45 protein-coding genes, 1 tRNA gene and 2 pseudogenes (1 of these 48 running past the window's edge) are annotated in these 57,671 nt (G+C 37.5%); 9 read left to right on the forward strand and 39 right to left on the reverse strand.

Annotated features, from left to right (window positions below; all coding sequences use genetic code 11):
• Positions 1-437: 437 nt before the first annotated feature.
• The 8 genes from AB3I34_RS04630 to dnaE all read right to left on the reverse strand — a co-directional run bounded on the left by AB3I34_RS04630 (position 438) and on the right by dnaE (position 11,892).
• A complete protein-coding gene (locus tag AB3I34_RS04630) occupies positions 438-1,946 on the reverse strand; it encodes a HAMP domain-containing histidine kinase (protein ID WP_002363430.1) in 1,509 nt (502 codons plus the stop codon).
• A gap of 10 nt (positions 1,947-1,956) precedes the next feature.
• Positions 1,957-2,643, reverse strand: a complete 687-nt coding sequence (locus AB3I34_RS04635) for a response regulator transcription factor (protein WP_002355954.1) — start codon at positions 2,641-2,643, stop codon at positions 1,957-1,959.
• A gap of 157 nt (positions 2,644-2,800) precedes the next feature.
• On the reverse strand, positions 2,801-4,222 hold the full coding sequence (gene gndA, locus AB3I34_RS04640) for an NADP-dependent phosphogluconate dehydrogenase (protein WP_002355953.1): 1,422 nt from the start codon (positions 4,220-4,222) through the stop codon (positions 2,801-2,803).
• A gap of 204 nt (positions 4,223-4,426) precedes the next feature.
• Entirely contained in the window at positions 4,427-4,606 is a 180-nt protein-coding gene (rpmF, locus tag AB3I34_RS04645) for a 50S ribosomal protein L32 (protein ID WP_002355952.1), read from the reverse strand.
• 56 nt (positions 4,607-4,662) lie between these two features.
• Entirely contained in the window at positions 4,663-5,232 is a 570-nt protein-coding gene (locus tag AB3I34_RS04650; protein ID WP_002363429.1) for a DUF177 domain-containing protein, read from the reverse strand.
• Between the two features lie 373 nt (positions 5,233-5,605).
• On the reverse strand, positions 5,606-7,363 hold the full coding sequence (gene pyk / locus AB3I34_RS04655; protein WP_002355949.1) for a pyruvate kinase: 1,758 nt from the start codon (positions 7,361-7,363) through the stop codon (positions 5,606-5,608).
• Positions 7,364-7,427: 64 nt separating this feature from the next.
• Positions 7,428-8,390, reverse strand: a complete 963-nt coding sequence (gene pfkA / locus AB3I34_RS04660) for a 6-phosphofructokinase (protein WP_002355947.1) — start codon at positions 8,388-8,390, stop codon at positions 7,428-7,430.
• Positions 8,391-8,562: 172 nt separating this feature from the next.
• A complete protein-coding gene (gene dnaE / locus AB3I34_RS04665) occupies positions 8,563-11,892 on the reverse strand; it encodes a DNA polymerase III subunit alpha (protein ID WP_010712266.1) in 3,330 nt (1,109 codons plus the stop codon).
• Positions 11,893-12,009: 117 nt separating this feature from the next.
• Between dnaE and AB3I34_RS04670 the strand changes: the two genes are divergently transcribed.
• Entirely contained in the window at positions 12,010-12,195 is a 186-nt protein-coding gene (locus AB3I34_RS04670) for a YjzD family protein (protein WP_002355945.1), read from the forward strand.
• A gap of 54 nt (positions 12,196-12,249) precedes the next feature.
• On the opposite strand, the gene AB3I34_RS04675 is transcribed toward AB3I34_RS04670, so the two are convergent.
• The 3 genes from AB3I34_RS04675 to AB3I34_RS04685 all read right to left on the reverse strand — a co-directional run bounded on the left by AB3I34_RS04675 (position 12,250) and on the right by AB3I34_RS04685 (position 15,788).
• Positions 12,250-13,446 carry a multidrug efflux MFS transporter gene (locus AB3I34_RS04675; protein WP_002381323.1) on the reverse strand — a complete coding sequence of 399 codons (1,197 nt, stop codon included), beginning with the start codon at positions 13,444-13,446 and terminating at the stop codon, positions 12,250-12,252.
• 208 nt (positions 13,447-13,654) lie between these two features.
• Positions 13,655-15,061: an NCS2 family permease gene (locus tag AB3I34_RS04680; protein WP_002355943.1), complete on the reverse strand. Its 1,407-nt coding sequence runs from the start codon at positions 15,059-15,061 to the stop codon at positions 13,655-13,657.
• A 151-nt stretch (positions 15,062-15,212) separates the two neighbouring features.
• Entirely contained in the window at positions 15,213-15,788 is a 576-nt protein-coding gene (locus AB3I34_RS04685; RefSeq protein ID WP_002386206.1) for a DUF1361 domain-containing protein, read from the reverse strand.
• Between the two features lie 205 nt (positions 15,789-15,993).
• Here AB3I34_RS04685 and AB3I34_RS04690 point away from each other — a divergent pair, with 205 nt between their 5' ends.
• On the forward strand, positions 15,994-16,797 hold the full coding sequence (locus tag AB3I34_RS04690) for a Cof-type HAD-IIB family hydrolase (RefSeq protein ID WP_002355941.1): 804 nt from the start codon (positions 15,994-15,996) through the stop codon (positions 16,795-16,797).
• Positions 16,798-16,912: 115 nt separating this feature from the next.
• Here AB3I34_RS04690 and AB3I34_RS04695 read toward each other — a convergent pair whose 3' ends face one another.
• The 6 genes and pseudogenes from AB3I34_RS04695 to AB3I34_RS04720 all read right to left on the reverse strand — a co-directional run bounded on the left by AB3I34_RS04695 (position 16,913) and on the right by AB3I34_RS04720 (position 24,583).
• Positions 16,913-17,998 (reverse strand): hypothetical protein, encoded by a 1,086-nt coding sequence (locus tag AB3I34_RS04695; RefSeq protein WP_010712265.1) that lies wholly within the window; start codon positions 17,996-17,998, stop codon positions 16,913-16,915.
• A 142-nt stretch (positions 17,999-18,140) separates the two neighbouring features.
• Positions 18,141-19,751 carry an aspartate 4-decarboxylase gene (gene aspD, locus AB3I34_RS04700; RefSeq protein ID WP_010712264.1) on the reverse strand — a complete coding sequence of 537 codons (1,611 nt, stop codon included), beginning with the start codon at positions 19,749-19,751 and terminating at the stop codon, positions 18,141-18,143.
• A 167-nt stretch (positions 19,752-19,918) separates the two neighbouring features.
• Positions 19,919-20,329 (reverse strand): nucleoside-diphosphate kinase, encoded by a 411-nt coding sequence (gene ndk, locus AB3I34_RS04705; RefSeq protein WP_002381321.1) that lies wholly within the window; start codon positions 20,327-20,329, stop codon positions 19,919-19,921.
• Positions 20,330-20,438: 109 nt separating this feature from the next.
• Positions 20,439-21,092 (reverse strand): DUF4767 domain-containing protein, encoded by a 654-nt coding sequence (locus AB3I34_RS04710; RefSeq protein ID WP_010712263.1) that lies wholly within the window; start codon positions 21,090-21,092, stop codon positions 20,439-20,441.
• 42 nt (positions 21,093-21,134) lie between these two features.
• Positions 21,135-22,080: pseudogene (locus AB3I34_RS04715) on the reverse strand (aminoglycoside phosphotransferase family protein).
• A gap of 76 nt (positions 22,081-22,156) precedes the next feature.
• On the reverse strand, positions 22,157-24,583 hold the full coding sequence (locus AB3I34_RS04720) for an amidase family protein (RefSeq protein ID WP_262231411.1): 2,427 nt from the start codon (positions 24,581-24,583) through the stop codon (positions 22,157-22,159).
• Positions 24,584-24,744: 161 nt separating this feature from the next.
• On the opposite strand from AB3I34_RS04720, the gene AB3I34_RS04725 reads away from it, so the two are divergent.
• Positions 24,745-26,982, forward strand: a complete 2,238-nt coding sequence (locus AB3I34_RS04725; RefSeq protein ID WP_010712259.1) for an excinuclease ABC subunit UvrA — start codon at positions 24,745-24,747, stop codon at positions 26,980-26,982.
• 48 nt (positions 26,983-27,030) lie between these two features.
• Here AB3I34_RS04725 and AB3I34_RS04730 read toward each other — a convergent pair whose 3' ends face one another.
• Both AB3I34_RS04730 and AB3I34_RS04735 read right to left on the reverse strand, forming a co-directional pair.
• Positions 27,031-28,086: an endonuclease/exonuclease/phosphatase gene (locus tag AB3I34_RS04730; RefSeq protein ID WP_010712258.1), complete on the reverse strand. Its 1,056-nt coding sequence runs from the start codon at positions 28,084-28,086 to the stop codon at positions 27,031-27,033.
• A gap of 22 nt (positions 28,087-28,108) precedes the next feature.
• A complete protein-coding gene (locus AB3I34_RS04735; RefSeq protein ID WP_002373649.1) occupies positions 28,109-28,693 on the reverse strand; it encodes an AAA family ATPase in 585 nt (194 codons plus the stop codon).
• Between the two features lie 176 nt (positions 28,694-28,869).
• On the opposite strand from AB3I34_RS04735, the gene AB3I34_RS04740 reads away from it, so the two are divergent.
• Both AB3I34_RS04740 and mprF read left to right on the forward strand, forming a co-directional pair.
• On the forward strand, positions 28,870-29,604 hold the full coding sequence (locus AB3I34_RS04740; protein WP_002358908.1) for an alpha/beta fold hydrolase: 735 nt from the start codon (positions 28,870-28,872) through the stop codon (positions 29,602-29,604).
• The gene (gene mprF / locus AB3I34_RS04745; RefSeq protein WP_002358907.1) at positions 29,601-32,132 is read left to right on the forward strand and encodes a bifunctional lysylphosphatidylglycerol flippase/synthetase MprF; all 2,532 of its coding nucleotides are present in this window, start codon (positions 29,601-29,603) and stop codon (positions 32,130-32,132) included. The genes AB3I34_RS04740 and mprF overlap by 4 nt, the downstream gene beginning before the upstream one ends.
• 70 nt (positions 32,133-32,202) lie before the next feature.
• Here the strand turns inward: mprF and AB3I34_RS04750 are convergent, their stop codons facing one another.
• Both AB3I34_RS04750 and AB3I34_RS04755 read right to left on the reverse strand, forming a co-directional pair.
• Entirely contained in the window at positions 32,203-33,015 is an 813-nt protein-coding gene (locus tag AB3I34_RS04750; protein WP_002355927.1) for a pyruvate, water dikinase regulatory protein, read from the reverse strand.
• A 12-nt stretch (positions 33,016-33,027) separates the two neighbouring features.
• Positions 33,028-33,657 carry a helix-turn-helix transcriptional regulator gene (locus tag AB3I34_RS04755; RefSeq protein ID WP_002355926.1) on the reverse strand — a complete coding sequence of 210 codons (630 nt, stop codon included), beginning with the start codon at positions 33,655-33,657 and terminating at the stop codon, positions 33,028-33,030.
• Between the two features lie 169 nt (positions 33,658-33,826).
• Between AB3I34_RS04755 and ppdK the strand changes: the two genes are divergently transcribed.
• Entirely contained in the window at positions 33,827-36,472 is a 2,646-nt protein-coding gene (ppdK, locus tag AB3I34_RS04760) for a pyruvate, phosphate dikinase (protein ID WP_033626698.1), read from the forward strand.
• Between the two features lie 113 nt (positions 36,473-36,585).
• On the opposite strand, the gene AB3I34_RS04765 is transcribed toward ppdK, so the two are convergent.
• The 16 genes from AB3I34_RS04765 to sfsA form a co-directional block, all read right to left on the reverse strand.
• Positions 36,586-36,918: a putative quinol monooxygenase gene (locus AB3I34_RS04765; RefSeq protein ID WP_002355924.1), complete on the reverse strand. Its 333-nt coding sequence runs from the start codon at positions 36,916-36,918 to the stop codon at positions 36,586-36,588.
• A 33-nt stretch (positions 36,919-36,951) separates the two neighbouring features.
• Positions 36,952-37,025 (reverse strand) — tRNA-Arg (locus AB3I34_RS04770).
• A gap of 320 nt (positions 37,026-37,345) precedes the next feature.
• Positions 37,346-38,539 carry an enhanced intracellular survival protein Eis gene (locus AB3I34_RS04775; RefSeq protein WP_010712196.1) on the reverse strand — a complete coding sequence of 398 codons (1,194 nt, stop codon included), beginning with the start codon at positions 38,537-38,539 and terminating at the stop codon, positions 37,346-37,348.
• A gap of 57 nt (positions 38,540-38,596) precedes the next feature.
• On the reverse strand, positions 38,597-39,991 hold the full coding sequence (locus AB3I34_RS04780) for a glycoside hydrolase family 1 protein (protein WP_010712195.1): 1,395 nt from the start codon (positions 39,989-39,991) through the stop codon (positions 38,597-38,599).
• An 83-nt stretch (positions 39,992-40,074) separates the two neighbouring features.
• On the reverse strand, positions 40,075-41,352 hold the full coding sequence (locus AB3I34_RS04785) for a PTS sugar transporter subunit IIC (RefSeq protein ID WP_010712194.1): 1,278 nt from the start codon (positions 41,350-41,352) through the stop codon (positions 40,075-40,077).
• Between the two features lie 65 nt (positions 41,353-41,417).
• Positions 41,418-41,738, reverse strand: a complete 321-nt coding sequence (locus AB3I34_RS04790) for a PTS lactose/cellobiose transporter subunit IIA (protein ID WP_002355919.1) — start codon at positions 41,736-41,738, stop codon at positions 41,418-41,420.
• 22 nt (positions 41,739-41,760) lie between these two features.
• Positions 41,761-42,087, reverse strand: a complete 327-nt coding sequence (locus AB3I34_RS04795) for a PTS sugar transporter subunit IIB (RefSeq protein WP_002355918.1) — start codon at positions 42,085-42,087, stop codon at positions 41,761-41,763.
• Between the two features lie 275 nt (positions 42,088-42,362).
• Positions 42,363-42,773 (reverse strand): DUF3284 domain-containing protein, encoded by a 411-nt coding sequence (locus AB3I34_RS04800; RefSeq protein WP_002355917.1) that lies wholly within the window; start codon positions 42,771-42,773, stop codon positions 42,363-42,365.
• On the reverse strand, positions 42,773-42,973 hold the full coding sequence (locus AB3I34_RS04805; protein ID WP_002355916.1) for a DUF3188 domain-containing protein: 201 nt from the start codon (positions 42,971-42,973) through the stop codon (positions 42,773-42,775). Before AB3I34_RS04805 ends, AB3I34_RS04800 begins: the two co-directional genes overlap by 1 nt.
• A 13-nt stretch (positions 42,974-42,986) precedes the next feature.
• A complete protein-coding gene (locus AB3I34_RS04810) occupies positions 42,987-43,205 on the reverse strand; it encodes a hypothetical protein (RefSeq protein ID WP_002355915.1) in 219 nt (72 codons plus the stop codon).
• Positions 43,206-43,248: 43 nt separating this feature from the next.
• Positions 43,249-44,712: a PTS sugar transporter subunit IIC gene (locus AB3I34_RS04815; protein WP_002369870.1), complete on the reverse strand. Its 1,464-nt coding sequence runs from the start codon at positions 44,710-44,712 to the stop codon at positions 43,249-43,251.
• 141 nt (positions 44,713-44,853) lie between these two features.
• The gene (locus tag AB3I34_RS04820) at positions 44,854-45,171 is read right to left on the reverse strand and encodes a PTS sugar transporter subunit IIB (RefSeq protein ID WP_002355913.1); all 318 of its coding nucleotides are present in this window, start codon (positions 45,169-45,171) and stop codon (positions 44,854-44,856) included.
• A 229-nt stretch (positions 45,172-45,400) separates the two neighbouring features.
• Positions 45,401-48,106, reverse strand: a complete 2,706-nt coding sequence (locus AB3I34_RS04825) for a sigma 54-interacting transcriptional regulator (protein ID WP_002355912.1) — start codon at positions 48,104-48,106, stop codon at positions 45,401-45,403.
• 44 nt (positions 48,107-48,150) lie between these two features.
• Positions 48,151-49,452 carry a DEAD/DEAH box helicase gene (locus AB3I34_RS04830; RefSeq protein WP_368027836.1) on the reverse strand — a complete coding sequence of 434 codons (1,302 nt, stop codon included), beginning with the start codon at positions 49,450-49,452 and terminating at the stop codon, positions 48,151-48,153.
• 26 nt (positions 49,453-49,478) lie between these two features.
• The gene (locus AB3I34_RS04835; protein WP_002355910.1) at positions 49,479-50,477 is read right to left on the reverse strand and encodes a Gfo/Idh/MocA family protein; all 999 of its coding nucleotides are present in this window, start codon (positions 50,475-50,477) and stop codon (positions 49,479-49,481) included.
• Between the two features lie 105 nt (positions 50,478-50,582).
• Positions 50,583-51,314: a DNA/RNA nuclease SfsA gene (sfsA, locus tag AB3I34_RS04840; protein WP_002361411.1), complete on the reverse strand. Its 732-nt coding sequence runs from the start codon at positions 51,312-51,314 to the stop codon at positions 50,583-50,585.
• Between the two features lie 198 nt (positions 51,315-51,512).
• On the opposite strand from sfsA, the gene AB3I34_RS04845 reads away from it, so the two are divergent.
• The 3 genes from AB3I34_RS04845 (at position 51,513) to zwf (ending at position 54,244) form a co-directional block, all read left to right on the forward strand.
• The gene (locus AB3I34_RS04845; RefSeq protein WP_002355908.1) at positions 51,513-51,881 is read left to right on the forward strand and encodes a DUF4828 domain-containing protein; all 369 of its coding nucleotides are present in this window, start codon (positions 51,513-51,515) and stop codon (positions 51,879-51,881) included.
• A 171-nt stretch (positions 51,882-52,052) separates the two neighbouring features.
• A complete protein-coding gene (locus tag AB3I34_RS04850; protein WP_002355907.1) occupies positions 52,053-52,721 on the forward strand; it encodes a metal-dependent transcriptional regulator in 669 nt (222 codons plus the stop codon).
• Entirely contained in the window at positions 52,721-54,244 is a 1,524-nt protein-coding gene (zwf, locus tag AB3I34_RS04855) for a glucose-6-phosphate dehydrogenase (protein WP_010712189.1), read from the forward strand. The genes AB3I34_RS04850 and zwf overlap by 1 nt, the downstream gene beginning before the upstream one ends.
• A 51-nt stretch (positions 54,245-54,295) precedes the next feature.
• On the opposite strand, the gene ileS is transcribed toward zwf, so the two are convergent.
• Both ileS and divIVA read right to left on the reverse strand, forming a co-directional pair.
• Positions 54,296-57,076, reverse strand: a complete 2,781-nt coding sequence (gene ileS / locus AB3I34_RS04860) for an isoleucine--tRNA ligase (RefSeq protein ID WP_010712188.1) — start codon at positions 57,074-57,076, stop codon at positions 54,296-54,298.
• A 388-nt stretch (positions 57,077-57,464) separates the two neighbouring features.
• A pseudogene (gene divIVA / locus AB3I34_RS04865) lies at positions 57,465-57,671 on the reverse strand (cell division protein DivIVA) (its annotated part continues 417 nt past the right edge of the window); the annotation flags it as partial.

Raw genomic sequence — 57,671 nt, forward strand, 5'->3', positions numbered from 1 at the left:
AAAAAAAGTTTTTTAAGTTGTTTTGCTCGGTTGTCGTTGTCTGTTGTGACAACTTCTATATCTTATCATTATCTCAGTTGTTTGTCAACAACTTTTTAAAACTTTTTTGTTATTTTATAACAAGTTTTTTTGATCAAATGATTGATTTAAAAGCAATCTCTTTAACGACTTTGTTATTCTAACATGTTATTTATCTTTTCGTCAAGAAAAATTTTTAACTTTTTAAAACTTTTTTCTTAACGAACTGTTTGTCAGAACAGATATTAATATACCAAGGATTTTTCTAAAACGCAACTATTATTTTGCAGAAAAATAACATTTTTTTCAATTTCGAACGATGAATATTTTCTGCAAAGAAAACATTCGTTTCTTTATCTTATAATCCCTTTTCTCTTACTGAAATGTTCGTTAATCATTCGTAAAAAAAGCAACGTACTTTATTGTACGTTGCTCTCTTCTTTTATTCCAGCGATTGGAATAAAAATTCTAAAGATCGTTCCTTGATGCAATACGCTTTCTGCATCAATACGTCCTTTATAGTTTTCGACTAATTGTTTTGCAATCGATAGTCCTAAGCCATTACCGCCTTTATTTCTTGCACGGGCTTTATCTACTCGGTAGAATCGATCAAATATTTTCTCCAAGTCTTCTTCAGTGATTCCTTCACCAAAATCTTGCACAGCTATTTCAAATTCATTCATCGTTCGAGAAATGGAAATATGCACTTCTTTTCGATCGGTTGAATATTTAATCGCATTATCTAATAGAATAATTAGCAATTGTTCAAAGTGATTACGATAGATTTTCAGCTCAACTTCGGTTGGTAAATCGTCATCTAATGTGATATGAAACTCAGGATAAACCAATTGGAAGTTATTGAATACTTGGTAGACTACTTGTTTAGCATCTGTTCGTTCATTTGCATATTGGGTGTCCACTTGTTCAGCGCGTGAAAGGTCAAGCATTTCTTGGACCAAACTCTTCATGCGACTAATTTCTTGTAAACTGGCCTTTAATGATTCATCTAAAATTTCAGGATCGTCTTTTCCCCAACGATTTAAAAGGTTTAAATGGCCTTCCATAATCGCAACGGGCGTTCTTAATTCATGGGAAACATCTTCAACAAACTGCTCTTGTTGTTCGATATAGCGTCTCATACGATCTAACATTTCATTAAAGATTTCCGAGATATCTGCTAACTCATCTCTCGTATTAATCTCCGGCATGTGGACATCTGATTGCGGGTCTTTGCGGATTGTATCCATCGTGTCTCTCAATACTTTTAATGGTTTTAAGAAATAAGAAGAGAGGATAAAGCCTAAGACACTACTTACAATCAGAGAAATCACTTCTAAAACTACAAGTGTTAATAATAAATGATTACGAATTTCGTAAAAAGAAGAAAGTTCATAAAACGCTTGAATATAGCCAATCTTTTCTCGTGTTTCTTTTGAAAAAATAGGTTCCACGGAATAAAAACCGGTTTTATCAAAAACGGTTCGAACAACAGGTAATTGTCGATCCAATTGTAATAACTTATCATATTCATTTTGTGTTTTAAAAACTAGCTTTTGGTTTGTGTCATACACAGATAAATAAAGTTCTGGTTGTCCTAGTTCAGATATGAAACTGTCCATTTCCATAAACGAACCTTCTACTGCTGTATGCTTATTATAGTAGTTTTCATCTCTTTCACTCGGCGTTTTTAAATAGTCAAAAACGTCTGTTACCGTTAAATTTTCATTGGCATTAGCTAATCGATTTGTTACTTCTGCAATCGTTGCTTCGACATTTTCCTTTTCTTTGGCAACAATAAGACTGACAGAAGACTTATAGGTAATCACCGCAAAAATGGTAAAAACTACAAATATAAAGAAAGAACTTGCGAAAGCCCACTTTATAGTTAAAGATGGGCCTTCCAGTTCTTTTTTAATCGTTCTTTTCATTAATTAGTTCTCACGAACGCATAACGTAGCCAGTTCCACGGACAGTTTGGATGTAGCTTTCTTCTCCAGGTACGTCAATTTTATTTCGTAAGTAGCGGATATACACATCCACAACGTTTGTTTCTACTTCTGTTTCATAGCCCCAAACTTTATTTAGTAACACATCACGTGCCAAGACAACATTCACGTTTTCCATTAGCGTTAATAGTAATTCGTATTCGCGTTTTGTTAATTCAATCATTTCAGAATTACGACGAACGACACGATTTTCTTTTTCAATTGTTAAGTCACGATATGTAATCGTTGTTTGTTTTGCAACGTTTTTATCGCCCTCAATATCAATACGACGAAGTAACGCACGTAAACGAGCTAACAATTCTTCAATTGCAAATGGTTTAACAATATAATCATCCGCTCCATGGTCTAAACCAGAAACACGGTCAATTACTGAATCACGCGCAGTCATCATAATAATTGGTGTATTTTTCACTTGGCGAACACGGCGACATACTTCTAATCCATTCAATTCTGGTAACATCAAATCAAGAAGGATAGCATCCCATTCGTTGTTAAGAGCGGCTTCCAATCCTGTACGACCATTGTAGTGTACTTCTGTCGTATACCCCTCATGTTTTAATTCAAGCTCAACGAATCTCGCTAAGTTCTTTTCATCTTCAATAATTAAAATGTTGCTCATTTGATTAATTGTCCTTTCTCTTTAAAAGCTATACTCAAGCTCAACCTTTTTATTCCTTACTACTTATTAGAGAATTACTACTCAATCTGTCTGGTTCTTTTTTAAGCCACAGTAAAACCATGAGCATGGTGAGCCACACTCATGGTCTCCAGCGTGTTTATTCTTCGTTGTACCAGCTGTAATGGTAGATTCCTTCTTTGTCTGTGCGTTCGTACGTATGAGCACCGAAGTAATCACGTTGTGCTTGAATTAAATTCGCTGGTAAGCGATCTGAACGATAAGAATCGTAATAAGCAATTGCAGATGAGAATGTTGGTACAGGAACACCTGCTTGAACAGCAATCGCAACAACTTCACGAACGGCTTGTTGATATTTTTTCGTAATTTCTACGAAGTATTCATCTAACAACAAGTTTTCAAGTGCTGGATTTTTTTCATATGCATCGGTAATTTTTTGTAAGAATTGTGCACGGATAATACAACCTGCTCGCCAGATTTTTGCAATTTCACCAAATGGTAAATCCCATCCGTATTCTTCAGAAGCTGCACGGAGTTGTGCAAAACCTTGCGCATAACTCATTAATTTACTAAAGTATAATGCTTCGCGAATTTTTTCAATCAATTCTTTTTTATCACCTGCAAAGTTAAAGGCTGCAGGTTTTGATAAAATGCCACTTGCTTTTACGCGTTCTTCTTTGTAAGCCGAAATAAAACGTGCAAATACTGATTCTGTAATTAATGGTAATGGTACGCCAAGATCTAACGCACTTTGGCTTGTCCATTTACCTGTTCCTTTGTTGCCTGCTGCATCAAGAATAACATCAACGATTGGTTGGTCGGTTCCTTCATCATCTTTACGTGTCAAAATGTCAGCCGTGATCTCGATAAGGTAACTGTCTAATTCGCCTTCGTTCCATTCTTTGAAAATCTCTGCCATTTCATCAACAGATAAACCTAAGATTTGTTTCATTAAATCGTAGGATTCAGCAATTAATTGCATGTCCCCATATTCAATCCCATTATGAACCATTTTTACATAATGTCCAGCACCATTTGGGCCAATGTAAGTCACACATGGTTCACCGTCTTCTGCTTTAGCTGAAATTTTTTCAAGAATTGGCGCAACTAACTCATACGCTTCTTTTTGTCCGCCAGGCATGATAGATGGTCCTTTCAAGGCTCCTTCTTCTCCGCCAGAAACGCCAGTACCAATAAAGTTAATTCCTGAGTTTGCTAGTTCTTCATTACGTCGCATTGTGTCTTTGAAGAACGTATTACCGCCATCAATTAAGATGTCGCCTTTATCAAGGTGTGGTAACAATTCTTGGATTGTCGCATCTGTTGCAGGTCCAGCTTTAACCATCAACATAATTCGACGAGGTTTTTCAATTGCATTCACAAATTCCTCAATTGAGTATGTTGCTTGAAAGTTTTTGTCAGGATGTTCTTCAACCACTTCTGTTGTTTTTGATCCTGTACGGTTATACAGCGCAACTGTATAGCCTCTGCTTTCAATGTTTAAAGCAAGATTTTTTCCCATGACAGCCATGCCGACTACGCCAAATTGTTGTTTTGTCATTTTATGACCTCCTATATTATAATCAACGAAAATTCTATGAGCATTCTCTTATAATCCTCACTATTATAACGCACTATCTTTCATATGAAAACAATATAGTGCCAATAAATTTCCAATTTCTTCATATTTTCTTAAAAAAATACAAATCCCCTAGGCTCCATGGTTAGCCTAGGGGATTCAACATTTCAAAAAATGTTTTTATGCTTATGCTTCTTTAGACATTACGTCTTTTCCATCGTAGTGACCACATGCTGGACATACGTGATGGCTTTTTTTCATTTCACCACAGTTTGAGCATGCATTTAAGCCTTTGATTGTTAATTTGTAGTGTGTGCGACGTTTTGCTTTTTTCGCTTTAGAAGTTCTTCTAGCTGGTACTGCCATTGTTGTTCCACCTCCTTGTAAAGATGCGTGTATTTACATACACAATATATTCCAACCTAGCTGTTATCTTCCTCTTCAGCATTATCGCTGAGTAATTCTGATAGTTTAGCCAGACGAGGATCCACTGTTTGTTCTGCTGCTTTCTGCTTACTTTCCAAATATGCTTCTTCTGAAATCACTTCCCAGTCATTGCCACTTGGCATTTCTTGACTGTTTTGTTCTTCTTCTGTAAGCACTTGAATTGGAATGGACAATAGAATGTTGTCTTCGACAGATTCATCTAAATCAATTGTTGGCTTGTCCAATAAAATAATCTCTTCAGCTGCAAATCGTTCATCTCTTGTATCCATTTGTTCTTTTGTCATAAAGACTTCATCGACCGTGATTTGCATTGGCAAAGCCACAGGTTCTAAAGAACGGGATGAAGGAACGGTTACAGTTACCTGAATAGTGTAATGAAGTAAATATTCTGATTTATTGACTGCTAATAAGCCTTCTACTTTGATTGGACTTACATCCAACAAGGTATCATCTCGTTGAAGAAGCTCTTCTTTAAGATGCAATGTTTCTGAAAACACTAGCGGCTCTTCTTTGTATTTATTTAATTCTAACAAAGACCACTTCATAATTATCACTCCTAAGCAACAAAAGCTATTATACAGGGGTATGAAAGCTTTGTCAATGAAATTTTCTTGACAGCCCTTTCTTATTTCCTGTTTTTCTTTCGTTTTTTTTATAATTGTTTTTCTGTTGAAGATAACTTAGCGCTTATTTAATTAAATAACAAAATTTTTGTGTGAAATAACATAAATAATTTAAAACTCAGACATAATTTTACTATTTGCGCCCAACTCTTTATTTACTGAATACGTGTTTTCTGAACATTTCGTACTACTGTCTTCTTTGTAAAAAAAGCTGAGACAAACTGACGAATCGGTTTGTCCCAGCTTTGCGTCCGAGTACATATTGCTTAAAATCAAATGATTGAATTAATTAGATTTAGATAGCTGTTGTTGCTCCGCGGTAAACAATACCACGACGAGGATCAACAGTAATCACTTCGTCATTATTAATTAATGATGTTGCATCTGCAGCACCTACGATAACTGGAATATTTTGTGCAATCGCTACAACAGCTGCATGAGAAGTTAAACCACCTTCTTCAACAACTAATGCTGATGCTTTTTCAATTGCAGGCATGTATTCTTTATCTGTTGTTTTTGTAACTAAAATAGCTCCTTCAGTCGCTTTAGCAACTGCTTCTTCAGCAGTTCCTGCAACAACGGCTTTTGCAATAATTGCTTCTTCGCCGACACCTTGACCTTGAACTAATTTAGAACCGATCATTTGAATTTTCATTAAGTTTGTTGTGCCTTTTTCGCCAACTGGAACACCAGCAGTGATAATGATTAAATCACCTTCTGAAGCATAACCTTCTTCTTGTGATACTTTTGAAGCTAAATTAAACATTTCATCTGTGCTTGATGGTTTGTCAGCAACTGTTGCGTAAACACCCCATGATAATGATAAGCTACGTGCTTTTTGTTCTGAGAACGTAATTGCAACGATATGTGCTTTTGGACGGTATTTAGAGATCATACGTGCTGTATGGCCTGATTCTGTTGCCGCAACGATTGTTTGGATACCCAAGTTACGTGCTGTATGGCCAACAGATTGTCCGATTGCTTCAGTCATATCTGTTTTGCTATATAATTTCAATGCGAATGAATCTTGGTTAACTAATGTTTCTTCTGTACGAACTGCAATACGAGCCATTGTTTGAACAGCTTCTAATGGGTAATCCCCTGCTGCAGTTTCGCCTGATAACATTACTGCATCTGTTCCATCGTAGATTGCGTTTGCTACGTCATTTGCTTCCGCACGTGTTGGACGTGGGTTACGTTGCATTGAATCTAACATTTGTGTTGCAGTGATAACTGGTTTACCTAAAGCATTACATTTTTTAATTAAAGCTTTTTGGACAACTGGAACATCTTCTGTTGGAATTTCAACACCCATGTCACCACGAGCAACCATTAAACCATCAGAAACTTTTAAGATTTCATCGATATTATCGATACCTTCTTGGTTTTCGATTTTAGGAATGATTTGGATGTGTGTTGCGTTTTCTTCTTCTAAAATTTTAGTGATTTCTAAAACGTCAGAAGCACGACGAACGAAGCTAGCTGCGATAAAGTCAATTCCTTGACCAATTCCGAAACGGATATCGTTAGCATCTTTTTCAGTGATCCCTGGTAAGTTTACAGAAACGCCTGGTACGTTAACGCCTTTTTTGTTTTTCAAGACGCCTTCGTTTTTAACAACTGTTACGATTTCGTTTGCATCACGGTCGATATCAGTTACTTCTAAATCGATTAAACCATCATCTAAAAGAATGTGTGAACCTACGTTTACATCATTGATTAATTCTGGATAAGTGATTGAGAATTTTTCATTTGTTCCTAAAACTTCTGTCATAGAAATACGTACTGAATCACCAATTTTCATTGTGATTGCGCCATTTTCCATGTCATTTGTGCGGATTTCAGGACCTTTTGTATCTAGTAAGATCGCTACGCGTTTCCCTGTAATTTTTACAGCTTCACGAATGTTTTTAATACGAGCACCATGCTCTTCGTAGTCACCATGTGAAAAGTTCAAACGGCAAACATTCATACCTGCATTAATTAAGTTTACTAGCATATCAACGGATTCACTAGCTGGTCCAATCGTACATACGATTTTCGTTTTTTTCATTACTAAAACGCTCCTATTCCAAATTTGTTTATACAAAGCTAATAAGATTAGCTAATATACAAGATTAAAAAGAAATTTCATGATTTAACTCATAAAGAGATAAATCTGGTTTGTGTTTATTGTTTTCTAACGTGTCAATAATATCAGCTGCAACTACTTGGTTATCTAACATACCGATACATAAACCGCCTTTGCCTTCTTTTAGAAGTTCAACAGCATATGACCCAAATTTACTTGCTAATACACGGTCACGAGCACTTGGCGAGCCCCCACGAACCACGTGTCCTAAAATTGATACACGCGTATGGAAATCACCGTATTCAGAAAGTTTATCAGCAAATTCATTTCCGCCCATTACGCCTTCTGCTAAAATGATTAAGCAATGTTTTTTCCCGCGGTCGCGGCCTTCTTGAATACGTTTGGCAACGTTTTTCATATCAAAATCATGTTCAGGAATAATGATTTCATCTGCTCCGCCTGCCACGCCTGACCACAATGCGATATCACCAGCGTTACGTCCCATTACTTCGATAACGAATGTACGAACATGAGAAGTCGCTGTATCACGAATTCGGTCAATTGATTCCAAAACAGTGTTAATTGCTGTATCAAAACCGATTGTGAAATCTGTTCCAGGAATATCATTATCAATTGTTCCAGGAATTCCAACAGCGGGGAAACCACGTTTTGTCAAAGCCATTGCGCCATGATAAGAACCGTCTCCACCAATAACAACTAAGCCTTCAATACCGAATTTTTTCAATTGTTCGATTCCTTTTAATTGCCCTTCTTCAGTAGCAAATTCAGGATAACGAGCAGAGTACAAGAATGTTCCACCACGTTGAATCTTATCGCCAACGTCAGCAACATCTAAACGACGGATGTCGCCTGCGACTAAACCGGCAAATCCATAGTTAATACCGTAAACTTCGATTCCATCAAAAATACTTTTGCGTACGACTGCACGAATTGCAGCGTTCATTCCAGGGGCATCTCCCCCGCTGGTTAAAATACCAATGCGTTTCATTCGCTATTTCACCTCATATAATATACTTTCAACTGCCAAAAGAAACCTTTTCGCAAAAATTGATATACAAAAATATTACGTCATTCATTTTACCATTAAAGAACCAAAATGTCTTGAGTTAAGAAGAAAAAAATGAAAAAAGTTGAAAACAACTAGTATTTTTTACCGTAAATCATTTGAAAATGACGTTTTTCTCGCCTAAAACGTAAGCTAATTGTTGCTGACTAGCGCTTGTATGAGCGACCCAATTTTCTTCATTTAATACTATTTTCTTTCCTGTTTTTTCAAAATAGACAATCACTGGAATGTGTCCAGCATGACGACTGAGTACCTCTTTCATTTTCTGAAAAACGTCCGTTTGTTCGACATCTTTTGTAATTCTGATAAAACACGTTTCGTCACTAATTGATGTTTCTACTTGTTGCGCTTTTTCTATTCGTTGAACCAATATTTGCAATTCTTGATTGTACGTACTGCGTTCCACTTTTCCTTCCACATAATAAACTTGCCCTTTCTCGACACTCTGTCTTAACTGGCGAAAAACAGTTGGGAACAACGTTAGTGAAATACTTCCTGTTGTATCATCCCCATCAACAAAGGCCATTTGTTCTCCCTTTTTGGTCCGAATCGTCCGAATGTTTTTGACATAAATCAATAATTTCGTGGGCTGATTTTCAACAAGTTCATGAACAAGTTGCGTTTGCTTGGCTAAGCGTGTTTTTTTGAACTCTTCTGTCGGATGTCCTGATAAATAGACCCCTAAATATTGTTCTTCTTGTTCTAGTCGCTCTTCTAGCGGATAATCGGCAATTTCTTCTTCCTTTGGCTTCAACGTTTCTAACAAATCCATACTACCACCGCTGAGAAGAATACTTTGGATATTACTCTCTAAACCTACCGCTAATTGACGGCGATTAGGCGCAATTTCGTCAAATGCACCGATGGCAATCAATGGTTCGATATTTTCAACTTTCAACCACTTACGGTCAATTCGCAAAAGAAACTCATCGAACGTTTTGTACGGTCCGTTTTCTCGGCGTTCATTTAAAATATTTTGAATGAAGTCTCGGCGGATTCCTTTTAAAGAACTAAAACCAAATAAAATTTGCTGTTGCTGATTTAGGTAAAAGCTGTAGTGACTTTGGTTAATTGACGGCTGCAAAATCGTCTGCTTGTTTTTTCTAGCTTCGCCAATATATTCTTTAATTTTTGTTGGATTATGACGAACAGAATGCAACAATGCGACATAAAAAGCACTCGGATAATGAACCTTCAAGTAAGCCATTTGAAAACCAATAAAGGAATAGGCAAATGCATGCGAGCGGTTAAAGCCATAATTAGCAAAGCGCTCAATATAATCGTACACTTGGTTAGCTGTTTCTTGGGGATAGCCTTGTTGTAACGCACCATTAACAAAATGATTTCGTTCTTCATCTAGCACATCTTTTTTCTTTTTACTAATGGCCCGACGTAAAATGTCAGCTTGTCCTAAAGAGAAGCCTGCCATTTTCGCAGCAACTTGCATAATCTGCTCTTGGTAAACAATAATTCCGTACGTATTTTCTAAAATGGGGGCGAGACTAGGCTCTGGATAACTAATTTGTTCCAAGCCTTTTTTCCGGCGGATGAAAACATCAATATTTTGCATCGGCCCAGGACGATACAAGGCATTGACAGCAGCAATATCTTCAATGCTAGTTGGTCCTAATTTTCTTAATACATTCCGAATTCCAGCAGATTCAAACTGGAAAACACCACTTGTTTCCCCTTTTCTAAATAAAGCCAGCGTTGTTTCGTCATCTAATGGAATCTGATTTAAACGAATGGTTTGATTATAGACGCGTTTAACAGCTGTGAGGGTATCATCAATGATAGATAAATTTCTTAAGCCCAAGAAATCCATTTTCAGAAGACCAATTTTTTCAACATCATTCATAGTAAATTGGGTCAATAAAATTTCATTCGATCCTGGTTGTAACGGAACCAAATTCAAAAGATTTTCATCACTAATTACCACACCTGCTGCGTGCGTAGAAACATGGCGAGGCAATCCTTCTAGCTGAACAGCTGTTTTATAGAGCAATTGATTATTTGGCGAAAAATTGACCAATTCTTGCATCCGTTTCGACTCTTGGTACGCTTCTTCTAACGTAATTTTCAGCTTGTTTGGGACAGCTGCCGACCAACGATTCGCTTCACTCTGGGACAACCCGAAAACACGTGCAACGTCCCGTAAAACCATTTTCGCAGCCATCGTACCAAACGTGGCAATTTGCGCCATGTGATAATGACCATATTTTTGACTGACATAAGCTAAAACTTCCTCCCGCCGATTATCAGGAATATCTAAATCAATATCGGGCATCGTGTAGCGTTCTGGATTCAAAAAACGTTCAAAAAGCAAATCATATTTGATTGGATCTACATCTGTAATTGATAGCACATAGGACACTAAAGAGCCTGCAGCTGAACCTCGGCCAGCGCCTGTAACAATTTGATTGTTATGACAGAAGTCCATCACATCCCAAACGATTAAAAAGTAATCATCAAAGCCCATATTGTGAATGATGGTTAACTCTTTTTCTAATCGTTTTTGGTAAACTTCATTTAGATGAGTCACTCTTTCTGGTAATTTTTCTAAACACAATGTACGTAAATAAGAACCTGCCGTTTGATTAGCTGGCACAGGAAAATGCGGTAATAATTTTTGATGTAAAGGAATGTCAACTCGGCAATTTTCAGCTAGCTGAATCGTATTCTGGACCACTTCTGCACCAGCTATTTGAAGCATTTGTTCCATCGTCGCCTCTGCTTCACGCAAGTAATTCAGACCTTCTATTTCCGGTGTTTGGCTTGTAATATTCAATTGATTATTTTCTTTGATGCTCTCAAGAACAGTTACGGCAAAGCCTTCTTCCCTTGTTAAATGACGTACCTCTTGCAAAGCCACGCCAGGTAATTGTTCTCTTTGGTAAAAAGAAAAGAGCGCTGGATTGCGTTGTTGATTCATTGAAAAAGAATGTTCAACAAATAACGACTGGGGATCAAAATATGAAGCAAGTTGTTGGAAAGCGTGAACCGCTTGTTGTTCATCTTCAAAAAATGTTTGGGCGACTTCTCCTTTAGCTGACAAAGTCACGGCAAATAAATCACTTAATAAAGATTGATGTTCCGCTAAGTAAAAGGGACCCTCTGTCGTCATTTTGCTGCTAGATAGTTGCATTAATTGCTGATACCCTTTTAAATTTTTAGCAAATAAAAGCAACTCGGAATGACCTTCTTTTTCTGCTGGGGTATATTCTAATCTTAAACCGATAATTGGTTGAATTCCCGCTTCTTGGCATGCTTCATAAAATTCAACCGCCCCATGCAAGACATTGATATCGGTAATCGCTAATGTTTGATAACCTAACGCTTTCGCTTGTTTTACATAGGAACGAATCCTAACCGTACTAGATAAAAGCGAATAGGAAGTAACGGTATGTAATTGTGGAAATGACATTGGACAGCTCCTTTTTGAATCCTTGCTATTTTTTTCCTCTTCTCTTATTTTCCTATCGCGGATTCTTTACTTTTAAAGAAAATATGCTAAACTAAGAGCTAGAAAAGAGGTGCTCATATGCGTTATCTTGTTGTATTTTTCTGGACCTTCGCATTAGGCCAAGTCGTTGGATATATCGGCGGTGCATTATCTGGTGGTTCATACGACTTTAAAATGACAACGATTCTATCGTTGGCAACAGCCGTTATTATTTTATTAATTGCACACTTTGCAGTACCGAAAGAAACCAAACCTGTTAAATAAGAAAAAACCAGTTACTAAAGTTATTGTAACTGGTTTTTTTATCTTTTCAACTGTTTAGAGCTTTTTATTTAAAACTTTTCGGAAATTAAAGAAGGACAACCCAATGTTTCCTAAAACGAAACAAGCGGTTACCAGAAAAACAGAAGAATAGCCAAAACCATGGGCAACTGTCGACCCTACCATCGGTCCTAAAACTTGACCGAAATTACTACACATCTGATTGTAACTATAAACTCTACTTACGCCCTCTGTTGGCGTTATTTTACTAATTAACGTATTAATCGATGGCATTAATGCGCCTGTTGAAAAACCTAAAAGGAATCGTAAAACACCTAACTGAAAAGGTGTTTGCACAAACGCCATGGGAATGTAACAAATAAAAGAAAGAATTAATCCGCCTAATAAAACTTTTTGGTTCCCAATGCGGTCCCCAATTTTTCCCAAAGTTGGAGAAGAAATAATTGCTGAAACACCGGCAATCGAAACAATCAAACCACTAACAAATAATACATTCTCTGTATCGCCACTTAAAGATCGAATATATAGCGTTAAGATTGGGCTGATACTTGTAATTCCTAATTGTAAAATTAACGTAGTCACAAACAAACCAATCAATACTGAAACATGATCCATCTTACTAAAAATTTCTTTCGTCGTTAATAAATCCTTTTTCTCAACTGGTTGAAAATCTTCTTTAACTAAAAAGATAGTCAACAACGTTGTAATGAATAAAATAACGCCGGTAATAATAAAGACATTTTCCATTCCAAACCACTGTGCCAACGCACCGCCAATCGATGGCGCAATTAACGTCCCAGCAATTGCACCTGTTGATAATGTCCCTAGAGCCCAGCCATTTTTCTCTTTTGGCGCCTGCGACGCAATCATCGCTGTTGCGTTAGGAATATAGCCGGATAAAATCCCGTTCATAAAACGCATAATCAACAGCCAGTATACATTAGGGACAAACGCTAACGCCCCCATTGTGATCGTCATTCCTGCTGCAGCCCGAATCATCATAATTTTCCGACCTTTTCGATCAGCTAAATTTCCCCAAATCGGTGCAACAATCGCAGCAGCAAACGCCGTGACAGAAATTGCCAATCCAGAAAACAACTCTACTTGACTCTTAGGCGTCCCTAATTGTTCAACATATACTGGAATAAACGGCATAACTAAGCTAATACTCGCCCCTGTAAAAAAGCAACCAATCCATGCGACTAACAAATTCTGCTTCCATTTTATTTTCATACTTTTATCCACCTTATCACCTCTTCACCTACCACTATACTCTAAAAGAGTGAATCTCTCAAAAGAAAATTCTTTTAAAAAAAGTCTGGCAGACCGGCCAAAACGACCAATCTGCCAGACTTCTTAACACTTGGGCTTAAGATAAATAGCTGAACAAATGCAACACCTTCGAAGCTAACCGCTGTTATCTCAGCCTCACTTCTGTTTACTATAAAATAGCTAAGATTACAAAGTTTAAGATAAACAACGCATCAATGACCCAAATAATTGGTGAAACTTCTTTGGCTTTTCCTTTGACTACTTTCACCACTGCATAAAAGATGAACCCAGCAGCAATCCCATAAGAGATGCTATAACATAATCCCATGAAAATTGAAGCAAAAAATGCTGGAATCGCATCTTCTAAATCCGTCCAATTGATGTCTTTGAAAGAAGCTAACATCATAATTCCCACTAAAATTAACGCTGGAGCCGTAGCTTGTGCTGGCACAATAGCAATAAGTGGTGAAAAAAGACTACTTAGGGCAAATAGAATTGCTACCACTACCGATGTCAAACCTGTTCGACCACCCGCACCGATTCCTGCTGCACTTTCTACATAAGTTGTCGTATTCGATGTACCAAAAATCGCACCGATAGATGTTGCAATAGCATCTGCAAATAGAGCTTTGTCCATTTTAGTGCTGAAGCCCTTACTATCTTCTAAAGCTAATTCATCTTCTTTAGAGAAAATCCCTGTTCGACGTCCCGTACCGATAAATGTTCCAATTGTATCAAACGTATCTGATAAACTGAAGGCAATAATGGTCATTAAAACTTGAGGAATTTTTGAAGAATCGCTAAACAATGACTGTAAGCCCTCAGCACCAAAAGCAGCGCCAAAAGTTGTACCTAATTCTTTAAATGAATTGCCCAACGAATTAGCATGCCAATCAACCGAAGCAGTGTCTACCACCCCCATTGGAATTGCGACTAACGTAGTAACCACAATGCCAATTAAAATAGCCCCACGAACATTCGTGACAACTAAAATCGTTGTTAAAACTAGCCCAATTACCGCCAAAATAATAGCTGGATTATCAAAATTTCCTAAAGCGGGCACGATACTCGAACCATTCACAACACCATTTTGAGGTTCTGCTTGTACTGTGAAACTTAGTAAGCCAGCATTTTTCAACCCTACATAAGCGACAAAAATTCCAATCCCACCACCAATAGCATGTTGCAAACTCTCTGGAATTGCTTTAATAATCATTTTGCGAATTTTTGTCACTGTAATCAAAATATTAATCAAACCACAAATAAAAACCATTGCTAATGCTTGTTGCCATGTATACCCCATCCCAAAAACGACCGTAAACGTGAAGAAAGCATTGAGTCCCATCCCCGGTGCTTGAGCGTAAGGTACATTAGCAAACAGCCCCATAATTAATGTACCAATGATTGAAGCAATAATGGTCGCTAAAAAAACAGCCTGAAAAGGCATCCCTGTTTCTGAAAGAATGGACGGATTAACAAATAAAATATAACTCATTGCAAAAAAGGTCGTAACCCCCGCCATTATTTCAGTTGATACCGTTGTCTTGTTTTCCTTTAATTTGAAAAACGTATTCATAATTGCACTTCTCTCCCTTAAAATCCATGTTTTCGAATAATTACTCTTTGATTATAAGAGAATCGCTATCTTTTTACAACAAAATATTAACTATTATATATACTTTTCTATATAATGTTCGTATTTTGCAGATATAAAAAAAGAAAAAGCTTTACATTGCTTCTTCTTTTCCTAATAATTGGATTAGCCCAAACAACAGCATCTGTAGAAACATCATTAATAAAATAAACATTAATTTTTGAAGGGACCAGTCAAAAAAGATAATTTTCACTGTTTCAATTGGACTCATAAAAAGATAGACACTGTGTAATCGATCAAAACGTCCAACATAAATCGCCAAAGCAGACAAGAAATGAAGGCTGGCTTGAAAGACTACAATTGTTCTATAGTCACAATAACTTTGCAATTTCTGACTAACAGTTGTTACTGTTTTCATCCCTAAAAGTCCATATATAACAATCCCGCTAGTTAAGCAAACAAACGCCCACCAATCACCAATTTGGTTTGCAAAAATCGTATTAAAGCCTCGATAAATAGATAGCGTTTCTAAATGAAAAAAATCCGTAAATAGGTACGGCGCATTAGGATAAAAAATTAACCAAGCAAAACCTATCAACCAATCCCTTTTACGTTTTTCTGCGTTTAAAAGATAACTAAGTTCAATTGGAATATAGGCTAACAACACGTTCAACGCCATAAAATGAAAATGCGTAGCAAATAACCACATATAGATACAATAGATTAAGGTGATCACTCGTAAATAATTTCTAGAATTTTTCAAGATGCTCTGCGCTCCTTTTTCAAACGGTTTATTTTAGTGTAGCATACTTCTTAAGCTTTTTTTTAAACCTTATAAATGAACATGCTTCTCCCCTTGATAATCTTCGGTTTTATGCTAGACTGAGTAAAAGGCATTTAGGAGGAATTTTTACTTGAAAAAATTAATTGCTATTGATTTAGACGGCACAACATTAAATGCACAGTCTTTAATCAGTCCAAAAACCGAACAAACACTAAAAAAAGCGATTGACAACGGTCATTACGTCAGTATTGCCACTGGACGTCCCTATAGAATGAGTCATCAATTTTACCAACAACTTGGCCTAACGACCCCTATGGTTAACTTTAACGGCGCTTTAGTCCACATTCCAGAGAAAAAATGGGACTTGGAAAGCGAAGCCAATATTGAACGTGACCTAGTCTTTGATATTTTGGCACAGAAAAAAGAATTACAATTAGATTTTGTTGCTGCTGAAAACAAAGAAACATTTTATATCGATACGTTAGATGGGTTCGATCCGAAATTTTTTGCTTCCAAAGCAACCTTAGATAATTTACTTACTGCTAAAAATTTACGAACAAATCCTACCTCAATGATGGTTCGGACCACACCAAACCAAGCTGAAAAAGTTGCTGATACATTGACAAAACAATATGGTGATTATATTGATGTCCGCACTTGGGGCGGTCCAATGCCTATTTTAGAAATGGTCGCAAAAGGAATTCAAAAAGCCCATGGCGTTGATCAAGTGGCGAACTTTTTATCTGTCAAACCAGCTGATATCATTGCTTTTGGCGATGAACATAATGACGAAGAAATGCTAAGTTATGCTGGTTGGGGTGTTGCTATGAACAATGCCACGGATAAAATTAAATCCGTAGCCAACGATGTCACTGAAAAAACAAATGATCAAGATGGTTTAGCAGATTACTTAGAAAATTATTTAGATCTATAAAAGGCTAAGATAAAAGTATTTCTTTAAAAAGAACTTGCTTTGGTTTAGCTGATAATCTTAAGATTACGAAAGTAGGGCATAAGTCGAAACGACTTATGCCCTACTTTCGTTTTTTTTATTCCTTCAATGAATTTTGAAACGTGCTGATTTTTTCAGCCAATCTTTGATAAGTAGTAAAAGACGGATGCTGTAGCTCTTGTTCTTCGTTAACGGATAAAGTTTGTTGTGTCGTAATGGCCTTTGTTAGTGCATCTACAAAATGAATAAAAGAATTGTTGGTTTGTTTATTGTATCCTGGTGAATAATATTTCGATTGACGATAAAAAGGCCGCAGAGCTGTTTCTGTGATTTTTTCCTGTTCATCTGAAAAGTATTCATCATAGCTGACATGTTTTATTTTCTGCTCTTCTGTTATCACTTGAAGTCGACCGATTAGGCCATTGCCTAAATCTTCTGCGTAACCGATATACGTTTCTTTCGCTGGCTCTTTTAGCCAAGTGTCCATCTCTGCTGCTAAAGGCATTAATCCTTCACGCGCAGAAGTTGATGAACCGCGTACCGTATAAAAATTACCTGTGACACGATTTTCGTCACGCATTTGTTTTTCTACATAAGTAATACCATTAACAACGGTGACTAACGTATCGTCTGTACGCGTGTTGCTTGCTTGAAATTCAGGATAATCTGACAGGCGTTTGTTGACACCCGAATAGCGTGTATCATAATAAGGGTCACTAGCAAACTCTGTAAACTCAACATTCAGAATCCGTTGCGTTTCAGGTTCTGTAATAATCTCTACAATGCCGTAATTTCCGCCAGTAAATACACCTTCATTTTTATAATAGTTACCCGTCATTAATCCCAAAGGCGGTTGATTGGACCAAAACATTTTTTCCTTTTTTTCTTCTGGTGTATATTTTGCTGGTGGGGTTGTCCCAAATGTCGTTTGTGTGGCCCCTGTAACCACTTCGTACGTGTATTCATGAGAATCAAAAGTCAATTGATTAGCAATCAGTTCGTCATTTTTAGTTGGCGCTTGTTTTTCCACCGCAGAAGTCGTTTGATTGGTGACGGTAACTTGCTTCACTTGCTTTGTCTCTTGCGGACCACTTGTTGTTTGTTTCGTTGGCTCTTGATCTGGCGCACAACCAACCAAAATAAATAATCCGATAAAAACCAACATTCCTTTAATATGTTTCATTCACTTCTCTCCTTTTTATAAACGCTTAATTTCCTCTTATCTCCAGTGTAGCAAACATTTATAAACCAAAACTGACGGAAAAATGAATAAATAATAAACAAAAACGCTAAGCCTCCTGCAGCTTGAGAGACTTAGCGTTTTTTTATTTAATTGCTTGGCGCTTTTGGCGCAACCACTCTTCTTTAATGTGTTCAGATAGGCGAATCATTCGTTTACCAACTTCACTATATTGGTTAGTAGCTAAATTGGCTAAAGAAATTCGAACTGACCATTTGTCACTCCCAAAAGCATCCGCTTTTAAAAGCATTAATTTTTCTTTTTCTGCTAAAGAGGTTAATACTTTTGTGATCGTCCACGATTTCGTTAAATAACTTGAAAATTCTGGGCCATAACGTTTTTCTGTCCAATCTCTAAAGTTAATTTCACAATAGTATGCTGTATTTAAACTTGCTAAAGGCTCTTCAATACCTAAGGTGCGGAACAAGAGCTTTTCACGCGTATGACAAATATCCATCACTTCGTCTTTATATGCTTGACCGTCTTTTAACAAAGCATACAAACTAAATAAAGCCATCATCGCTTGCTGAATAGAAGAAAGTCCCGCTGCATGGTTCAACGCAATATCGCGGCTGTCTGCGACTAAGCGGCTGATAAAGTTAATTTGGCTTGTGTCTGCATTCAATGTAGCATAACGTGCCTGTAATTCCATTTTTTGAGCCACTGGCAATTCTTTTAATAATTGGTCAAAGATGTTCTCTTGGCTGACCGCAATGGTCCCCACACGCCAACCGGTAGCGCCAAAGTATTTAGAATAAGAATAGATACAAGCTGTATTGTAAGGTAACTCCGTAAATAGTGAACGGAAAGCTGGCACAAAAGTTCCGTAAACGTCATCTGTTAAAATCATTAACTTAGGGTTATCCACTGCAACGATTTGTTTGATTTGTTCAATGGTAGGTTTTCCCATAGCATTGGCGGTTGGATTGCTGGGATTTACGACAAAAACCGCTTTGATGGACGGGTCTTTTAGTTTATCAATTTCCTTGTTTGAGTATTGATACGTCGTTTTTCCATCAATAATCATTTGCTCTGCTTTGATTTTAACCACGTCAAAATCATAACGTGGTAGTTCTGGAATTTCTAGATAAGGAGCAAACGTTGGTAATAACAACGCAATACGATCACCTTTTTCTAGTAAATAATTATTTGCCAACGTATCAAACAAGTAACAAATCCCTGCTGTACCACCTTCAACGGCAAAAATATCAAACGGTTGTGCTTCGCTGGAAAATAATTCTTGATTTAAATATGCTTTAATCGGTTGTTCACACGCCTTCAAACAACGAACAGGATTCGGATAATTATCCCCAATCACATAGTCTAACATGGCATCTAACCACATTTCCTTATCCATCCCAAAATAGTTATGCTCTGCTGTCCAAATTTCTTGTAAGAAGGTTGCCCCTTTGCTAGGATTTTCTGCTAAAAAGTTTAAGAAGCGTTGCGTTCTACCAAAACTTGGCTGAATCATACCAGCCGTTTGTTCGCTCCCCTCTCTTAAGGTTTCTTTTGTAGCAAATTGACCTAATAAAAAAAAGGCTTCCCTTGGTGTTGGCGCCGTCCAATTAGGATTGCCTCGCCCTGCATTTAGCAATGTTTCTAAATTATGATTTTCTTCATGTAATTTCTTCTCTAAAAATAGACTTAATTCAAACGGACTAAGGTTTTCTGTCAATTCATCACTTGTTATCATTTTATCCTCCTGAAGCACACGCAGTCATTTAGTATTTAGTAATTTAGTATGTAGTCTATACTACTCTTCTACCTCCAGATGTCAACCATTTAAGCGGAATATTCTGACAATTAATAAAAAAGAAACAATCCTTTATAAAAAATAAAGGATTGCTTCTTTTTCGCTGATTAACCAAAGAACCGTTGCATCTCAATTTTTGCTGATTGAACAGAATCAGAAGCATGGATTAAATTTTTGGTGACAGACAACCCATAATCCGCTCGTAAGGTGCCACTTTCAGCATCTAACGGATTCGTTGCTCCAACTAATTTACGCACTTTTTTAACCACATTGTCCCCTACAACGACCATCACAACCACTGGGCCACTTGTCATATAGGCTAATAATTCAGGGAAAAATAGTTCATCTTTTAAATGCTCATAGTGTTCCTTCACTGTTTCTACTGTTAGTCGTTCGAATTTAAGGTGCAATAAGTCAATACCTTTATCTTCAAAACGTTGAATGATTTTGCCAACTAACTTCCGTTCAACGCCATCTGGCTTAATAATTACTAAACTTGTTTCCTTCATTTTTTCCATCCCTTTCAAAACTTCCTTTTGCCCTTTCCCAAGGGGTAGCTACAGAATAAAATGAAAGCGGATACTTTGTCAATGATAAATTTTCTTTTCCTTTTGATTAAATAAAAAATTAAAGATTATTCACAAGGTTTGTGAATTGTTCTTTCAGTTCTGTATTGCTTGTTTCTTTTAAAAACAAATAAGGTTGCTCCTCTACTGGCTGTTCTTTACTCACATAGACTTTGGCTTCACCATTCACTAAAGTAAATAAATAGACATGCTTCTGGGCAACTTGTGTCGCACTGTCAGAGTATACTGCCACCAGACAATAACCCCCTTCGCTGCCTGTTTCTGACCAATTTAACCAAATGGGATTGTTCCCAATAGCTGGTTGTATTTTAGGTTCATAACTCAATAAATCATCAGGCACTTGAATCGTGTAAAAAGCTACAGAGTGACCTGGTTGGTACGCTTGATAGTTCTGATTGCGTTCTTGACCCCAGGTTTCCATGTATTGTCCTAACTGTTTTGCTTTTTGCTGATTCCAAATCGTTCCTTCTTCTGTAACTAATTCAGTTAATTCTTGTGTTTGCGTTGTTTGCTCTAATTCCAACGCCGTGGTTTGACTAACTTCGGTTGCTGAAATTGCTCTTGTTTCTTCAGTATTTACATTGTTTGTTTGTACGGTTTGTACTTTTTGTGATTCCTCTTTCGATTTTTGCCAACCACAGCCAGATAAAGCGCTTCCAACAACCGCTATCATAATAATCCCGTTTAGTTTCATTCCTTAAACTCCTGTTTTTATTTTTATTCTATCGAAATAAACCTAAAATCTCAATCCCTTTCTTTGGATAGTTGAAAACCATTTGGGAACTAGTAATTCTCCACAATTATAGTCCTCTAGTAATTGTTGGTATTGCTGTTCCATAGTCCTGATTTCTTTTTCACCAAAGCTCAGTGCCCAAACTAAAGAATAGAGTCCTGCGTGAAAAGTATAAAGCTTTTGAAACTGCCAAAATAAGGTAGGAACTTTCCCAGCAAAATAACCTTGTAATTGACCATAAGCAAACAACGGCGAAACATTTCTTGAAAAAAATTGTAACTTGTAAAATTCTTCATAAGGATCCCCAAAATCCCATCGATTAAAATCAATCACACCGACCTGCCTAGTTGGCAAGTAAATAAAATTTCCCACATGGAAATCTCCATGCTGATAAACCACAGGCCGTTGTTGCAATAACGGTAATTGTTTTTCTAAATATGAAATTATTGGCTGCTGGTACGGCATACAAAATTGAGATTCCTTAATACTTATTTAGTTGGCTCTGCTTTTTTTCGTATAAATTTTGCGCAATCTCTCTTTGACTAATCCTTTCAGGCAACAAAAGCTTATGGATTTTGTTTAAATAGCGGCCCGCCTCTACGCCTAAGTTCAGTTGCCTTTTAGGAGAAAGAGCGGGTAAAACATCGCTTAAGTCTTCACCTTCTAGATACGTTAATAACATGTATCCTTGTTCACTTTCAGGAATAGGTGCACATAAAAAAGGTTTAGAACTAGGAAATCCTAACGCCGCTACTTTTTTGATAAATTGATATTCTTGTTGTTTGGCGAATAATTCTTCTTGTTGAAAAATTCGCAATAAAAAGGTTTCTTGATTTTTGGTAACTTTAAACTTTAAATCAGTTGACCAACCACGGTGAATAGCTTCAACTTTTTGCCATTGCTGAAACGCTGGAATCTTCTCAAACGCTCTCATTACTTTCGCCTCCATTTTCCTATTGGTTTTAGTATACCAAAGAAAAAAGGCTGGAGACAATTGGGGATAAATTGTCTCTAGCCTTCACTGGTTATCGTTTTCTAGTTTTCCTTATATAAATCGTTCCACTTGTTACTAAGAAAGCTCCTCCTAAAACAATCCAGAAAGTACTAGGTACTTCTGCACCTGCTTTTGGTAATACTTTTTGGGGAAGCTGTTCTTGTTTCCCAATCATATTTTTATCAGAAAAAGCATGCGTACTTCCCGTTGATTTGGTTCCCTGATTTGCTGATGAATTCAGCGAATTATCTAAGGATGACTCACTAGTAGTTTTTCCAGCTTTGTCTGGGTTTTGGTTTTTTCCTTCGATTGGTTCTTCACTTGTTTTTGTTTCTTTGTCTTTATCTGGTTTGCCACTTGCATCTGTTTCTTTGTCTTTTTCTGGTTCGCCGCTTGTATTTGGCTCTTTGTCTTTGTCTGGCTCGCCGCTTGCATCTGGCTCTTTGTCTTTGTCTGCTTCGCCACTTGCATCTGGTTCTTTGTCTTTTTCTGGTTCGCCGCTTGCATTTGGTTCTTTGTCTTTTTCTGGCTCGCCGCTTGCATTTGGTTCTTTGTCTTTTTCTGGTTCGCCGCTTGCATTTGGCTCTTTGTCTTTTTCTGGCTCGCCACTTGCATTGGGTTCTTTGTCTTTTTCTGGTTCGCCGCTTGCATCTGGGTCTTTGTCTTTTTCTGGCTCACCACTTGCATCTGGCTCTTTGTCTTTTTCTGGTTCTTCTACATGTGGTTGATTTATCTTGTGGTTATTTTCAAATAAAGCACCTAATTGTAGCAATGTTCGGTCTTCATTTAATGCACTATTAAATTGAATCCCCAAAGGCAGTCCTTCTTTTGAAACGTAAGTTGGTACACTTAATGCTGGATGTCCAAATAAATTTGCTTGTTGTGTAAACGGTGTATATGTGAACGCCGTCAGCCATTGGTCATAAATCAATTGTTTTTGTTCTGCTGGTGACAATTGATCAATTTTTTCCATCTGTGCTGCATGTTCTGGTTTTAGTAACGGATTATCAATACTAGGTGCCGTGGCAGCTGTCGTTGGTGTTAATAAGATAGGATACTGTTGATAAAATTCGTCCATCGCTTGTGCTTGTAAAGCAATATCTGTCCAAGCCGCAGTTGTCTCTTCACTCGTTATATTTTTTCCTGTTTGAAAAAGCGCCCATGTTAACAGTTCTACATCATTTCGTTCAAGCGGTCTTTTCAATTTCTGCCGCACCATAAAATCGGCAATTCCTGCTGAGCCAGCAGCTACAGTATAATAATTTTTCATTAGACGTTCCCCATCAACAGGGTGCTTCACTTCAACCAATGTGTACCCTTGGTCTTTTAAAAAAGCAACAGCTTCAGCGACCGCCTCTTTTGCTTCGGCACTTACAGGCGTTCCGGCAGGAGATTCTGTTGTATAAGCAATGGGTTGCGCTTGACTTAAATGTCCCGCAGGAAGATCTTTTTTGGTTAATAAGGTTTCAAATAATGCATTTGTATCCGCCACGGTTCGACTTAAACCAAAGTGAACAGTTTGACCTTTTGCACTATTAGAATTGCCAATGATTACTCCTCTAGAAGGTTTCAAACCTACGGTGCCTGTCCAAGAAGCAGGGATGCGGATAGAGCCACCAGCATCACTTCCAGAGGCAATAGGAACAAATTCCGCGGCGACACTAGCACCCGCTCCGCCTGAAGAACCGCCTGAATAATGGTTAGGATTCCATGGATTGACGGAAACGCCATATAACTTTGAATCTGAAATATTCTTCCAACCTAATTCTGGATAATTCGTTTGACCAATGATTATGAATCCGGCATTTTGTAGTGCTTTGACAAAGGTCGATGTCCCACCAGCTACTTGATCTTGGAGAAAACCAAAACCGTTCGTGTTGCTTTCACCTTTCAAGGATTGTCCTAACCCTTTTAGTAAGAGCGGCACACCTAGAAATGGTTGACCTGTATCTTGTAAAGCTTTTGCTTCTGTCAAAGCCGCTTCTTCTCGTAAAGTAATGACCGCATTTAATGTAGGATTTTCACGTTTAGTGATGGCCAACGCAATTTTTACTAGTTCTTCGCTCGTCACCTTTTTTTCTCTTACTAAAGTTGCTAACTCCAGTGCAGTTGCTTGTTTATAATCTGTTTCTGAAAAAGCATTCTCTGCAGAAACAGCTTTTTCATCTGTATCACTATTTTGTATCTCATTTGTGGTTTCAGTAGTTGCTGCAACCACATTTCCGCTACTGCTTTCGGCGATTGCCGAAGAGGATTCTTTTTCCTGCATCACCGTTTGGCTAGTAGTTTCAGATTCCAAGTTAGCTACAGTCTGACTGGTTTCTGTTGTTACTGATTCCGTTTCTGTTTGAACGGTTGTTTCTAGTATACTTTCTTGTGCCAACATTGGTACCCCTACCAGTGTTTGGCTAATTAATAAAATAATCCCTAACTTTTTGAACAAAATCGACTTCTTCATAAGTCACATCCTTTATCTATTAATACAGATAAAAAATCTGTATTACTTATAGCATAAATGAAAGCGATTAAAAAGTAAAGTTCTCTTGAACATTCCAATGTTCAACTTTTAGGCTAGGTTCTTTTTATATGCTAAAATAGAATAGAAACGGAGGTTTTTTAATGGAATGGATTGAAATTAAGCACGCAACACAAAATAATTTGAAGAATATCTCTGTCAATATCCCTAAAAAGCAACTAACTGTTGTTACTGGACTTTCGGGTTCAGGAAAGTCCTCCTTAGTATTTGACACATTAGCCGCTGAATCACGTCGTGAACTAAATGATACATTTAGTTCGTTTGTTCAAAATTACTTACCCAAATATGGTCGTCCAGAAGTTGAAAAAATCGAGAATCTTCCTGTCGCAATCGTCATTGACCAGAAAAAAGTAGCAGGCAATTCTCGTTCGACAGTGGGAACGTATACAGATATTTATACGTTTTTACGTTTGTTGTTTTCACGAGCAGGTTCTCCATTTGTTGGTTATTCAGATACTTTTTCGTTTAATCATCCGGATGGAAAATGTCCAACATGCGATGGCTTAGGAAAGATTACCGAAATCAATCTTCATCAGCTAGTTGATTATGACAAATCATTAAACGAAGGGCCTATCGATTTCCCCACATTTACAGTTGGCAACTGGCGGTGGAAGCGTTATGCCCATAGTGGTCTATTTGATTTGGATAAAAAAATCAAGGACTATTCTCCTGAAGAGTTAGCATTATTTTTATATGCTCCACAACAAAAACTAGCTAATCCACCCAAAGAGTGGCCTCATACAGCTTTGTATGAAGGAATCGTCCCGCGCATGCAACGTAGCATATTGCATACAGACGAAGGCAAACGTCATCAAAAATACCTTAATCACTTTGTTACCGTAAAAAGATGTCCTGATTGTTTAGGAAGTAGAGTCAATGAACGTGTTCGTAGCTGCAAAATTAATCAGAAAAGTATTGCTGATGCTGTTGACATGCCACTCACTGAATTACATTCTTTTATTCGTTCGATGGACCTTTCCTTAATAAAAAATATTCAAGAAGAGCTACTTGTACGTCTAGAAGCATTAATTAATATCGGTCTCTCCTACCTCACATTAGGACGAGCAACTGAAACACTTTCTGGTGGTGAAGCACAGCGGATTAAAATTGCTAAGTATGTAAACAGCGCCTTAAACGATATTATGTATATTTTAGATGAACCAAGTGCTGGCTTACATCCAAAGGACATCGAACGGATCAGTCGTGCGTTGCTCAATTTAAAAAATAAAGGAAACACCGTGGTTCTGGTGGAACACAATCCACAATTAATTAGAGAAGCTGATTTTATCATCGATATAGGACCTTTCGCAGGCGAAAATGGTGGCCATGTCCAGTTTTCAGGAACGTATGACGCATTTTTAGCCTCCAAAACCTTGACTAGTCAAGCGCTTCAAGAGCCGCTCCCTTTAAACGACCAACCAAGAAAAGCAAGGAAGTCTTTATCAATCGAACATGCGACACTGCATAATTTAAACAATCTATCTGTCGAAGTTCCGTTAGGAGTTTTGACTGTTATTTGTGGGGTCGCCGGTTCAGGTAAATCATCATTAGCGGAAGAAATTTATCAAAAAGCCCAAGCTGATAACCAAGAAATTATTCATCTTTCACAAAAAAGCATTACCGCAAATTTACGATCCACACCAATGACCTATCTCAATATTTTTGACAAGGTCCGCAAACTGTTTGCGGAAGAAAATCATGTTAGTCCAGCTTTATTTAGCTATAATTCCAAAGGCGCCTGTCCTACTTGCAAGGGGAAAGGAATAATTGTCTCCGATATGTCTTTTATGGAGGATGTTACTAGTGTTTGCGAAACCTGTCACGGAACGCGTTACAAAGAAGAGGTGCTTCATTATCTGTATAACGGAAAAAATATCGTTGAAGTACTAGCTTTAAGCGTTAAAGATGGCTATGATTTTTTCAAAGACCAGCCTTTTGCTCTTTCATTAAAAAATTTACTGGAAGTTGGCTTAAGCTACCTTAAACTCAATCAATCGCTCTCAACATTATCTGGTGGCGAATTGCAAAGGGTAAAATTAGCAGACACACTTCACCAAAAAAAAGCTATCTATTTAATGGATGAACCTACAGATGGCTTACACTTAATTGATATCCAACAAAGTCTTCAACTTTTCAATCGAATGGTAGAAGAAGGAAACAGCTTGATTTTATTAGAACATCACATTGACGTGATTAAAAGTGCTGACTGGTTGATTGAACTAGGTCCCGAAGGTGGAGAAAAAGGCGGACAGCTTCTTTTTACAGGAACGCCAGCAAATATGCTAAATTCCACTCATTCTATTACTAAAGGCTATCTATAAAATAAAAAGTACAAACGGTGCAAACAACAAGCACCGTTTGTACTTTTTCTATTTCAACCCAACTTCCATATTCACAGGTTGGTGATCTGTATATTTAAATTGTTCATCCTTTGTTTTCACGCTATGAACAGCCACATTATCAGAAACAATAAAACCATCAATTACATACACTTGGGATGTTTCATAAGAGCCAGTGTATGGCTTATTAAGCACCCGCACAGTCGGCTGTTGATCATCATAAGCAAGTGAAAAATGTTTAGGTAAGTCTGCTGGATCAATTTCTCCTGGTGCCCAACCAGCTTCCCCTAGGTCAGGATATCGATGACTGCCTTTGAAAACTTGATTAAAGTCACCTCCAGCAATTACATAGTTTCCTTTAGCGTATTCTTGGGATAATACGTCAGCTAACTTTTTGCTTTGAGCAATCTTCCCTTCCCCATTGTCATAGGCTTCCAAATGTAAGTTAAAAACCACTAGTTCTTTGTCTGTGCCTTTAATTGGAAAGCGCGTTTCTAGAAGCGCTCGTTTTAAGTTACTAATGCTAACGGGCCAACGAAAGGGATTGGGTAAAGCAATGCGTTTGGCCTCTGTTATTTTTTCATTTGATAATGTTAATAAACCACTTTCTACTCGTCCAATCGGCGGCCAAGGAATGGGCACATAATCTACCTTAAAATTATAAGCAAATGCGCTGTTCAGCTGTAGCTGTTTTTGTAATTCTTCCTCTTGATTGACTTCATAAGAACGTTGCGAGCGACGATCGACTTCTTGGAATAAGTAAATCATCGCTGGTAAATCTTTCAAGGTTTCTTCAATGCCTGTTAAATTCTGTTGAACCATTGCCTTATTAACTGGTTGGACAGTTTTGCCACCGTCCATAAAAAAATCTTCTGTTTGTCCTAGGCCGGCATAGCCTATGTTATACGTGACTAAAGAAATGGATTGCTGTTTTTCGATGGTTTGCTCTGAAAATTGTTTATTTATAGCAACTGGTTCAACCGCTCGTGGTCGAAACTCTCGGAAAGTTAAATATCCTATCAAAATTAAAGCCATGCTTAGAAGAAGGACCATCAAGCTACCGAGATATTTAAAAAAATTTTTCATTGATTCCGATGTTCCTTTCACATTATGTCAAACCAAAAGTAGTAATTATCTTCGTTGCTACTTCTTCTGGTGTCATGTTTGAATTATTTATTTTCGTTATTTTTACATTTGGAAATGTACTTTCTAGTTCACCTTCGTGGCTTACTAACCGATGTTCTTTGAAGGTATTGAGTAATTCTTTTCGAGAAAAGTCGACATCGCGTTTTGAAGGTTTTGCCTCTAGCCGCTCTGGATGAACATTCCGTTCTAGGCGGATTTCTGTTGAAGAGACGAGTTCGACGAAATAAACGGACTCATGTTTACTAAGAAAAATTTCTGATATTTCTTCTAAAAATTGAAAATCCTGTTCTTGATCAAAAGCAATCACCACTGTAAAAATAATGTTTTTTGTTGTATTTGTGGCTGGATTTTCTACAAAGGCCTGAAAAAGTTCCTTTCTAACGGAATCAGACAATTGAAACGCACGTTCCGTATACCCAAGATAGTTTGCAAATAAGTCAATGGTTTGATGATTAAATAGTAATTTAGCATCTAACTGCTTTTCTAAAGCCTTGCCAACGGTCATTTTCCCGACAGCTTGGGCACCAATTAAAACGATTAAAGACATCAACTTTCCCTCCTCTAGCCTAATTTTTAGGTGGCTATCTTCTACTATATCACACTATATTACAACACCTTACAAAACTGTTCGGAAAATTTTCTGTTTTTTATTACAAAAAAAAGACAAAAGACTCTATAATGAGAGAGGACTCGATTGATTATAGATGAGATAGGTGACGGAGAATGGCAATAGAAAAATATTTTCAAACAATAGATGGCAGTCAAATTTTTTATCAAATTTTTGGTAAAGAAACAAATTATCCCCTTGTGTTACTTCATGGTAATGGCAATGATCATACTTTTTTTAATTATCAAATTTCTTATTTCTCCAAGGAGTATCAAGTTATTGCGGTGGATACCCGCGGACATGGCCGTTCCACCAATACACAAAGTCAATTAACTTTTCCGCTTTTGGCAGAAGATTTAGCTGGTATTATTCAACAAGAACACTTAACAAAAATTAATTTATTGGGCTTTAGTGACGGAGCAAATATTGCCATGGTTTTTACCCATTTATATCCTGATTTCGTCAACAAACTCGTCTTAAATTCTGGAAATGTCACCATGTCTGGTCTGAAAAAATATGTAACGATTGCCACTTATTTTCAATATTGGTTTTGTCGTATTGGCGCCTTTTTTTCAAAAAAATTGCGCGCACGGCTCCCTATCGTGGCTCTGTTATTTGAAGATACTGGACTGACAAAACAAGATTTAGAACACATCCCCTGTCCTACTCTTGTTATTACTGGCAGTCGAGATTTAATTGCGCTTTCCCATTCACGGGCGATTGCTGATGCCATTCCTGCTGGCAAATTGGTCTTGGTAAATAAACAGGGTCATTTATTTGCCAAAAACTCACCAGATATTTTTAATAAAACAATCGAAAAATTCTTAAAGGAAATGAAGGTGTCTAAATGAAACAAATTATTCATTGGATCAAAACGCATACAGGATTACTAAAAACACTGTTTGTTATTGCGGTCTCAATTATTGTTGTTGCCCAACTTTTATCAATTGGTAAAACGATCTCATTTGAACAGTTAAAACAGATTTTTGATGAGATTCCGCTATGGAAATTGTTATTGATGATGGTTATCGGTTTAGTTTCCGTTACTCCGATGCTAAATTATGACTTAACATTAAATCGCATTTTAAACTTGAAAGTCTCAAAACGGGAACTCCTTGAATCTAGCTGGATTGTCAATACCATCAATAATATTGGTGGATTCGGTGGTTTGGTCAGCATGGGACTTCGTTCTGAATTTTATGGAAATAAAACAGAGGAAAAGAAAATTTTACCTGCGTTAACCCATATTTTACTTTTTGTGTTATCCGGTCTATCTATTTATAGTATTCTTTGCTTTTTCCTTGTTCAGTTTGATCCAAAGATGGCTTATTTACAGCAATATTGGATTTGGTTATTAGGTGGCGGTCTTTATTTCCCATTACTTTATCTTATTTTACATTTCCAAAAAAATAGTTCCTTTGGTAACCTCGATGCAAAAAATCGCTTATCTTTAGTTGTTTCTTCGTTTTTAGAATGGACAGGTGTTTTAATTACCTTTATTAGTATTGGTTACTTATTGGACGTGCCGATTCCTTTAATTGATATTGTTCCTTTATATGTAGCAGCTTCGATTATTGGGATTGCTTCGATGATTCCAGGGGCTTTAGGTAGTTTTGATGTCATGATGATTTTAGGACTGAGCAACTTAGGTGTCGATCGTGAAATTATTGTTTTGTGGTTATTGCTCTATCGTTTATTCTATTATATTATTCCTTTCTTAATTGGCTGTTTGTTCTTTACAAAACACTTAAGCCAAAAGTTGGATACTCACTATCGTCAATTGCTGAAACAAATTACTTTGGAAATTGCCCACAAGCTGGAAGTGGTTTTACTTTATTTTTCAGGAATTATGATGGTGCTCCTAGCCACTATTCCAGAAGCCTTCACTCAAGTGCATTGGTTAAGAGATATTAACCCCTTCCGTTCACATATTATTATTCAAATTCCGAGTATTGTTTTAGGCTTTGCATTATTAATTATGGGACGTGGGATTGCTGATCGTGTTAAAAGAGCCTATTATCCAACGATTATTTTATTAATTGGTGCTATCTTGTATTCATTTGTTGTTGACTTTAGTATGTTTTCCATTTTCTATTTAGCTATTTTATTATTTATCGTTATTTTTTCAAAATCAGAATTGTACCGTGAACAACTGGTTTACTCTTGGGAGTGGATGACGATTGATGGGTTTATCTTTGGCTTGTTGACCTTATTATACCTAGTAATTGGTGTTTATAATTTACCGAACTTCCCACACCATCGTCATCATTTTGTGGAATTTTTCTTGTTCCCTTCCGAACGGATCTGGTTGTCAGGATTTATCGCTATCCTCTTAGTTATGAGTTTTAACTTTCTATTTGTTCGCTACCTCCAAGGGAAAAAACACCAAGTTGGTGAGTTTCCAGAAGATAGTATCTTGCATAATATCTTAACAACTTATGGCGGGAATATTGACAGTGAACTTGTCTTTCTTCATGATAAACAGGTTTTCTTATATCCCAAAGAAGAACCGACTGTCTTTTTACAATTCAACACCATTAATAATAAATGCGTTGTGATGGGCAACCCTTCTGGGAACAAAGAAGATTTTCCTGCGGCGATTGATGCATTCCTTAAAGAAACAGATCGTTTCGGCTATGTACCCGTCTTTTACGAAACCAATGAGGACAGCGTGATGTTACTACACGAATATGGCTACGAATTTATCAAAATGGGAGAAGAAGCCTTAGTTAATCTAGAAACATTTACGATGTCTGGGAAAAAATTCAAAGGCACCCGCGCAGTGTTTAATAAAATTACCAAAGCCGGCTATTCATTTGACGTACTCCAACCTCCTTTTAGTGCCGAACAAATGCACGAATTAAAAGCTATTTCGGATAGTTGGTTAGACAATCGAAAAGAAAAAGGCTTTTCACTGGGATTTTTCGATGAAGCATATCTTCAAAGAAACCCAATTGCTGTTGTACGAAATGCTGAAGGAGAAATGGTCTCTTTCGCTAACATCATTCCTAGTTACACAAATGAAGTTGGTACCATCGACTTGATGCGTCACCATAAAGAAAAAGCCCCTTCTGGAAGTATGGATTTCTTATTTATTCATTTATTTGAATATATGAAAACAGAAAATATTCATTATTTCAATTTAGGAATGGCTCCGTTAGCCAACGTTGGTCAATCAAGAAAAAGTTTTATTCAAGAACGGATTGCTGCGTTAATTTATGAATTTGGTTCAGAAATTTACTCCTTCCAAGGATTACGCGAATACAAGGAAAAATTTGCTAGCAAATGGCAACCCCGCTATACACTTTATTCTAAAAGTAGTTGGATTGTCTACGTGATGATCGCTTTACTCATTGTCGATCAAAAAAATATTGACTAACAAAAAGAAGCCCAATTAAGTATAAAAAGCTTGACAACTTCACTGAAATTTAGTGAGGTTGCCAAGCTTTTTAATTTCTTTCATCTAGTTTTTCTTTAATCAAAAAGGCTGTTTCTTCGACAGATTTTGCGGTTACATCAATCACTGGGATACCATACTTCGCAAAAATTTCTTCAGCATAAGCTAATTCTTGTTCAATCCGTTCAACATTGGTATAACTGGTCTCATTACCTAAACCTAAGGAAGCCAACCGACTGCTACGAATCTGTCCTAATGTTTCTGGCGAACAAACTAAACCAATCATTTTTTGTGGATCCATTTCTTCCAAAATTGGCGGCAATGGAACTTCTGGAATTAATGGTAAGTTAGAAACGCGGTAGCCTTGATTTGCTAAATACATACTGACTGGCGTTTTTGAGGTCCGCGAAACGCCTAATAACAATATATCAGAATCAAGAAACCCTTGAGGATTTTTGCCATCATCATATTTTACAGCAAATTCAATCGCTGAGATTTTATCAAAGTAAGCACGATCTAGTTGGTGGCGTCGTCCAGGCTCTTCAATAGGATCTACTCCGGCTTTCGCTTGAATTAATTCAAAAAATGGCGCCATTAAATCTAAATATAACAACCCTGTTCGTTCACTAAATTCTTTCGCCGCTGTGATTAGTTGTTTACTGACTAATGTACTGACAACTAAGGCTTTATCTTTTAAGGCATCTTTTAAAATCTCTAATAATTCTTCTTCTGTTGTGACAAAAGAAAAATTGTATCGATTAAGAAAAGAAATATCTGGATATTGTGCGCTTGCTGCAGCTAACAATTTTTGTGATGTTTCTCCAAGTGAATCGGAAATAGTATAAACAATGATCTCTTTTTTCATAATTAAGCTCCCTTATCTGTTTTGTGCGGCTTCTTTCGCTTGTTGCGTAATATAGGTTAAAATTTTCGTTTTCGTAATTTTTCCAATAACTTTTTTAGGATTTTCTTTTTCAACGACTGGCAAAGAATCCACTTCGTATTTTTGCAAAGTGTCAGCAGCTTCAAGAATAGTAAATTCTGGTGTGCAGGTTTTCACATGTGGCACTCTTGTCATACAAACAGCAACAGGTGTGCCATCAATATTTGTATTTAAAGAGGCCCGTAATAAATCTTTTCGTGACAAAACCCCTAATAATTCTTTTGCTTCATCCATGACATAAAGAGAACCGACATCATACATAAACAAGTTGGTAATCGCATCTCGAATTGAGGTGTCTTGGGCAACCATCAATGGTGGACTCATGATCTCCTGAACTTTTGTTTGAAAAACATCAAAAAAGAAAAAAGCCTCCATATTATCACTTTCGTAAGTATAACCAACTTTCGGACTTGCTTTTAAAATTCCTGAAAGTGTTAAAAAAGACAAATCAGAACGCAATGTCGCACGTGAAACGGCTAGTATGTCCGAAATGCGTTCACCACTAACTGGCTGATGCTCTTTTACAACAGCGATAATTTGCTCTTGTCGTTTACTTAATTTCATCATTTCCTCCTCAATTCCTCTTAAACAAATTGTGCATTCGCTTACAATTATACACATATTTATTGTTTTTTCAACATATTGACAAGAAACTTTTTCTATTGACAAACTTATTTCCGTCAATTATGATGTTTATTGAACATATAAGACACATATTAAACGGAGGTCACGCATGAAAAAGTTTATTTATTCTTTTAACGAAACACACAATGAAGGTAAAGAGACTCTTGGTGGTAAAGGGGCGAACTTGGCAGAAATGACACGCTTAGGTTTGCCGATTCCGCAAGGATTCACGATTACAACCCGTTGCTGTATGGACTATTTGGCAGATGCTACTTTCTTTGAAGAACACTTACAATCAGAAATTTTGAAAGCGGTTAAAAATCTAGAAACTGAAACAGGCAAATCTTTTACCGCGGACAATGAGATTCTCTTAGTTTCCGTTCGCAGCGGTGCTGCCTTCTCGATGCCTGGTATGATGGATACTATTTTAAATTTAGGTTTAAATGATCAACGTGTGAAAAAATTTGCGACCTTAACCTCTCCTGGTTTTGCTTTTGACTGTTATCGCCGACTTATTCAAATGTTTGGAGACGTCGTCTATCACATTCCCAAAGAATTATTTGACCAACAAAAAGAGCGCTTGGAACAAGAGCTAAACAAAAAAATTACCGCTTTTCAAGAAGCAGATCATTTCGCCTTGATTGTCCGCTACCAAGAAGTTTTTGAACAACATCATGTGGTCTTCCCGCAAGACCCTGTCGCACAACTTTTTGAAGCAATCAAAGCTGTTTTTGATTCATGGAATAATCAACGTGCGGTGGTTTATCGAAACTTACATCATATTGCACATGATTTAGGTACAGCTGTCAACATTCAAGAAATGGTTTTCGGCAATCGTGGACTAGACAGTGGCACTGGCGTTGTTTTCACTAGAAATCCGGTCACAGGGGAAAATCAACTGTTTGGAGAGTTTCTTTTGAACGCGCAAGGAGAAGATGTAGTGGCTGGTATTCGGACGCCAGAACCCATTCGTCGTTTACGTTTGACTATGCCAAAAGTTTATCAAGATTTTCGCCATTACGCAGAACTTTTAGAATATCATTATCGTGACATGCAAGATATTGAATTTACCATTGAAAATGAAAAATTATATATTTTACAAACAAGAAACGGGAAACGAACCGCCGCAGCTACGGTTAAAATTGCTTTAGACTTAGCCAAAGAAAATCGCATTACTAAACAAGAAGCACTGTTGCGTGTGACACCTGATACGATTGATCAATTAATTCATCCCGTGTTTGATCAAGAGAAACGACAACACATGGAACGTTTAGCTATGGGACTTCCTGCTAGTCCTGGTGCAGCAAGTGGCCAAATTGTTTTTACAGCAGAAAAAGCCAAAGAACTGACCAATCTAGGAAAGAAAGTCATTCTTGTTCGTCAAGAAACTTCACCAGAAGATATTGAAGGCATGGTTGTAAGCGAAGCAATTGTGACCAGTCGTGGCGGAATGACTTCTCATGCCGCTGTGGTCGCACGAGGAATGGGAACTTGCTGTGTGACTGGTTGTGAAAGTTTAACCGTCAATGAAGAAACCAAACAACTACACTGCGGGCCACAGGTCATCTTAGAAGGAACAATCATTTCCGTCGATGGCTCAACGGGGGAAATTTATCTTGGCGAAATTCCTACAATTTCTGTTGATAATAACGATGACCTTCAAGAGCTCTTGTCTTGGGCAGATGCGTACGCTGATTTAACTGTTCGTGCCAATGCAGAAACTACACAAGATTTAGAGACTGCTATCCGTTTTGGCGCAGCGGGGATTGGTTTAGCGCGAACAGAGCATATGTTTTTCGGTGAAGAGCGTGTCTTGGAAATGCGTCGCCTGATTTTAGCAGAGTCTGAAAAGGAAGCAACCTATGCGTTGGAACAACTTCTTCATTTTCAACAGGAAGACTTTTATCAAATGCTGAAAGTAGTTCAAGACAAGCCCATGGTGGTCCGCTTGTTAGATCCGCCGATGCATGAGTTTTTACCTCATGAAAAGAATGATATTCAATTATTAGCGAAGCAACTACAACGGTTCCCGGTGACCATCGCCAAACAAATTGAACGGTTACAAGAAACCAATCCAATGTTGGGTCATCGTGGTTGTCGCTTAGGTGTGACCCAACCACAAATATACAAAATGCAAGTTACAGCCTTATTTACTAGTGCCATTCGATTAGTCAAAGAAGGAATTACTGTTTATCCAGAAGTGATGATTCCTCTAATCGCCGAAAAAGAAGAACTTCTCTATCTCAAACGCATTTTAAAAGAAACGATTGACGGTCTCTTTGAAGAACATAAAATGACTCCTTTCCCTTACGAAATCGGGACAATGATTGAACTACCTAGAGCTTGTCTGATTGCGGATCAGTTAGCAGAAGAAGCAGACTTTTTCAGCTTTGGAACAAATGATTTAACACAAATGACCTATGGTTTTTCTCGTGATGATATCGGTAAATTCATTAATACGTATCGGGAAAAGAAAATCATTACCCAAGATCCGTTTCAATCATTAGATCAAACAGGTGTTGGTCAACTGATTCAATTAGCTGTAGAGAAAGCGCGTCGCACTAAACCAAACATGAGTATCGGCGTATGTGGAGAAGTCGGTGGTGATCCGCAATCCATCACGTTTTTCCAAACACTTGGCCTAAACTACATCTCTTGCTCACCTTATCGGGTACCTATTGCGAAACTCGCAGCTGCCCAAGCCAAAATTTTAACCGAACCGGCTGTGACTGAAGAACAAATGGTCCTTCTTTAATTTAACGTGTGTAACAAATGATTCATCCTTACAAGATAAAAAGTGCTAGGAACATCAGTCGAAACGGCTGATGTTCCTAGCACTAATTTTTAAGATCAATGATTGCACTCTGGTTATTTTCTTATAAACGCAGCATCTTTTGTCAAGGGGTCTGTTACATCTGATACATATCTTTCTACTTTCATATGCAAATCATATTTTTCTCTAAGTTCCGTAATACGGGTCATCATTGGAGAAGCGTGGTGTTTGTCTAATGCTTCCTGATCTGTCCAACTATCAATCAGCAGAACTGTTTCTTCATCGTCCATTGGAAAAAAGTATTCATAGCGACTATTCCCTTTTTCTGCACGAATCGCCTCTACAATTCCGCTGGCAATCATTTCTTTGGCAAATTCTCTTGCACCTCCATTTGTCCCACTATAATAAATATTTATAGTAATCGCCATCTGTCTTCCCCCCTAAATTTACTTGCCTTTTTACGTTCCCGACTGGAATTGAACCAGCGACCTACCGCTTAGGAGGCGGTTGCTCTATCCTACTGAGCTACGAGAACAATCTGTTTTAATTTTAGAAGTCTTCACTACATCTGTCAATAGACAAAAAGAAAGTATCCCGCATAAACAATTATGCGAGATACTTTCTTTCAGTGAAACACGTCGTTCTTTTATCTATTATTTTTTTTGCCGCCGATCAAGAATCATTTTTCCTAAATAATAAAGTCCTGTCGCAATAGCTATATATTGCCCAATTTTATTATTGCGTGCAACTTTTTCTTGTTTCGTTTTCGCCATTGTCCCCATCACCTTTCTAAAATAATTCTTTTTACATTTTTATTATAGTAGGTTCTGTCATTTTTTGCGAATAAACACACTTTTAAAAATAATCTTCTAAAATTGGCATGCCTTTGACTAAACGTTGGCCTAAACGTTGAACTGTCGTTGCGTCTCCTTGCAAGCGTTCATAAAAAGATAACGTTTCTGCTGAACGATAGCCCAAGAATAGTTGCGTCCACGTTTGGATATCTGCTTTCAAAGCAGCAGCCCCTTCTTTTTCCGCAGCACCTTTAGTCACTGTCGCTTTTCCTTGTTCGTCAATTGTTATTGTCCAAATCCCTTCATTCCATGGCCCATAGGAATCTTCAATCTCTAAAGAATACGTTTCTTTTTCTCCTGATTGAAATGGATACTTTTCCAGAAATGTTTGTAACTCAACGATTCTTGCCATCATGTAAGGTAAAATTTTTACAGAAGCTGCTGGCGTTGGCATTAAATCATTTAAATCTTTTCCAGCAAAACCATTAATCCAATGGAACGATTGAACGGAACCACTATGTGAGCCAATAAACCCAGCTAAAGCTTTAAAAGCTGTATTAGTTAAATAGTTCCATTCTACGATTTCAAAGGTGCCAGCAGCTATCCGATAAATCACATAGCCTTCTGCTTTCCCTTCTGACGAATAATAAATCGCTTGATTATTTGGTTTACTTGCACGATTCAGCGTATAATCCAGCCACCAAGTTTCACGGATCACACCACCAGAGTGCGCTCTTTGATTTTCAAGGTATACGTCTTTAATGACCTCTTTACCGTCAGCCCAAGAAACTCGTTTAATGGTACCCGGAACTCGTTTAACACGTGGCCAATCTTCCGTTTTAATTGTATACTCTGCTTGTTCAAATGTTTGTTCATAGCCATATTGACGATAAAATGGATATGAAAACGGTGCTAAGTAAGAAAGGGCAACCTTTTGTTTCGCTAAATCAGCCAACATTTCTTTCATAATAGCAGAGATGCCGCCTTCACCACGATATTCTGGATAAGAAGCCACATAGCCAATTCCAGCCATGGGATAGCGGACACCGTGGAAATTCACTTGAAAAGGTGTCGCCATCACTTGACTTGTTAATTGCTCATCAATTAGGAAGCCATAGCTTTGCGTATGTGACAACAATTTTTCAAAACGTTCTTGGCGTTCCGCCGTGGGTTCCTGATTAAAAGCATAGATGACAAGATCAAACATCTCTTTCATTTCTTCTTTGCCCATTTTTTTGACTCTTTTAGTTGTCATTTTCTTTCCTCCTCGCACATTGTATCAATTCATTTTATCACAGAAACGATTCTCTTTCTAAAAGCCGTTATTTGCTGTCATTTCTTTGAACCAACGACCGCTTTTCTTAATAGTCCGTTTCGCATCATCATCTAAATCCACAGCGATGAAGCCGTAACGATTTTTATAGGCATTAAGCCAAGACCAGTTATCCATACACGTCCACATATGATATCCTTGAACATTACTACCTTCTTGAATCGCTTGGTGCACCCATTTCAAGTGATCTTGCACGAATTCAATCCGATAATCATCTTCAATGACTCCTTGTTCATTGACAAAGCGTTCTTCTCCTTCTACGCCCATGCCATTTTCTGAAATGTAGCAGCGAATGTTGCCATAATTTTCTTTTAAATTCATTAATGTATCATAAATGCCTTTTTCGTAGATTTCCCAGCCACGGTAAGGATTCATTTTTTTGCCAGGCATATCATAGACATCATAAAAATCTTCTGGAAGTAAGCCTTCTGGTCGTGTTTCGACAGGTGTTTCTTTTACTTTGGCACGACGTGGTTGATAGTAGTTTACTCCTAATAAGTCCACAGTATTTTCAGCAATTATTGCTAAATCTTCTGGCATTGTTTCTGGCAACAAGTCATTTGCTTTCGCCCAAGCAACCATATCTTCTGGAAAATGACCTTTAACAGCCGGGTCTAAAAACGAACGGTTAAAGAAACCATCGACAAATTTAGCCGCGTTTACATCGGCTTCGTTGTGCTCATCACGAGGATAAGTCGGCGTTAAGTTTAAAATAATGCCAATTTCACCTGATAAGTTCATAGAATGATAGACGGCAATCGCTTTGGCACTAGCTAAAGCTTCATGATAGAGTACTTGAATCCCTTCTTTTAGATTCACTTTATCAGGATAATGCCAGCCATAGAGATAACCACCTTCAACTGGTACAATTGGTTCATTGTGCGTAAACCATTTTTTCACGCGATCGCCAAACAATTCAAAACAGGTTTTGGCAAAGTCAACATACAAATCAACCACTTCACGGCTTTCCCAACCACCTTTTTCTTGAAGTACCATCGGCATATCAAAATGATACAAGTTCATAAAGGGCTCAATCCCGTGTTCTAATAAATCATCAATGACTTGATTATAAAAATCAACTGCTGTTTGATTGACTTTCCCTGTTGTAGGATCTGGAATTAAACGGCTCCATTGAATAGATGTTCGAAAGGAGTTATGTCCCGTTTCTTTCATTAACTGAATATCTTCTTGGTATTTTTTATAAAATTGTGAGGTCTTATCTGGACCGACTTGTTGAAAAAATTTTTCTGGCGCTTCTTGATACCAAAAATCCCAAATATTTTGACCTTTACCATCACCTTCAAAAACGCCTTCTGTTTGAGGACCGCTGGCTGCAGAACCCCACCAAAAATTTTCTGGAAATTGATATTTCATGTTATTTGCTCCTTTACGATTTAATCATTAAAAAAAGGATTGAACCCTCCGTAAGAGTCCGGACGATTCAATCCTTCGATTTTTTACTCAGCTGCTTCTGCGGCTGCTTCTTGTTTCAAGTATTGATCTGTTGCTACTTTTACGAAAGGCATGTAGATCAAAATAGAAATCAATAAGTTAACAGCTGCTAAAACTCCGCCGGCGATACTCTTCGTTGCTAAAAATCCGCCAATAATTGGTGGTGTTACCCAAGGTGGCATAAAGGTTGCAGCTGGCACTAAACCAGTTGCTGTCGCCACATACGCAACAGTTACAAGAACCATTGGGACTAAAATGAATGGGATAAACATGATTGGGTTTAAAACAATTGGTAAACCGAACATGACTGGTTCATTAATATTAAATAGTCCTGGTGCTAAACTTAAGTTTGTAATGACTTTGTATGGTTTGTTACGACGACCTACGATAAAGATAGCAATTAACAGACCTAATGTTGCCCCTGTTCCACCTAAGTTTACAAATGAATCAAAGAAAGGTTTGTTTACAATATAAGGAATTGCTTTACCTGCTTCTAAAGCTTTAATGTTCGCATCAATCGCTGGTACGTTGATTGTTTGCATTAATGGGTCAACCATGTTGGCACCATGTAAACCAAAGAACCATAAGAATGGTGTAATGAAAGCTAACAATAATGCTGATGGGTAGCTGTTTGCAAGTCCCATAAATGGTTGTTGAACTGCTTCATAGAATGAAATAACGATATTGTCAATTCCTAAAGCAAATAGAATTGATGTAATTAAACTAAATAAACTGATTGTAATCATTGCTGGTAATAATGCCGCAAATGATTTTGCTACTGCTGGTGGTACACCATCAGGCATTTTGATAACTAATTTAGGATTGCCAGATAAACGTTGGAATAGTTCTCCTGAAATAAGTGCAATAATCAAAGCAATAAATAATCCAGTTGCGCCCATGCCTTCTAAGCCGCCAACTGCGAAGAATGAAGCTACAGAAACTGTACCGGCTGCAATGCCGTCTTTTCCATAAGATTTAACTAAATTGTGTGCTACTAAAAAGGCTACTAAAACGGCAAAGATTGCGAATGTACCGTTCCAAATGTTGCCACCAAAGCTTTTCCAAATTGGTGCATCGTTATACATCATTGGGAAAATTTTGTTTAAAAAGTCCTCATATCCTGGAATTGGAATATTATTAATTAATACCGCCAAAGCCCCTAAAATCATTAATGGCATCGTTACGACAAACGCGTCACGAATTGCTACCAAGTGCCGTTGCGCTGCGATTACTGACGCTTTCGGCATAAAGTGTTTCTCCATCCATTGAACAAATCTGTCCATTGTTATTCCTCCTAATTAACGCTTTCTCAAGCGCGTTTTTCTTATAAGACGCATTGACAACGAGATTACTCGTTATCAATACGGCGATAAAGATCGATAATTTCTTTTGCTAAATCTGTAAATGCAATCGCAGTCATTAAATGATCTTGACTGTGCACTGTTAACAATGTTACTTGCATGTTATTGCCTTTTGCTTCTTCTGTTAACATTCCTGTTTGCGAATGATGTGCATGTACAAGTGATTCTTCTGCATCTGCAATTTTTTTGTCTGCTAATTCAAAATCCCCCGATTTTGCTGCGGCAATCGCTTCCATTGCATCGCTTTTAGCATTTCCGCCATACATGATTAAACCCATGATTGCTTCTAAGTTCTGTTGTCCGTCCATTACCTCTACCCCATTTTCTGCTCTAGTTTGATGATCCCATTAATGAAATTGCTTGATCTAAAACTTTTTCGCCATTCATCATGCCATAGTCCGCCATGTTAATTACATCTAAAGGAATCCCTTTTGGTTGTAATTTTTGTTCAAATTGTCCTTTCATGAAACGAACTTGTGGGCCTAATAATAAAACATTTACCTCTTTGTTTTCCAAGTTTGTATCTGCTTCAGAAGCCGATACTGCAAAGATGTCTGCTTCCATGCCACGATCTTCTGCTGCTTTTTGCATTTTTGTTACTAATAAACTTGTGCTCATTCCTGCGGAACAAACTAACATAATTGTTTTTTTTGCCATTTTCCTTCATCTCCTAAATTCTCTTTGTTTTGCTTTACACCTTTATATAAGCAAGAAGCGTGCCAAGTTTCAAAAGATTAAAAACCTTGATATGACAACGTTTTCTGATATAGAAAGCGTGTACACACTAAAAATAAAACGATTACACACAGCTTTTTTGTGTGCGTTTCCAAAATAATAGGGCAACAAAAGAAAGTGAGCGCTAAGTCGAAACGACTCATCGCTCACTTTCTAAAGCTGAAGAGAATCAACTGGACAAAAGCCGCTTTTTCCCTTTAAGCAGTTTCCATCATTTTAAGCATTTTATAAAACTGTTTCTTTTTAAAATAACTTAAAAAGATACCTAATACTGCATCATTCAGTTTTTGTAACGCCCCATAAGAAACCATTGTTTCTGTATAACGCAGTTCACAGCTTTTTTCATCAATTGGCTGGAGCTCATACCGCACCGAGAAATCATTTTTAGTTGTGGATGTTCGAAATTGATAGGTCTTATTTTCTACAGCTTCTTCAATAACTATTTTCGCGCGACTATTTTTACTATATTCTTTGATATATTCAAACTTACGTAACTGCTTTCTTGTAAGAGTTTTGCCTGTTTGCTTACGGATATCAAAAATAACAGAATTCATTAATTGCGTGTAAAATTCATCTGCTGAAATAGTTAATGTTTTCGTAATTTCCATTACCGTTTCACCTCATCCTTTGTCGCCTCTTCTTCAGCAACTTTTTTTCCTTTAAAAAACAGGTAACCACCAAGTCCAATGAAAAAAATCCCCGTTGTCAGACTTAATAAATCATAGTTTAAGGAGCTGGGATTCAACGAATACAAAACAATCAAGAAGCCAATACTACATAAAAATAATCCATTTCTAATCATTTTCATCCATCCTATCTTTTTAGACTACCGTTGCTTGGAAGTATAAAACGCCACCCCAAGGTTGTTCCTTAATCAGCTGTTTTGCAACTTGTGCAGCAGTTTCAGGGTCTCCTTCAACTTCAAAAAATAACTTAATACCATTCTTTTCTTTAAAAGTAAATGTTTCATTTTCCCCTTGATATGCCTCTAATAAAGTAATAATTTCCTCTTGCTTCATTGCACTTGCAATCGAAATCATGCCGCTTGCTCCTTTCTATACAAGTAATTGCTGTTTTTATTGCTTATTGCTCTCTTTCGCCTAATGCAGGATCCATTTTGTTAGCAGCGATAACAAACGGTGTCCAAATCAAGAAAGTGACTACCATACATACCAACGCTACGATTGGTGCGCGCCAGTCGGCACCTGTCGCTAAGAAAGATAATAGCAACGGCGGTGTCACCCATGCGACTTGTTGAGAAACTGGGGCGACTAGCCCAAGATACGTTGCAACCCAGCCAATTGTAGTAGCAACTAATGGCGCAATTACAAATGGAATAAACATAATTGGATTCAGAACAACTGGTAAACCAAACATAATCGGTTCATTGATATTAAAGATCCCAGGTCCTAATGATAATTTACCGACTGTTAAATAATCTGCTCGTTTGGAGAATAACAAGATTGCAATAATTAGGACAATTGTACCGCCTGAACCACCAAACCAAGCAAAAGCATCAAACGAACCACGGACCCACATGTAGGCTTTACCGTCGTCAATAGCGGCTAAAACCGCAGCTGTTCCTGTTTTTCCTTCATAACCTTTTTGGAAAATATCAATATTGATTAATTGTGCTTGTCCCCAAATTCCTTCAAGAACTGGTGCCAAAACGTTTGGACCGTGAATACCAAAGAACCAGAAAATTTGAACAAAAACTGTTACGATTAACACAGCTCCTAGTCCTTGTGATAACCCAAGGAACGGTTCCGCGATATATTTTTGAATTAAGTCAATTAATAATTGACCGCCTGAAAGTTTTGACACCGTAAAGTTAATAATCGCTACGACATACAACGCGATTGTTGCTGGTAAAATTGCCGCAAACGCTTTTGAAACTGCTGGTGGAACAGAATCAGGCATTTTTATTGTTAAATCCGCTTGCATTAATTTACAAAAAATAATGGTTGATAAAGCGCCCATAATCATCACCGTAAAGAAAGCGTTACCATTTAGATGGTTGAGATTTAACCAACCCCATGGATTGACAGTCAATTGATTATTAGCAATTGACGCACCAATTTCTGCCCCATTAATTGCGTTGGCAATCTTTTCTGGCACTTTCACAGCTAATTCAGCTGTGTTATTTGGTGCAAAAGCAACACCTGAAATTAAGGTAGCTAAACTGACAATCCCACCAGCTAGCTCATTCACATTGTATGCTTTCGCTAAGTTATAGCCCCAAGAAAAAGCGAAAATCAAACCAGCGATAGCCAATGTACCATTCCAAACAAAACCATTAATCCCAATGATGACATTCAATACTGCAAAAATACCTTTGTCTGCTTCCAAACTTGCCGCATAAGTTGAGACAAACTCTTGGGGAAGATCTCGAATAATTGCGTTAATCATTACGGCGACTGATCCAGCCATTGTCGCAGGTAATGTACCAATAAAAGCATCCCTTAGTGCCACCAGATGTTTCTGTGCACCAATTTTTGCGGCAGTTGGTAAGATATATTTTTCCATCCATGCCATTAATCCGTTCATTTTTATTCCTCCTGTATCCATTTATATTTATTAAAAAGGCAGTAGCCTCATTAAACGAATGAATCGAGCGTACAAAATAAAACCTTTGGTAACATGCACTATCCTTGTTTGCTATTCACTTTTCTTAAACGTTTTAATTCCTTATCCCATTAATGAGATTGCTTGATCTAAAACTTTTTCGCCATTCATCATGCCATAATCTGCCATGTTAATTACATCTAAAGGAATCCCTTTTGGTTGTAATTTTTGTTCAAATTGCCCTTTCATGAAACGAACTTGTGGACCTAAAAGTAAAACATTCACCTCTTTATTTTCCAAGTTTGTATCTGCTTCAGAAGCCGATACTGCAAAGATGTCTGCTTCCATGCCACGATCTTCTGCTGCTTTTTGCATTTTTGTTACTAATAAACTTGTGCTCATTCCTGCGGAACAAACTAACATAATTGTTTTTTTTGCCATTTTTTCTTCATCTCCTTAAAAGTTATGACGTTATACACTTTATTTATAGCAATAATTGTGCCAAGTTTTTTCCTCATTAAAATACTGATATAACAGCTTTTGTCATCAAAAAAAGCGTGCACACACTAGAAGAAAACGCTTACACACATGAAATTGTGTGTAACTTACAAAAAGAAAACATCAAGAAAAAAGAGAGCGTTTTCTCATTTCTTGATGTTTTTTTTATTTATTATTGTTTACTTTTAATTTCATTTTCTAAAAACATTTGGGTAACATGCGCAACTTCTGCTTCCGGGATCGTCACACGATACGCCCGTTCAATTAACATAAAATTCGTGCGTACGACATCGATTTCTAAACGATGTGTTTTAACATATTCCGCTAAGTTTGGAAAAGTTCTTGCTTCTTCTCCTTTAATTAAAGCATCTACCAGAAAAGCCAAATGAATCATGATTCCGGCATCCACCCCTGGTTCAACAATAATATGCATGTCTGTTTGTATTTGATGAACTGTTTTTTGTAACATGAGAATTAATTTTTGTAAGGAGTCCACAGAAGTAATAACGCCACTTAGTGAATGAACAATTGTATCAATCGCCACTTCATCACTAGCAATCCGTTTCAGTACATTTAATTTTTCATCATCAAAAATATCATAGACGGAAAAGAAGGGAATATTTTGATATTCAACATCCACAGTTCCCGCAATGGCCTTAATTTCATATTCTTCCATCAAGTTGTCGATATGCTTTTTAAACGTTTCTCGTTCAATAAATTGCATTTGAATCAGTTCCACTTTTGTTTCATCAATAACGGGTAAGATTCGTTGGTATAGTTTTGCGGCGACCCCTTCTCCAGTAAAGCACGTCACGATTACTGCTTTTTTAACATTTTGACGTTTTTGCAGACTAGAGCGAAATTGTTCTCTCACAACGCTTTCAAAAGAAAGTTGAATATTTTGGTAAATGTCCTCTAAGCTTCGTCCCACGCTTGCCATTCGAATAGCTTCTAAGACAATCATTGTGCTCGTCATTGTAATCGCCTTCGTTCGGATACCTGTTTCTTCAAACAACATATTTCCAAACGAATTTAATGAACCCATATCCGTCAGTAATAAAATCCCATTATTTAACGATTCTTTTTGCGTAATTACTTGGTTTCGTAATTGTTCATACATTGTTTGAACTTCCATCGTTAACGGCATATTCATCGCTGTTCCGATTGATGTTCCTAAAAGTTCTTGGGCGGTTTTCAACATACTTGAGGCAGTAGAATCCCCATGCATTAAGACGAACACACCAACATTATTTTCTGGAGTTCTTTCTTCTTTACCGACATTAATAGATAAAAACATACTAATAAAGCCAATTTCATCGAAAGGAATCTCTATGTTGTTCTCTTCTTCAATAATAGAAGATAAATCTAAGGCTACTTGAAATTCTTTTTTCATGTTTTTACGGACATTATTTAAATCAGGATGGACAATCACGTGACCTTCTTTGACACGTTCAATCGTACTTTGTAAATGAAGCGCAAAGGCAAAGCGTGCTGTTTCATTGTACGTGTGTTCCAAACGCTCTTCTGCGATATCATAAAGACGATTCGTTAAGTCCCAAATAGCTTCTGGTAATAACTCCTTATGTAAAGAATGTTGGGTTAATTCTTCGACATAATTTTTAAAATACGCATTCATATCTTTAGAAATCAATTCTTCTAAATCAACATTTTCTAAGTCAGCTTCAGACAAGTCAGCAACTTTTTCTTCGATTTCATTGTAAACTTGCATGTCTCTAGCTGGATCTTGCGACCAAACAATTTTGTTGGTACCTGGTTGGAAAGATAAATAATTACTTTTACTGTCGACAAATTGATCCAAGCGCTCAGGTACTTCTTTAATTTTTAATAATCCTTTTTGGACAGGTAACGACAAATCCCGTTTACGGATAACCAAATGTTCTAAATTGTGCGTCCGATAATAAAGAAATGACTTAGCACAAACTAATTTTAAGTCCCGCTTCACCTGACCAATATTTCCTTCTGCATCGTATAACATGAACGCCAAAACTGCTTCGCGTTCGATATCAATTTGTTGGCCCAAACGTGTTGCCTCTTGCTGAATAAATAACGAAATGATGGCATAACGCTCATCTAGCGTCCGTGCATCTAAAGATGGTAATGTAATCGACATCGGAATCCGCCGATTAAAAGTGGTTAAAAAGTTTTCTGAGGATTCCGTTGTCGCACCAATAATTTGAACAGAGGCTTCATAGGTTTGGCCACTTTCTCCTAATGGACGGTACACGCCTTTATCAATAAACGTAAAGAGCATTTCTTGACCTTCTGGCGGTAAACGATGAATTTCATCTAAAAAGAGAATCCCGCCATCTGCTTTTGCCATTAAGCCTGGACTATCTTCATTCGCACCAGTATAGGCGCCTTTTTTTACGCCAAAGATATGACCAAATAATAATTGTGGGTTTTGTGCATAATCAGCACAATTAAAAGAGACAAAAGGGGCATCTTCATCTAAGGTTTTTGAATCAATGGCAAAACGGTACATACATTCAGCAAAAAGAGATTTCCCTGTTCCTGTTTTCCCAAAAATAATCGTATGCAAACCTCTTGGTGGATATAAAATAGCCGCCTTGGCCTGCTGAATACTCACTTTTAAAGAATCATTGGCACCTACTAATGTGTCAAAACTAACAGAGGTGGACTCATCTACATGGACTTGTTCTCCTTCATTGATTGTTGGCACTGAATAGATAACAGGACGTCCAGTACTTCTAGTAATTTTCTTTTCTTTGAATAATTCATTTAAATAACGGCTGGCATTACTGCGATCAATCATTAACTGTTCTGCTACCGCTCCTGCCGTTAAGCCAGTTTCATTTTTTTGAAGTAACGCTAAGATTTCTTCCTTCCGAGATTTCATGGAATCCTCCTCGATACAACGTTCTGCTTGAAGCTCGTAAAGCGTTATTTCTTCGCTTTACGAGCTCCTTTGTTTTTCGTGTTTTTCTTTTTGTTTTTCTTCTTTTTGCGTGTTTCTTGCGGTTCTTTGACAACAGAATTTACTGTTTCTGGTTTTCTTTCTTTCATACTCTTTTTTTCTGAATACGTATCTTTGGCTACGTTCTTTTTTTCTAGTTCATCTTTGGCTTTTGGCTGCTCATGAAGTGCACCATCATATAAAAAGATTTCCTGATAAGGAATGGCCAATTGTTTCATCAAACGTTGATAATCCCTTTTGGTGCCATCGTTGATAAACGTAATCACTGCCCCTTGTGCACCCATCCGGCCAACGCGACCAGAACGATGAATATAGCTCTCTTCGGTTAAAGGAACATCTACGTTTACGACGTAAGGGACCCCTGTGAAATCTAAGCCCCGTGCCGCAATATCCGTGGTTAATAACAACTTCACTCGTTCTGCTTTAAATTGATCGATCGCCAATTTACGCAACTGTTTACTTTGATCTGAAGCCAGACCAATAGCTGGCACATTCTCATAAACTAATTTTTCTTCTGCTGCACCTAAATCAGCAACTTGATTGAAAAAGACCATGCTTCTGAATGCTTCTGTATGGGCCAAACGACGTAAGTAATCAGCTTTTTTTCTTGGTGCTAACCGAATAAAGTAGTGGGCGACTTGGCCTGCTGAAGTATCTTCTTCCGTCACATCAATCACCTGTAATTTTTGGCTTAAAGATTGCGCTTGATTCACGACACGATCAGCAGTCGCTGAATAAAAAACAAGTTGGTATTCGGTTGGTGTGTGTGTCAAAATTTGCTTGGTTAAACTTAGCTCTTCCTCTTGGAAAAGTTGATCAACTTCATCCATTACGATTGTTTTTAACAACTGAGCTTTGACTTTTTTATTCTTCATTAACTCTAAAATCCGACCTGGTGTTCCGATTAACACTTCGGGACGTTTTTTTAACTTGTCAATCTGGCGTGAAACATTTGCCCCGCCGATTAACGTTTGAACCGTTAATTGAAGTGGCTTAGCCCAAGTCCGAGCAACTTCAGCAATTTGCATAGCTAATTCTTGAGACGGAGCAATAATCAACAATTGATTTCCCTGTCCTTTTTCAACAGTTAAGAGTAAAGGCAGCATGTAAGCAAGTGTTTTTCCAGTTCCTGTCGGCGAAATTCCTAAAACATTTTCTCCTTCGCGAAGGGACGTAAAACTTTTTTCTTGAATTGTTGATGGTTCGTTAAAGCCAGAAGCTTGCCACTGTTCTTGCCAAGCCTCTGGAAGTTGTTCTAAAAATCTCATATTGTTCCTTTCCTATCGCTTAATTCTTATTTATCAGCATCAAAAATAATGCCGGCACTATGACGTAAATCAGTGACTACTTTATTGACATTTCGAGCAAGCTCAACCCATTCTTCATACTTGGTGCCCCAATACTTATCTGTTGGGTTATTTAAAACTGCTGCAAAATCACGGGCTTCTTCAATCATTGGATTATCAGCTACTTGAATATCTAAGACATCACGTTCTTCATGTGCGCGATCATGGTACTCAGCCGAAGAAATAGCATTGACACTATCTAAAATCAAGGTCCCGTTTTCAAAGTAAATTTCGGATGGCGCAAAAGAATCACTAATTTTCCCAGTGTTTAACGTCACGTCAAACTGATCATATCGTAAAATAATTGTTCCTAAGCCATCGACACCTGTCGCAATTTTACTAGCAAAATAATGGCTTTCGTTTGGTACGCCAAACCAGCCTAAGGCTGCATAAACTAAATAAACGCCTAAATCTGCTAAGGCTCCCCCAGAAAAATGAGGAGAAAAAATATTTGGCTCTTTGCCTTCTAATACTTGATCATAGCGAGAAGAATATTTCATATACGTAAAATTCGCACCTAAAATTTGGTTTTTTAATGGCAATAATTCAGCAATTTTTTGGAAACTTTGCTCATGAATATTACGGGCCGCTTCAAAGAAATACACACGATTTTTATTCGCTAATTCAATAATTTCTGCCATCTCATCAGGCGTTGAAAAAGCTGGTTTTTCAACAATTACATTTTTTTTCGCTAAAATTGCTTGTTTCGCTTGTTCAAAATGTAATGAATTTGGTGAGGCAATATAAACCGTATCCATATGTGCAATACCAAAAAACGTCTCTAAATCAATTGCATATTCCACATCCCCATAGCGAGAACCAAATTCTTGTGCCGTTGCTAGTTTCCGAGAATAAACAGCCGTTAAATCATACGCACCCGTTTCTAAAGCTGCTGCAACAAATTGATGACTAATCCAATTGGTACCAATTACGCCTAAATGTATCATAATCAAAAACCTCCATTTTTTGTTTATTTACTCTCTTTATAATAGTAATCTCTCGTACAAAAGTCACGTAATTACCCTGACTTAAAGCGCTAGGAGTTCTTCAAGTTATTTATTAGGATCATCAAATGCCTGTAATAAATCAAAGGTTACCTGTGACTTAAGTTCAATCGTTGCTGGTGTTACGTGGCAATTGTAAGCAAGGACTTGCACACCTTGATCAATTGCAGCACCCACATTTTCAGCAAAGGCAGGTTGCATCTCTTGGTGAATCGTTGCTTGCTTAATTTCTTCAAATTGGACCACAAACAAAATGTAACAGCGGTAACCCGCTTTAGTTGCAGCCATTAGTTCAGTGACATGCTTCAAGCCACGAAGTGTTGGCGCGTCAGGAAAAGCACCGATGCCTTTATTTTCTAAAGTCATGCCTTTCACTTCGACAAAAGCTTGTTCGTCCGCATCCGTTTCCACTAGAAAATCAAATTTTGAATGTGCAAATCGTTGCTCACGTTTAACAGTTTGGATCGTACCAACTAAACCAGGAAGCACAATTTGACCATTTTTTAACGCTTCATTGACTAATGTATTCGGTACTTGGCTATCAATATTAATCCAAAAAGAACCTTTTTTTACTGCAATCAAATCGTAATCTGTTTTTCTTTTAGGCGATGGTTGATAACTAAGCGCCACAACAGCACCTGGTAAAAAAACTTCTTTCCCTCTGCCAGTATTTTTGACATGTGTGACCACTTCTTCATTCGTTTCCATTAAACGACAGTGTGCAATAAACCGATTGGGTCGTTCGATAAAATAAGCAAGTTGGACATTCGGGTACTTCATACACAGACTTCCTTTCTTACACACTATACCATAAAAAAACAAGGAAAAGTATAGACCAAAACCAACAATTTTACTATCTTGTGTCAATCATTAAATATTTGTCAATTCTCAGCGATTTAGTCGAATATTTTAGACAAGTTCTATATAATAAAGGTAACGAAGACGAATAAATGAAAATGAAGGTTAGGAGGAATTTCTTTGAAAAAACATTGGACTTTCTTGGTTGGTGCATCTTTACTTACTGGATTAGCAGGCTCTATCCTCTGGAAAAAAAATAAACAGCTCCCTTCCCCACAGGAGCTTCAACACAACTATACTGGGCATTGGTGGTTTGTGGACGTGAAGAAAGCCACGCAACACACCTTAGAAATCACCTCATCTTTCAATGTTTTCATTGATGGCAAACAAACGCATGCCTTGCTTGTTGAATTAACCCCTAAACGCTTAGTTATCTTAGACAAGTTAGGTTACCATTTAATCATTCAATGTGAAAATGGTGTCCCTGCGACGCTTTACGATGAAGCCGACGACGAAACCTACACACTAGAACGGGCCATTTACAATTAATAAATCACCCACGACACATAAAATGAAGTATGTGCGGTGGGTGATTTATTTTTTTACATCCCTTGCAAAAGCATTCAGAAAGTTTTCTTACAACTTGAATATTATTAAATAGTCAAATGCGCCTTTTTCTGATAAACTTAGGATGATGTTTTTTTGAAAGGATGAGCCCCTATGACACCAAATCGCGAAGACTATTTAAAATTAATTTTTGAATTAGGTGGCGACGAAGTTAAAGTGAATAATAAACAAATTGTTTCTGGACTCGATGTTTCGGCAGCTTCGGTTAGTGAGATGATTTCAAAGTTAGTAAAAGAAGATTTGGTTGAGCATTCTCCTTATCAAGGGGTACAATTAACTGAAAAAGGCTTAAAAAAAGCGAGTACGTTAATTCGCAAACACCGAATCTGGGAAGTCTTTTTAGTAGAGCACTTAAATTACACTTGGAATGATGTGCACGAAGAGGCAGAAGTTTTAGAACATGTTACTTCACAGACGCTTGTGAACCGTTTAGCGGATTATTTAAATCATCCAGAATTTTGTCCACACGGTGGTGTTATTCCCGAAGATAATCAACCCATTCATGAGGAGAAACGCCAAACGTTAACAGACTACCCTGTTGGCACAAAAGTTCGGATTGCACGTGTCTTAGACGAAAAAGAATTACTGGATTATTTAGTTTCCATTGATTTAAATATTCAAGAAGAATATACGATTAAAGAAATTGCTGCATATGAAGGACCGATCACCATTTATAATGAAAACAAAGAATTATCCGTCAGCTTTAAAGCAGCAAACACAATTTTTGTTGAGCCGTTGATTAGAGAAAGTGAGGAAAACTAATGAATGAAAAAGTAGCATTATTTACTATTTTCGGGGGGACAGGTGATCTTGCCAAACGCAAATTGTATCCTTCCCTGTTCCGCTTATATAAAAAAGGATTATTAGCTGAGCGTTTTGCGGTGATTGGTACCGCACGTCGGGAATGGACAGACGAATACTATCGTGAAATCGTTCGTGAAACCATTCAAGACTTAAATCCCACGGCCGAAGAGGCGACTGAATTTTCTAGTCATTTCTATTACCAATCACATAATGTGAATGATACGGAACATTATAATACCTTAAAAGAATTATCTGATCGCCTAAATGAACAATACCACTTAGAAGGCAATCACGTTTACTATCTAGCTATGGCCCCTCAATTCTTTGGAACCATTGTTAATCACTTGAAATCACAACATATTATTTCGGAAGAAGGCTTTGATCGACTAATTATCGAAAAGCCATTTGGTTCTGATTATGAATCTGCCTACGAATTAAATGAAGAAATTCGTGCTGCATTTCCTGAACAAGATATTTTCCGAATTGACCATTACTTAGGCAAAGAAATGATCCAAAATATTTCAGCCATTCGTTTTGCCAATAATATTTTTGAATCACAATGGAACAATCGTTACATTGATAATGTCCAAATCACCTTCGCTGAAAGCTTAGGTGTCGAGGATCGTGGCGGCTATTATGACCACAGTGGTGCACTAAAAGATATGGTTCAAAATCATATTTTACAAGTCGTTGCTTTGCTTTCTATGGAGCCTCCTGTTGCCTTTTCTGAAAAAGAAATTCGGACTGAAAAAGTAAAAGCTTTACGTGCCATCCGCCTTTATTCTGAAGAAGAAGCCCTTCAAAATTTCGTGCGTGGACAATACGGCGAAGGTCAGCTAGCTGATCAAACATTTGCAGCCTATCGTGATGAACCGAATGTGGCAGAAACTTCATCCACTGAAACTTTTGTTGCTGGTAAATTTTTAATTGATAATTTCCGTTGGTCTGGCGTCCCTTTCTATGTTCGCACAGGTAAACGATTAACTGAAAAAGGCACACGCATTAACATCGTCTTTAAACAAGTACCTATTAATGTCTTCAAAGATGATACGTGTGAAGAATGCGATAAAACCGATTTACCACCGAATGTTTTAACTATCTATATCCAACCAACTGAAGGATTTTCATTAACCTTAAATGGAAAAGAAATCGGTCAAGGGTTCAATACAACTCCAGTGAAACTTGATTTCCGTCAAAGTGCTGAAATGACTGAAAATAGTCCAGAAGCATACGAAAAACTTCTATTAGACTGCCTAAATGGCGATAGTACAAACTTCTCTCATTGGGACGAAGTTGCCCAATCTTGGCGCATTGTTGACATTATTCGACATGCTTGGGATAAAACAGACGTTTCTTTCCCTAATTATGCCGCTGGCACAATGGGCCCGCAAGCTGCCTTCGACTTATTAGAAAAAGATGGCTTTACTTGGGAATGGCAACCAGATAACTGGTACCGTGACCACGGTCAACTTGATCAATAAATAAGCCAAAAAAGATCCGCTAGTTAACGACTAGCGGATCTTTTTTCTTGTTTATTCGAATCCTTCAGCAACCGCTTCTGGATAATTTTCTTCAACAATGTGTGCACAACGGCCACAAAGTGTTGGTAATTTTTCATCTGAGCCGACATCTTGACGAACGGAACGACAACGGTCACACGTTTCGCCTTCTGCTTTTTCAACTAAAATAGCCATGTCTTCAAATTGAACAGCTTCACTAGGTGCTACTTCTTTTGATACTTCAAAGTCGGAAACAATTAGTAATTGAGCAATATCTGCATCAACAGCTGTCATTAATTGACGAATTTGTTCATTTGGATAAACGGTCACTTTGGCTTCTAACGATTTACCGATTAATTTAGAATGACGAGCTTCTTCCAACGCTTTTAAGACATTGTCACGGAAATCCATAAAGGCTGCCCATGTATCCATCAATTCTTCTTCATTAGTAAACGTTTCGTAACCTGGGAATTCAGCTAATTGCACATACTCTTCTTCTTCTTGTAAGAAACTCCAAATTTCTTCCGCTGTATGTGGAATAATTGGTGTCAATAATTTTGTTAATGAAACCAATGTTTGATAGAAAACAGTCTGCATACAACGACGTTGATAATCGTTTTCAGCTTCAATATAAACGACATCTTTCGCAAAGTCTAAATAGAAAGAAGATAAATCTACAGTTAAGAAGTTCATAACTGTCCGATAAATATGCATGAAATTATATTTTTCATAACCATTTTCACGGATTTCTTGAATGACTTGATTTAAACGAACCGTCATGTATTTATCTACAGAACGTAAATCGGCATAAGCTACAGTATGCTCAGCTGGATTAAAATCACTCGTATTCGCTAACAAGAAACGCATAGTATTACGGATTTTCCGGTACACTTCAGATACTTGGTTTAAGATATCCATTGAGACACGCACATCGGCTTCCGCGTCAACACTACTTACCCACAAGCGTAAGATATCTGCACCCATTTGGTTGATAACTTTTTCAGGTAAGATAGTATTGCCTAACGATTTACTCATCTTACGGCCTTCGCCATCGAGTACCATCCCTTGAGAAATAATTGATTTATAAGGCGCTACTCCATTGATAGCAACACTTGTTGTAATACTTGAGTTAAACCAACCACGATATTGGTCAGAACCTTCTAAATACATATCTGCTGGGAAAGTTAACTCTTCTCTTTCTCGTAAAACTCCTTCATGTGAAGAACCTGAGTCAAACCAAACGTCCATGATATCTGTTTCTTTGGTAAACTCGCCATTTGGTGAACCTGGATGTGTAAAGCCTGCTGGTAGTAACTCTTTTGCTTCACGCATAAACCAGATATTTGATCCATGTTCTGCAAATAAATTCGCTACATGTTCAATTGTTTCTGGCGTAATGATGGCTTCCCCATTTTCAGCATAGAAGATCGGTAATGGCACACCCCACGCTCTTTGGCGAGAGATTACCCAATCACCACGGTCACGAATCATATTATACAAACGTGTTTTTCCCCAAGGAATTAGCCAGTCAACTTTCTCAACTTCATCTAAAATATCTTGACGGAATTTAGAGATTGAAGCAAACCATTGTGGCGTTGCACGGTAAATAACTGGTTTTTTGGTACGCCAGTCATGTGGATAACTATGCGTAAAGAAATCTAATTTTAATAACGCACCTTTTTCTTCTAATAACTCAGTAATCATTGGATTCGCTTTGTCATAGAAAATTCCTTCAAAACCAGGTGCTTCATCTGTAAAGACCCCACGGCTGTCAACAGGAGAAATAACAGGTAAATCATATTTACGACTAACAATATAGTCATCTTCACCATGTCCTGGTGCGGTATGAACTAAGCCAGTCCCGGCATCTAGCGTCACATGGTCGCCTAGCATAACAAGTGATGTTCGATCATAGAATGGATGTTGAGCTGTCATACGATCTAATTTTTCACCAGAAAATTCTCGCAAGACTTCTACTTCTTCCCAACCAATCGCTTCTTTAACTGTTGCTAATAAATCTTTAGCAATTACAAATTTACGACCGTCTGCCTTCACTTCAACATACGTAAAATCAGGATTAACTGAAATACCTAAGTTGGCTGGTAATGTCCAAGGAGTTGTCGTCCAGATGACGAAGGCTGTCTCGTTATCTAAAAGACCTTTACCATCGGCCACATTAAAAGCTACGTAAATAGAAGGTGATTTTACATCTTTGTATTCAATTTCTGCTTCTGCTAAAGAAGATTCACTTGAAGGAGACCAATAAATTGGTTTTAAGCCTTTATAAATATAGCCTTTTTCTGCCATCTTACCAAAAACACGAATTTCTGCTGCTTCATACTCTGGATCTAACGTAATGTATGGATGTTCCCAATCGCCTGACACACCTAAACGTTTAAAATCGTTACGTTGTTTGTCGACTTGTGATAAGGCATACTCTTTACATTTTTCGCGATACTCAGCGACAGTCATTTCTTTACGTTTAACCCCTTTATTGGTTAACACTTGCTCAATTGGTAAACCATGAGTATCCCAACCAGGCACATAAGGAGAACGGAAACCAGACATTGATTTTGAACGAATAATAATATCTTTACTGATTTTATTCAAAGAATGTCCTAAATGAATATTTCCGTTTGCATACGGAGGGCCATCATGTAAAACAAAGGTTGGTTTTCCTTCGTTTAATTTTTGACGTTGTTCATATAAGCCTTTTTCTTCCCAGTCTTTTTGCCATTCTGCTTCACGGTTTGGCAAGTTCCCACGCATTGGAAAAGCTGTTTTTCCTAATTGCAATGTTTCTTTCATTTTCATATGCATTTGCCTCGCTTTCATTTTATCGATTTAATTGTGTTAGTTCATACTAAAGATGAACGATAGCTGATAAAAGTAGATAAAAAAAGAGTACTCCATCCCAAGGGACGAAGTACTCGTGTTACCACCCAAATTCAAAGTAGAGTTGCCCCTACTTTCTCTGAAATTGATAACGGTAATTATCCGGCAATTCCTACTCAAGTGTTCAGAACTGCATCTAGGATAGAGGATCTGTTTAATGCCAGTGTCTGTCAAACTTTCACTATCATTGACTCGCTGCTAAGAATAAACATTAAACGTTCTGTTCTATCTATTTTGATTCTTCTTCAATTGTTTCTTCAGTGACTTCAATTACAGGCTTTTTTTCTACTACAGCATCTGTGTTCTCTTCAGAGTTTACAACAGTTTCATTTTCGTTGTCAAGGTCTTGTTCATCAAGAATTTCCTTAACTGCTGTATGTTTGTCTCCGACATAACTAGAAAAAGGCTTTAAAATCTCTTCCCACTCTTCACTCTTCACTTGCTCTAATTGAGTTTCAAGCATTAAGCTTAAGCGTTGATGGAAGACACGTGTTTTCTTCTTCAAGTCCTCTGT

The organism is Enterococcus sp. C102(2024), from assembly GCF_040888205.1.
In the GTDB taxonomy this organism is placed as follows: domain Bacteria; phylum Bacillota; class Bacilli; order Lactobacillales; family Enterococcaceae; genus Enterococcus; species Enterococcus faecalis.

Bases quoted from the DNA above. Each gene is read 5' to 3' on its own strand.
- AB3I34_RS04635 (WP_002355954.1), bottom strand. From the start codon at position 2,643: ATGAGCAACATTTTAATTATTGAAGATGAAAAGAACTTAGCGAGATTC.
- ileS (WP_010712188.1), bottom strand. From the start codon at position 57,076: ATGAAAATGAAAGAAACATTGCAATTAGGAAAAACAGCTTTTCCAATG.
- AB3I34_RS04835 (WP_002355910.1), bottom strand. From the start codon at position 50,477: ATGATACATTTAGGCGTAATTGGTACCAATTGGATTAGTCATCAATTT.
- AB3I34_RS04730 (WP_010712258.1), bottom strand. From the start codon at position 28,086: ATGAAAAATTTTTTTAAATATCTCGGTAGCTTGATGGTCCTTCTTCTA.
- AB3I34_RS04740 (WP_002358908.1), top strand. From the start codon at position 28,870: ATGGCAATAGAAAAATATTTTCAAACAATAGATGGCAGTCAAATTTTT.
- AB3I34_RS04765 (WP_002355924.1), bottom strand. From the start codon at position 36,918: ATGGCGATTACTATAAATATTTATTATAGTGGGACAAATGGAGGTGCA.
- AB3I34_RS04695 (WP_010712265.1), bottom strand. From the start codon at position 17,998: ATGAAACATATTAAAGGAATGTTGGTTTTTATCGGATTATTTATTTTG.
- AB3I34_RS04685 (WP_002386206.1), bottom strand. From the start codon at position 15,788: ATGTGGTTATTTGCTACGCATTTTCATTTTATGGCGTTGAACGTGTTG.
- AB3I34_RS04725 (WP_010712259.1), top strand. From the start codon at position 24,745: ATGGAATGGATTGAAATTAAGCACGCAACACAAAATAATTTGAAGAAT.
- ppdK (WP_033626698.1), top strand. From the start codon at position 33,827: ATGAAAAAGTTTATTTATTCTTTTAACGAAACACACAATGAAGGTAAA.
- zwf (WP_010712189.1), top strand. From the start codon at position 52,721: ATGAATGAAAAAGTAGCATTATTTACTATTTTCGGGGGGACAGGTGAT.
- AB3I34_RS04810 (WP_002355915.1), bottom strand. From the start codon at position 43,205: ATGATTTCGATTGCAAGTGCAATGAAGCAAGAGGAAATTATTACTTTA.
- AB3I34_RS04790 (WP_002355919.1), bottom strand. From the start codon at position 41,738: ATGGACGGACAACAGAACTTAGAAGCAATCATGGGTTTAATCATGTAT.
- aspD (WP_010712264.1), bottom strand. From the start codon at position 19,751: ATGATAACAAGTGATGAATTGACAGAAAACCTTAGTCCGTTTGAATTA.
- ndk (WP_002381321.1), bottom strand. From the start codon at position 20,329: ATGGAAAAAATGAAGGAAACAAGTTTAGTAATTATTAAGCCAGATGGC.
- AB3I34_RS04710 (WP_010712263.1), bottom strand. From the start codon at position 21,092: ATGAAACTAAACGGGATTATTATGATAGCGGTTGTTGGAAGCGCTTTA.
- sfsA (WP_002361411.1), bottom strand. From the start codon at position 51,314: ATGAAGTACCCGAATGTCCAACTTGCTTATTTTATCGAACGACCCAAT.
- AB3I34_RS04780 (WP_010712195.1), bottom strand. From the start codon at position 39,991: ATGAAATATCAATTTCCAGAAAATTTTTGGTGGGGTTCTGCAGCCAGC.
- AB3I34_RS04755 (WP_002355926.1), bottom strand. From the start codon at position 33,657: ATGAAATTAAGTAAACGACAAGAGCAAATTATCGCTGTTGTAAAAGAG.
- AB3I34_RS04800 (WP_002355917.1), bottom strand. From the start codon at position 42,773: ATGGAAATTACGAAAACATTAACTATTTCAGCAGATGAATTTTACACG.
- AB3I34_RS04720 (WP_262231411.1), bottom strand. From the start codon at position 24,583: ATGAAGAAGTCGATTTTGTTCAAAAAGTTAGGGATTATTTTATTAATT.
- pyk (WP_002355949.1), bottom strand. From the start codon at position 7,363: ATGAAAAAAACGAAAATCGTATGTACGATTGGACCAGCTAGTGAATCC.
- AB3I34_RS04815 (WP_002369870.1), bottom strand. From the start codon at position 44,712: ATGAACGGATTAATGGCATGGATGGAAAAATATATCTTACCAACTGCC.
- AB3I34_RS04785 (WP_010712194.1), bottom strand. From the start codon at position 41,352: ATGGACAGATTTGTTCAATGGATGGAGAAACACTTTATGCCGAAAGCG.
- AB3I34_RS04735 (WP_002373649.1), bottom strand. From the start codon at position 28,693: ATGTCTTTAATCGTTTTAATTGGTGCCCAAGCTGTCGGGAAAATGACC.
- AB3I34_RS04795 (WP_002355918.1), bottom strand. From the start codon at position 42,087: ATGGCAAAAAAAACAATTATGTTAGTTTGTTCCGCAGGAATGAGCACA.
- AB3I34_RS04675 (WP_002381323.1), bottom strand. From the start codon at position 13,446: ATGAAAATAAAATGGAAGCAGAATTTGTTAGTCGCATGGATTGGTTGC.
- mprF (WP_002358907.1), top strand. From the start codon at position 29,601: ATGAAACAAATTATTCATTGGATCAAAACGCATACAGGATTACTAAAA.
- AB3I34_RS04850 (WP_002355907.1), top strand. From the start codon at position 52,053: ATGACACCAAATCGCGAAGACTATTTAAAATTAATTTTTGAATTAGGT.
- AB3I34_RS04650 (WP_002363429.1), bottom strand. From the start codon at position 5,232: ATGAAGTGGTCTTTGTTAGAATTAAATAAATACAAAGAAGAGCCGCTA.
- gndA (WP_002355953.1), bottom strand. From the start codon at position 4,222: ATGACAAAACAACAATTTGGCGTAGTCGGCATGGCTGTCATGGGAAAA.
- AB3I34_RS04750 (WP_002355927.1), bottom strand. From the start codon at position 33,015: ATGAAAAAAGAGATCATTGTTTATACTATTTCCGATTCACTTGGAGAA.
- AB3I34_RS04805 (WP_002355916.1), bottom strand. From the start codon at position 42,973: ATGAAAATGATTAGAAATGGATTATTTTTATGTAGTATTGGCTTCTTG.
- AB3I34_RS04670 (WP_002355945.1), top strand. From the start codon at position 12,010: ATGCGTTATCTTGTTGTATTTTTCTGGACCTTCGCATTAGGCCAAGTC.
- AB3I34_RS04630 (WP_002363430.1), bottom strand. From the start codon at position 1,946: ATGAAAAGAACGATTAAAAAAGAACTGGAAGGCCCATCTTTAACTATA.
- AB3I34_RS04820 (WP_002355913.1), bottom strand. From the start codon at position 45,171: ATGGCAAAAAAAACAATTATGTTAGTTTGTTCCGCAGGAATGAGCACA.
- pfkA (WP_002355947.1), bottom strand. From the start codon at position 8,390: ATGAAACGCATTGGTATTTTAACCAGCGGGGGAGATGCCCCTGGAATG.
- AB3I34_RS04775 (WP_010712196.1), bottom strand. From the start codon at position 38,539: ATGACAACTAAAAGAGTCAAAAAAATGGGCAAAGAAGAAATGAAAGAG.
- AB3I34_RS04680 (WP_002355943.1), bottom strand. From the start codon at position 15,061: ATGAATACGTTTTTCAAATTAAAGGAAAACAAGACAACGGTATCAACT.
- dnaE (WP_010712266.1), bottom strand. From the start codon at position 11,892: ATGTCATTTCCACAATTACATACCGTTACTTCCTATTCGCTTTTATCT.
- AB3I34_RS04830 (WP_368027836.1), bottom strand. From the start codon at position 49,452: ATGAGATTTTTAGAACAACTTCCAGAGGCTTGGCAAGAACAGTGGCAA.
- rpmF (WP_002355952.1), bottom strand. From the start codon at position 4,606: ATGGCAGTACCAGCTAGAAGAACTTCTAAAGCGAAAAAAGCAAAACGT.
- AB3I34_RS04825 (WP_002355912.1), bottom strand. From the start codon at position 48,106: ATGAAATCTCGGAAGGAAGAAATCTTAGCGTTACTTCAAAAAAATGAA.